The organism is Ensifer sp. Root1252 (genome assembly GCF_001425885.1).
GTDB classification, from domain to species: Bacteria; Pseudomonadota; Alphaproteobacteria; order Rhizobiales; family Rhizobiaceae; genus Ensifer; species Ensifer canadensis.
In genome coordinates this window covers 1-44,885 of record NZ_LMDT01000029.1, presented here as the reverse complement: position 1 = coordinate 44,885, position 44,885 = coordinate 1, and the positions used below count along the sequence as shown (strand labels likewise).

The 44,885-nt window shown below is 60.6% G+C and carries 30 protein-coding genes and 9 pseudogenes; 19 read left to right on the top strand and 20 right to left on the bottom strand.

Annotated elements, in window-relative coordinates; genetic code table 11:
- Window positions 1-193 precede the first annotated feature (193 nt).
- Together ASD02_RS38555 and ASD02_RS37430 are read left to right on the top strand one after the other, a co-directional pair.
- Window positions 194-290 (top strand): annotated as a pseudogene (locus ASD02_RS38555) (IS5/IS1182 family transposase); the annotation flags it as partial.
- 82 nt (window positions 291-372) lie between these two features.
- Window positions 373-769: pseudogene (locus ASD02_RS37430) on the top strand (transposase); the annotation flags it as partial.
- Between the two features lie 250 nt (window positions 770-1,019).
- On the opposite strand, the gene ASD02_RS25815 reads toward ASD02_RS37430, so the two are convergent.
- The 7 genes and pseudogenes from ASD02_RS25815 to ASD02_RS40640 all read right to left on the bottom strand — a co-directional run.
- Window positions 1,020-2,090, bottom strand: a complete 1,071-nt coding sequence (locus ASD02_RS25815; RefSeq protein ID WP_057217788.1) for an SbmA/BacA-like family transporter — start codon at window positions 2,088-2,090, stop codon at window positions 1,020-1,022.
- Window positions 2,091-2,097: 7 nt separating this feature from the next.
- Entirely contained in the window at window positions 2,098-2,268 is a 171-nt protein-coding gene (locus ASD02_RS39985) for a hypothetical protein (protein ID WP_244494286.1), read from the bottom strand.
- A 435-nt stretch (window positions 2,269-2,703) separates the two neighbouring features.
- Complete coding sequence (locus tag ASD02_RS25810; protein WP_057210991.1) at window positions 2,704-4,023, bottom strand: glucoamylase family protein; 1,320 nt, start codon at window positions 4,021-4,023, stop codon at window positions 2,704-2,706.
- Between the two features lie 4 nt (window positions 4,024-4,027).
- A complete protein-coding gene (locus ASD02_RS25805) occupies window positions 4,028-7,897 on the bottom strand; it encodes a glycosyl transferase (RefSeq protein WP_057220732.1) in 3,870 nt (1,289 codons plus the stop codon).
- A gap of 95 nt (window positions 7,898-7,992) precedes the next feature.
- Window positions 7,993-10,422, bottom strand: coding sequence for a phosphoketolase family protein (locus tag ASD02_RS25800; RefSeq protein WP_057210999.1), 2,430 nt, complete (start codon window positions 10,420-10,422; stop codon window positions 7,993-7,995).
- Window positions 10,423-10,647: 225 nt separating this feature from the next.
- A complete protein-coding gene (locus ASD02_RS25795) occupies window positions 10,648-11,304 on the bottom strand; it encodes a CBS domain-containing protein (RefSeq protein WP_057211001.1) in 657 nt (218 codons plus the stop codon).
- Between the two features lie 357 nt (window positions 11,305-11,661).
- Window positions 11,662-12,025 (bottom strand): annotated as a pseudogene (locus ASD02_RS40640) (L-lactate permease); the annotation flags it as partial.
- 210 nt (window positions 12,026-12,235) lie between these two features.
- On the opposite strand from ASD02_RS40640, the gene ASD02_RS25790 reads away from it, so the two are divergent.
- Window positions 12,236-13,006, top strand: a complete 771-nt coding sequence (locus tag ASD02_RS25790; RefSeq protein WP_025428221.1) for a glucose 1-dehydrogenase — start codon at window positions 12,236-12,238, stop codon at window positions 13,004-13,006.
- A 130-nt stretch (window positions 13,007-13,136) separates the two neighbouring features.
- A pseudogene (locus tag ASD02_RS37425) lies at window positions 13,137-13,388 on the top strand (adenylate/guanylate cyclase domain-containing protein); the annotation flags it as partial.
- Between the two features lie 281 nt (window positions 13,389-13,669).
- Here the strand turns inward: ASD02_RS37425 and ASD02_RS25780 are convergent.
- The 3 genes from ASD02_RS25780 to ASD02_RS25770 form a co-directional block, all read right to left on the bottom strand.
- Window positions 13,670-14,113, bottom strand: a complete 444-nt coding sequence (locus ASD02_RS25780) for a carboxymuconolactone decarboxylase family protein (RefSeq protein ID WP_025428223.1) — start codon at window positions 14,111-14,113, stop codon at window positions 13,670-13,672.
- 134 nt (window positions 14,114-14,247) lie between these two features.
- Entirely contained in the window at window positions 14,248-14,649 is a 402-nt protein-coding gene (locus ASD02_RS25775) for a cupin domain-containing protein (protein ID WP_057220730.1), read from the bottom strand.
- A gap of 626 nt (window positions 14,650-15,275) precedes the next feature.
- Window positions 15,276-15,614 carry a hypothetical protein gene (locus ASD02_RS25770; RefSeq protein WP_057220729.1) on the bottom strand — a complete coding sequence of 113 codons (339 nt, stop codon included), beginning with the start codon at window positions 15,612-15,614 and terminating at the stop codon, window positions 15,276-15,278.
- Between the two features lie 511 nt (window positions 15,615-16,125).
- On the opposite strand from ASD02_RS25770, the pseudogene ASD02_RS37420 reads away from it, so the two are divergent.
- From ASD02_RS37420 to ASD02_RS25740, 6 genes and pseudogenes are all read left to right on the top strand, one after another.
- Window positions 16,126-16,287, top strand: a pseudogene (locus tag ASD02_RS37420) (type 1 glutamine amidotransferase domain-containing protein); the annotation flags it as partial.
- A gap of 325 nt (window positions 16,288-16,612) precedes the next feature.
- The gene (locus tag ASD02_RS25760) at window positions 16,613-17,413 is read left to right on the top strand and encodes an SDR family oxidoreductase (protein ID WP_057220741.1); all 801 of its coding nucleotides are present in this window, start codon (window positions 16,613-16,615) and stop codon (window positions 17,411-17,413) included.
- 79 nt (window positions 17,414-17,492) lie between these two features.
- Complete coding sequence (locus ASD02_RS25755) at window positions 17,493-18,848, top strand: epoxide hydrolase family protein (protein WP_082555641.1); 1,356 nt, start codon at window positions 17,493-17,495, stop codon at window positions 18,846-18,848.
- A 61-nt stretch (window positions 18,849-18,909) separates the two neighbouring features.
- Entirely contained in the window at window positions 18,910-19,548 is a 639-nt protein-coding gene (locus ASD02_RS25750; protein WP_057220726.1) for a VOC family protein, read from the top strand.
- A gap of 281 nt (window positions 19,549-19,829) precedes the next feature.
- Window positions 19,830-20,777 carry a GlxA family transcriptional regulator gene (locus tag ASD02_RS25745; protein WP_025428231.1) on the top strand — a complete coding sequence of 316 codons (948 nt, stop codon included), beginning with the start codon at window positions 19,830-19,832 and terminating at the stop codon, window positions 20,775-20,777.
- A gap of 317 nt (window positions 20,778-21,094) precedes the next feature.
- Window positions 21,095-21,892 carry a DUF1194 domain-containing protein gene (locus ASD02_RS25740; RefSeq protein WP_057217502.1) on the top strand — a complete coding sequence of 266 codons (798 nt, stop codon included), beginning with the start codon at window positions 21,095-21,097 and terminating at the stop codon, window positions 21,890-21,892.
- A 17-nt stretch (window positions 21,893-21,909) separates the two neighbouring features.
- Here ASD02_RS25740 and ASD02_RS39980 read toward each other — a convergent pair.
- The 3 genes and pseudogenes from ASD02_RS39980 to ASD02_RS39975 form a co-directional block, all read right to left on the bottom strand.
- A pseudogene (locus ASD02_RS39980) lies at window positions 21,910-22,197 on the bottom strand (hypothetical protein); the annotation flags it as partial.
- Window positions 22,198-22,390: 193 nt separating this feature from the next.
- On the bottom strand, window positions 22,391-24,445 hold the full coding sequence (locus tag ASD02_RS25730) for a calcium-binding protein (protein WP_057217500.1): 2,055 nt from the start codon (window positions 24,443-24,445) through the stop codon (window positions 22,391-22,393).
- A gap of 210 nt (window positions 24,446-24,655) precedes the next feature.
- Window positions 24,656-24,796: pseudogene (locus tag ASD02_RS39975) on the bottom strand (transcriptional regulator); the annotation flags it as partial.
- A gap of 34 nt (window positions 24,797-24,830) precedes the next feature.
- Between ASD02_RS39975 and ASD02_RS39970 the strand changes: the two are divergent.
- A pseudogene (locus ASD02_RS39970) lies at window positions 24,831-25,073 on the top strand (LysR substrate-binding domain-containing protein); the annotation flags it as partial.
- Between the two features lie 285 nt (window positions 25,074-25,358).
- Here ASD02_RS39970 and ASD02_RS25720 read toward each other — a convergent pair.
- From ASD02_RS25720 to ASD02_RS25705, 4 genes are read right to left on the bottom strand one after another with little or no spacing between them, the layout of a single operon-like run.
- The gene (locus tag ASD02_RS25720) at window positions 25,359-26,231 is read right to left on the bottom strand and encodes a dioxygenase (RefSeq protein ID WP_057220725.1); all 873 of its coding nucleotides are present in this window, start codon (window positions 26,229-26,231) and stop codon (window positions 25,359-25,361) included.
- A 13-nt stretch (window positions 26,232-26,244) separates the two neighbouring features.
- The gene (locus ASD02_RS25715) at window positions 26,245-27,318 is read right to left on the bottom strand and encodes a prolyl oligopeptidase family serine peptidase (RefSeq protein WP_057217494.1); all 1,074 of its coding nucleotides are present in this window, start codon (window positions 27,316-27,318) and stop codon (window positions 26,245-26,247) included.
- Window positions 27,315-28,964 carry a bifunctional 3-(3-hydroxy-phenyl)propionate/3-hydroxycinnamic acid hydroxylase gene (locus ASD02_RS25710; RefSeq protein WP_051509217.1) on the bottom strand — a complete coding sequence of 550 codons (1,650 nt, stop codon included), beginning with the start codon at window positions 28,962-28,964 and terminating at the stop codon, window positions 27,315-27,317. The genes ASD02_RS25715 and ASD02_RS25710 overlap by 4 nt, the downstream gene beginning before the upstream one ends.
- Before the next feature lie 40 nt (window positions 28,965-29,004).
- Window positions 29,005-30,060, bottom strand: coding sequence for a maleylacetate reductase (locus tag ASD02_RS25705; protein WP_057220724.1), 1,056 nt, complete (start codon window positions 30,058-30,060; stop codon window positions 29,005-29,007).
- Window positions 30,061-30,216: 156 nt separating this feature from the next.
- Between ASD02_RS25705 and ASD02_RS25700 the strand changes: the two genes are divergently transcribed.
- Window positions 30,217-31,191 (top strand): LysR family transcriptional regulator, encoded by a 975-nt coding sequence (locus tag ASD02_RS25700; RefSeq protein ID WP_057220723.1) that lies wholly within the window; start codon window positions 30,217-30,219, stop codon window positions 31,189-31,191.
- Window positions 31,192-31,280: 89 nt separating this feature from the next.
- Here ASD02_RS25700 and ASD02_RS25695 read toward each other — a convergent pair whose 3' ends face one another.
- A complete protein-coding gene (locus ASD02_RS25695) occupies window positions 31,281-31,586 on the bottom strand; it encodes a hypothetical protein (protein ID WP_025428240.1) in 306 nt (101 codons plus the stop codon).
- A 171-nt stretch (window positions 31,587-31,757) separates the two neighbouring features.
- Here ASD02_RS25695 and ASD02_RS39965 point away from each other — a divergent pair.
- Window positions 31,758-31,868: pseudogene (locus tag ASD02_RS39965) on the top strand (alpha/beta hydrolase); the annotation flags it as partial.
- Window positions 31,869-32,071: 203 nt separating this feature from the next.
- Here the strand turns inward: ASD02_RS39965 and ASD02_RS25690 are convergent.
- Window positions 32,072-34,633, bottom strand: coding sequence for an FAD-dependent oxidoreductase (locus ASD02_RS25690; RefSeq protein WP_057217489.1), 2,562 nt, complete (start codon window positions 34,631-34,633; stop codon window positions 32,072-32,074).
- Window positions 34,634-35,197: 564 nt separating this feature from the next.
- Here ASD02_RS25690 and ASD02_RS25685 point away from each other — a divergent pair.
- The 5 genes from ASD02_RS25685 to ASD02_RS25665 all read left to right on the top strand — a co-directional run bounded on the left by ASD02_RS25685 (window position 35,198) and on the right by ASD02_RS25665 (window position 41,100).
- Window positions 35,198-36,184 carry an ABC transporter permease gene (locus ASD02_RS25685; RefSeq protein WP_057220722.1) on the top strand — a complete coding sequence of 329 codons (987 nt, stop codon included), beginning with the start codon at window positions 35,198-35,200 and terminating at the stop codon, window positions 36,182-36,184.
- A 78-nt stretch (window positions 36,185-36,262) separates the two neighbouring features.
- Window positions 36,263-37,264, top strand: a complete 1,002-nt coding sequence (locus ASD02_RS25680; protein ID WP_025428243.1) for a substrate-binding domain-containing protein — start codon at window positions 36,263-36,265, stop codon at window positions 37,262-37,264.
- A gap of 196 nt (window positions 37,265-37,460) precedes the next feature.
- Entirely contained in the window at window positions 37,461-39,047 is a 1,587-nt protein-coding gene (locus ASD02_RS25675) for a sugar ABC transporter ATP-binding protein (protein ID WP_082555638.1), read from the top strand.
- Entirely contained in the window at window positions 39,044-40,078 is a 1,035-nt protein-coding gene (locus ASD02_RS25670) for an ABC transporter permease (RefSeq protein WP_057220721.1), read from the top strand. The genes ASD02_RS25675 and ASD02_RS25670 overlap by 4 nt, the downstream gene beginning before the upstream one ends.
- A 74-nt stretch (window positions 40,079-40,152) precedes the next feature.
- Window positions 40,153-41,100: a sugar kinase gene (locus ASD02_RS25665; protein ID WP_057220720.1), complete on the top strand. Its 948-nt coding sequence runs from the start codon at window positions 40,153-40,155 to the stop codon at window positions 41,098-41,100.
- Between the two features lie 47 nt (window positions 41,101-41,147).
- Here ASD02_RS25665 and ASD02_RS25660 read toward each other — a convergent pair whose 3' ends face one another.
- A complete protein-coding gene (locus ASD02_RS25660; RefSeq protein ID WP_244494285.1) occupies window positions 41,148-42,128 on the bottom strand; it encodes a sugar-binding transcriptional regulator in 981 nt (326 codons plus the stop codon).
- Window positions 42,129-42,595: 467 nt separating this feature from the next.
- Between ASD02_RS25660 and ASD02_RS25650 the strand changes: the two genes are divergently transcribed.
- Window positions 42,596-44,644: a bifunctional aldolase/short-chain dehydrogenase gene (locus tag ASD02_RS25650; RefSeq protein WP_057220719.1), complete on the top strand. Its 2,049-nt coding sequence runs from the start codon at window positions 42,596-42,598 to the stop codon at window positions 44,642-44,644.
- Window positions 44,645-44,885 lie beyond the last annotated feature (241 nt).

The window sequence follows — 44,885 nt, the reverse complement described above, 5'->3', positions numbered from 1 at the left end:
CGTCAGGCTCATAACCTGAAGGCCGCAGGTTCAAATCCTGCCCCCGCAACCAAATCAAAAAAAAAGCCCGCAAGACCGAAAGGTCCGCGGGCTTTTTGTTTGTCTCGTAACGGCGCGACGAGTTGAGCGCCTCGAAAGCGGCCCGCAAGCAGCCCTAGCGTCAAAACCTAATCAAACCATTGAATATTCTTCAGCGCATCGATCGGCAGCCGGAGGAAAAGGGGGCAGATGCGCAGGCGATCGGTCGCTCGCGAGGGGGCAGATCGACAAAAATCCATGCTGTTGTCGATGGTTGCCGCCGTCCATCGCGCTTGAAGTAACCCCGGGTCGGCGGGGCGACGCCCCCGTCGCCGCTAGCCTGATGGCAACATTGAAGCCCATGCCCTCGGTCGCTCCCGAGGCGGCTTTGGCGGCAAGATCCACGCTGTAGCCGATGCGCCCGGGCTACCCGTTCGCTTCCGCCTTGGCCCCGGACAACAGAACGACATGGCTGCGCCTGCGACCTGATGGGTGGATTGCCGGCCAAACAGGTGCTTGCCGATTGCGCTTATGATGCAGACAGCCTGCATGACCTCATCCTTGATCAAGGCCGCGAACCGGTCATTCCGCCGCGCCGGCATCGCAAGCACAACATGCCTACGATCGCATCGCCTACGAGGGCGTCGACTTCAGGATCGGGCTCGGTGTCGCATGGTCCAAGGATGATCCGACAGCAGCGAGAGACCACATAATTGATATCGCAAGGTCGCTGGTCAGGGCGGGGAGGTGAGGGGAATGATCCGATCGATCTCGTCCCTAGGATGCTGGCGCAGATTGCCCTGTCGTTGGTGGCGAGACAAGCGAAGAGAGGTAAGAGGATCGCACGACCGACAGGGTCCACGATCGCAAAGTGCCCCGAAGCAAGCGAATCGGGCGCAATTATGCATCGGTTCGCGGCGACTTGCTGCGTCTGATGCCGCGCGTACTGTGCTGTTCGTGCGCTGGTGGGGACAGTGTGCTCGCGCGGCACTGTGGTTCGTCTAGGAAGCGTGTTCACCAATTGACCATGTCCACTGACCATCGACACCGTACTCGAGGACGGCTTGATATGATGCACGTGTCAGGCGAAATGAGAAATTGACCCCCCCGGTCAAATCTTCACTTCGCTTGACAGCACGATCACCTTCGGCTCTTCCGAAGTGGATGCAGGTGATCGAACGCTCGGACAGCAGATGCATTATCTTTTCGAGCAAAGCAGGCCCCAATGTCATCTCAGCTTGATCCAGGATGACGAAGCGCGGCGCTGAGAGAAGAATATTCGCAAGGCCTAAAAGCTGCTGTTCTCTCAGGGACAGTTCCTTTTCCCAATCGCGCTCGGCATCTAGCCCGCCCACTTGGTTCGCGACCCGTTCGAGCCCAAGGTCATGCAACGTGCTGAGCAAGAGGTGATCCGAGATTTCGCCTTCTTTTTCAGGGGTGATCAATACGTCACGAAGGGGACCGGATGGCAGGTATGGCCGTTGCGATAGAAAGAGGGTGCCAGCGGGGCGAACGATGCGCCCGGTACCCGGGGTCGGAATCTGAGCCATCGCCCTGAACAACGCCGCACCTGGTTCGTGGCTGGAGCCAGTTATCAATACCCGGATCCCGACCGGAATCGATACCAACAAGTCCCTCAGAAGAGGGGACTCTGCGTCCGTCGTTGAGGCTAAAGTCATCCCTTCGCACATCAGAGGCCCGTCCCGTTCAAAGAACTCGATTCCCGATTCTATTTCATGGGACCTTGAGATCTCCTCATGCAGAGAGCTCAGACGAGAGACCACGGCCGCAAAATTCGAGATCGAATTAAACTGTCGGACAATCAACGAGAACGCGCCAACAAGTATAGCGAACGCTGCCCCGGACTGGGTGACGACACCGAACTCAATGTCTCCTCTTATGAATGCCGGCGCGATGATTAAGTCCGGCACGATTTGAATCATCCAGTTGTAGCCGCCGGTAAAGAATCCCAGGTTGCGGTTGACGGCAGTAATGCGGCGTATGTTTGCGATCAGATCGTCAAGCCTATGCAGCACCCTTACTTTCTGTCGCTTCTCACCACGCGTTAGCATGATGGACTCAGCGTTTTCGCGAACGTGAATGAGTCCAAACAGCGATATAAAAAATCGCCTGCCGTATGAACTCGGCCATCTGGCGTTCGGCGATGGCAGTCATGAAGTTTCGTCCGACGTAGTTGTTCACAACGTTAAGAGCGCTTAGCCGGCGCCAACCCGGATGATCGATGGTCATGCATTCTCTGCCTTCACGCACTCGACCTCGATGTCGTTGCACAAGCCTTGCGGACCCATTTTTCCCGTGGATCTTCAACCCACCTTCGATGACCGCCTGACACGGCATCGCTTGAGCAACGTGGCGCCGTCGTCTTGCGATGTGCCGTCAGCCCGCTTTTTTTCACCGAGGCAATAGGGCTGTCGTCATGGGTTTGGGCGCTGTCTTCGCCGAGCAGATCCAGCGGCAGCACCATCCGGATCAGCCAGCGTGTTTCGCGGTGTACAGTAGTCGCAGCGGCGCATAGCGGACGCGATATGCTGCACTCGGCGGCGAATGCCAGCCACGTCGAGGCGAGCTGCAAGTTTCAACGCGCCGACAGCGGGGCGAAGGGCGGGCCACACTTGCGCTCGGCTGTCAGAAATGCCTCGCCGAAAGCAACGGGGCGCCAACATTCTATAACCATCCTCCCGAGAAACCTGCTTTACGCAGACCCCTGACAATGGGTTGACACTGTCGCATGATATTCCAGATCAGGCCGGTCCTGAAATTTTCGATCATGAGCACGACAGGACCCTGATCGATGCCGAAGTGAAATGGACTGACCCACGGCTCGGTCGGCTTTCCCTCGATAGGAAACGACGAATTGAAGGACGGTTTAAATCCATAGAGACGGGTCATCCCTAGTTCCATTTGCGCGAAATGTCTCACGGTAGGAACGACGATCTCGGGTGCAAATGGTAGCGAAGCCACCACTACCCAGGGACATACCGTCCCGTCGTCCGGCCCAAAGGGGGCGCCGCGCGCTATGTAGTCGTAAAATTCACGCTCAATCCCATTCACACTTTTTGTCACCCAACCTGGACCGTCGCTCGCCGTAAAACCCCAACAATGCTCTCCGTAGCCTGCATAGTTCTTCGGGTTGCGCATCGCGTATTCCTGATGGACAAAGGTGGCGCTGCGGCTGTTTAGAAAGTAGTCGCTGTTATGATCCCGCATGAAATCGTCGCGAATGCCCCGAAAATCGATCCACATGTGTGACAGCTGATGAGTGAAAAGTGGGCCTGAATAGAGTAGCTCTCGGCCGTAGATGTTTCGCCATTCATAACTCTCGGTGTAGGCGGCATAAGATTCCGAAGGTAACGGGTATGTGGGCGAGCCAAGTCCGAGGATGTAGAGCAGGAGGCCCTCGTCGTATCCGCGCCAACGATAAGGGATAAAACCGCTCTCTGGCCTCCAACCGTGCGTGAGCGTGAGCCCGTGATCGCAAGCCCAACCCCAGTCGGCTCGCTCGTAAAGCGCTTTAGCCAGGCGGCGAACTTCAACCTCGTCTGCGTCGGCGCCGTCAAAGTAGGCTCCCACAGTGAGTGCCCCGGCGAAAAGAAACGCCGAGTCGATCGTGGAGAGTTCACATTGCCACACCCGACGGCCGCTCTCGATGTCGAGAAAGTGGTAGAAGAAACCCTTGTAACCCGAGGCGTCCGGCTCCTGGCCCTGCGGGCACGACAACAGGAATTCTAACCGACGTCGGGCGATCTTTGCAGCGAACTGGCGGATGATGATCCCGCGTTCCACCACGACTGGAATTGTCGCGAGCGCCATGCCAACCGCAGCTATGCTTGCTGGGGCGTCGGGCGATGTCTTGTCTCGCACCAACCCGTTGTCCGGGTTAGTGCAATGCAGGTAGTAAAGGAGCGTCGTAAACTGCAGCCGACCGAGATCCTGCTCGCTCGGCATTCGGTGAAGTTCCGGATCGGTCGACAGCAGCTCGGACATCTCGTTATCCAAGTGCGACTTGGACGTCGTGGACACGACCGTCGTCGACAAACGGCACCTTTCCGCCAGTGAACTGCCTGCCGTCCATCACCAGCGCGCGTACACCTCGGCCTGTGCCCGCTGCGTTATCCACCTTGAGGTGATACGTGGCCGATCCGAGCCTGAAATCAAGTTCGTAACCGGGCCAGCTCTTGGGGATGCACGGATCGATCGACAGATGCTGCCCCTCGCGTCGAATGCCCAAAAGAGCTTCGAGCCCGACACGATAGAGCCAAGCGGCGGATCCTGTGTACCAGGTCCAGCCACCGCGTCCGGTATGCGGGGCTGCGCCGTAGACATCTGCGCTGACGACATAGGGTTCGACCATGTAGCGTTGGACGTCTTCTTCCGACAGGCCATGAGTAATCGGGTTGATCAAGTTCCAAAGCCAAAAGGCGCGGTCGCCGTCGCCGCGCAATGCGGTCGCGAGCACCACCCATGCTGCGGCATGCGTATACTGGCCTCCATTTTCCCGTATTCCGGGGACGTAACCTTTTATATAACCTGGCTGCAGCTTTCCCTTGTCGAATGGCGGATCAAACAATTGGATGAGCTTGTCGTCTGCGCGAACGAGCCGATCCCAGACCGCCGACATTGCCTTTGAAGCGCGCTCTTCGTTGGCAACGCCTGAGATGACCGCCCATGCCTGCGGAATGGCATCGATCTGACACTCGTCGTTCCGGGAGGAGCCAAGTGGAGTACCGTCATCGAAATAGGCGCGTCGATACCATCCTCCGTCCCATGCATTGGCCTCCAGGGCCATTCGCAACTGTTCGGCGCTTTCCCTGCACCATGACGCGTTTACGTCGTCATCGCGTTCATCTGCAATTTCGGAGAAGGCGTTCAGCACCGTCAGGAAGAACCATCCGTTCCAGACACTCTCACCCTTGCCGTCAGAGCCGACCCGATTCATTCCGTCGTTCCAGTCGCCTGTCCCCATGAGCGGTAACCCGTGGCGACCGAGACGGAACCCATGGTGTAATGCGCGAAGACAATGATCATAGACGGTGCCCACCTTCTCGCTGACGCCGGGCTCGCCGTATGCTTCGTGTTCATCATCGTTGAGCACCGGCGATGTGATGTACGGTACCACCTCGTCCAGCACACTGGCATCGCCCGTCGTCGAAACGTAGTGATGAGCCACGAGTGGGAGGAAGTAGAGATCGTCGGTCATCCGGGTGCGCACGCCCACACCCGATGGAGGATGCCACCAATGCTGGACGTCTCCCTCCCAGAACTGACGAGAGGACGCACGCAAAATCTGCAAACGTGTTTCGCTCGGAGCAGCGTATACCAGAGCCATCACGTCTTGGAGTTGATCACGAAAGCCGTAGGCGCCTCCGGACTGATAGAATGCCGAGCGTGCCCAAACACGACAGGAAAGGACCTGATACAGCAGCCAGTGGTTCATCATTAGATCGAAACGGTTATCAGGCGTCCTGACTGCTATCGTTTCAAGAATGTCGGCCCACTTACGCGATGCGATATCCAGATCATCTTGCGCCCGTCTCGGTCGACAATAATCCCCCATGAGAGCTCGAACCTGATCGAGACTGTCGCCCTGTCCAAGAACAAAGACGACCTGCGAACTTTCATTCGGCGCGATCAAGACTTCCACCGTCAATGCGGCGCACGGATCACAGGGCGAATGGAGATCGTCTTCCTGAGTTTGGTCCGCCAGCCATGCTGGTCGGGTTATCGAGCCGAGCGCGCCAAGGAACTGCGAGCGACTGCAGGTAGCCGAACGCACTGGTCTGTTCGCACCTGCAAATGCAAGTTTGTCGGAAAACCACCCCTCCCACGCATTTCTCGCGATAATTGCCCCGGAACGAGGATCGTGTTCGCACAGGACGTGCGTGATTGCGTCTTCACGCAGCGAGCCAAGCACCCATTCCACGTAGTATGTCGCCCTCAGTCGGCGTGGTCGATCGCCGCCGTTTCGAAGTTCAAGCCGAATGATCTTGACGGGATCCTTGGAGGAGACATGCACCGTCAATTCCTGATGCAGGGACCCAATGTCGCTCTCATAGCAGCTGTACCCTGGTCCATGCCGGACCGTAGCGGTTTCCCCGGCACCCAATGGCAATGGCGTCGGCGTCCAATACTCAGCGCTGTCCTCGTCACGCAAATAGATGACTTCGCCCGGCGGGTCTGAAATCGGATCGTTTGACCACGGCGTCAGGCGATTTAGCTGGCTGTTTCCTGCCCAGGTGTAGCCAAGGCCGCTCTCGCTGGTCAGGCAGCCGAATTCCGGGTTGGCGATCACATTGCACCACGGCATCGGCGTCTGTTTTTTCGCGCCATTCACGTGGATGACGTATTCGCGTCCGTCAGCGCTGAAGCCACCGAAACCATTCCAATGCTGCAGGTTCGTGTCCGCCTCGGTGAACCGCTGGATCGATGCGCGGCGGATTATGGGTGATGCTTCGTGCGATATCGCTATTCGCCGACCGCTCTTGAGTTGGTCGCCCAGAGAGCCATTGCCGCTCGAAAGACTGACACGTGCCGCGGCGGCGAGGGTGGTTGTTTCCATTTCTGAAAGTGTGGCCGCAGGCACGAGATGTATTCCACCTGGCTTTCCAAGGAACTCTGCCTGTGGTCCGGCGAGAGCCGCCGCCAGTTCTAGACACGCTTGCGCATCACGACCATCGACAAGAACAAGATTGAACCGGAGCCCTCGACGCGAAATGAATCTGTGCGCGCGCAGCACTTCGTCCAACAACGCGCCATCGCTGTTTTCCTCAAGCGTTACGACGACGATCGGCGGATCGCTATGAATTCCCCTGGACGTCAGTGCGGTTCTGCTCATCGGCTTCGCCAGAACGGCGCCCGACGGACGGGCAGACGGGTTGGCAAACACGATGTTGTTTATCAGACTGTAAGCGACATCTATCTCACCTTCGGTCACGTCCGGATCAACAGACGTTTGATCGAGGGCCACCCCGACTTGCAAAAATGCGTTTTCGGCTTCGCTGATACTCGAGTATCGCTCGGCGATTGCCATCGCCGTAGCGGCGCTATCGGCAGCACCGGTTGTGAATGCGACGCGTACGGTGCTGCCCGGTGGGACACGGACACGCCGTCTCAAACAGAAGATCGGATCCAGCACGGGTCCCGTCGTTCCTGAGAGTTGCGCTGCCTCGTCAGACAAAGCCAACGGGTTTGCCGTCGTGCGGCCTCTCCCCAAAAATCTTCGCCGATCTGTCTCGAATTCAAGAGGGCCGAGTGCTGTCGTACTCAGGGCGGAAACGTGGACTGCCCAGAGCGGCGCGTCTTCGGGACTACGCGGGCGACGGCGCGCAAATAATGCGCCGGTTTTGGCATCGAACCGGGTCTCAATGAAGAGCTTGGCAAATGCGGGGTGGGCCGAATCCGCGCGACGATTGTTCAGGCAGATTTCCGCGTAGCTGGTCAGTTCCAGGTCTCTGGGCTTGGTACCCTGATTAGTAACATCGAACAGTCTCACCTCCGCGTTGCTGTCGGGCGCCACGCAGACTGACCACGCAACGACGATGTCTCCGGCGCAGCATCGGAACTCAGCGCGATCGCCTCGAAAAGAGTGTTCGTAGGTATTCTCCAGGCGAAAAGCCGGTTGTTTGCCTGCGGAGAAGTAGCTCTTGTCCGTGAGATCGCGAACATAACAGAACTGTCCCCAACAATCGCGCGTCCCGTCCTCTCTCCAACGAGTGACGTCAATGTCCCGCCAGGATCCATAACCCGCACCCGCGGATGTCAGCAGGACGCTGTACGCGCCGTTGGAAAGCAACGCCACGGCACGGCCATCGATCGGAGTGCCGATAGCTGCCGATGAACTCTTTCCAGTGATCGAACCCATGCCGCTATTCTCGTTTCAAGATGCGTCGGGTATTGCAGTGTTCTATCGTGGTGCGGCAAAACTCTGCCGGAACTTCCGGTCATTTCGCCGGCCCATCATAGATTGTCTCCCTCAGTCGAGGTTTTCCCGGTCACGTCAGGTTGTGGCTGCGTGCCCCATTTCCATCCGACGATCGAGGGCATGTCGTCGCCATGCTCCTGAATGTACTCACGGTGCTCAATGAGCTTCGCCTGAATGGCCTGTTTAAAGTACGCGGCGCGTGCACCCAACTGAGGAAGTCTGTCGATGACATCGCCGACGAGGTGAAAGCGATCGAGCTCGTTGAGGACAACCATATCGAACGGGGTTGTCGTCGTTCCTTCCTCCTTGTATCCGCGCACATGCAGGTTTCCATGGTTGGCCCTCCTGTAGGTGAGCCGGTGGATCAGCCATGGATAGCCGTGGAAGGCGAAGATGATCGGCTTGTCTCTGGTAAAGAGCGCGTCGAAGTCCCCGTCTGACAAGCCGTGCGGGTGTTCTTCGGGAGGCTGAAGCTTCATCAAGTTCACGACGTTGACGACACGTATCTTCAACTCGGGCAGGTGCTCGCGCATCAATTGGACTGCCGCCAGCGTCTCGAGGGTAGGAACGTCACCGCAGCAGGCCATTACGACATCGGGCTCGCTTCCCCTGTCATTGCTGGCCCAGTCCCAGATGCTCACGCCCATGCTGCAATGCCTGACCGCCTCGGGCATCGTAAGCCATTGCGGTGAAGGCTGCTTTCCAGCAATCACGACGTTGACGTAGTTGCGGCTTCGCAGGCAGTGATCTGTCACCGACAGAAGCGTGTTGGCGTCCGGCGGAAGGTAGACCCGGATCACGTCGGCCTTCTTGTTCACGACGTGGTCGATGAAACCCGGATCCTGATGGCTGAAGCCGTTGTGGTCCTGTCGCCAGACATGAGAACTCAAAAAGTAGTTCAATGAAGCGATTGGCCTGCGCCAAGGGATCTCGTTGCAGATTTTAAGCCACTTGGCATGCTGGTTGAACATCGAGTCTATTATATGGATGAAGGCTTCATAGCAGGAGAAGAAGCCATGGCGGCCGGTGAGAAGGTAGCCTTCCAGCCACCCTTGGCACTGATGTTCGCTCAGGACCTCCATGACGCGACCGTCTGGCGACAAATGATCGTCGTCCTCATAAATCTCGGCCATGTAGCAGCGATCGGTCACCTCAAGCACGTCCTGCCATCGGTTCGAATTGTTTTCGTCCGGGCTGAACAGGCGGAAGTTCTGGCTGTCCATGTTGGCCTTCATGACGTCGCGGAGGAATTTGCCCATCACCCGCGCTGATTCAACGGTCGTCGCACCGGGGCTTGGAACATCCACGGCATAATCCCTGAAGGCAGGCAGCTTCAGGCTGCGAAGCCGCAGGCCGCCATTGGCATGCGGATTGTCACTCATTCGACGGTTGCCCGCCGGAGCCAACGCAGCGATTTCGGGCAGTAACCTGCCCGTTTCATCGAACAGATCCTCAGGATGGTAGTTCTTCATCCACTGTTCGAGAATGCGGATATGTTCTGGCTTATCCATCTCGCCCATCGGCACTTGGTGTGCCCGCCAGTAATCCTCGCATTTCTTGCCATCGATTTCTTTCGGACACGTCCATCCCTTCGGCGTGCGAAAGACGATCATTGGCCAGGCCGGGCGCTTTAGATTGCCGTTGGTGCGCGCATCAGCCCAGATGTGCTTGATCCTGGCCACGATGGTGTCGAGCGTGCCGGCCAGTTGTTGGTGGACGTTCTCCGGGCTATGGCCCTCAACGAAATAGGGTTCATAGCCCATTCCTTCGAAGAATTTTCGCAGTTCATCCTCGGGAATGCGAGCTAGAAAGCATGGGTTGGCGATCTTGTACCCGTTGAGGTGAAGGATCGGCAGGACGCAGCCATCGCGCGCCGGGTTGAGAAATTTGTTGCTCTGCCACCCCGTCGCCAACGGGCCGGTCTCCGCCTCGCCGTCGCCCACGACACAGGCAACGATCAGCTCCGGATTGTCGAATGCCGCCCCGTAAGCATGGCTAAGAGCGTACCCCAGTTCGCCGCCCTCGTGGATACTGCCCGGAGTTTCAGGTGCGACGTGACTTGGAATGCCACCGGGAAAGCTGAACTGCTTGAAGAGCCGTTGCATACCCTCCCTGTCCTGGCTGATATTCGGATAGAATTCGCTGTAGGTCCCTTCCAGATAGGCGTGCGCGACCAGGGACGGCCCCCCGTGGCCAGGGCCGATCACGTAGATCATGTCGAGATTATCGCGTTTGATCACCCGGTTCAGGTGGACGTAGAGCATGTTCAGGCCGGGAGAAGTTCCCCAGTGCCCGAGCAGGCGTGGTTTGATGTGCTCGCGTTTTAGCGGTTCTCGCAGGAGCGGATTGTCGAGCAAGTATATCTGGCCTACCGACAGGTAATTGGATGCCCGCCAGTAAGCGTCGATTAGTCGAAGATCTTCCGTTGAAAGAGGTGGGTTCGTTGGTTGATTTTTTCCGGTCATTTCCGTCTCATGCGAAGCCATCGAAGTCTCCCTATGAAGTCGGATTTATTGTCGCGAAGTCGTTTTTATGCAGACAGAGCCTGCTTCAAGCCCGATTGGAAACAGGCAGTGCCTCGGTCCGGCGAAAACGCCAAATGCATTTCGCCTGACGCATACGCAACGACGACGGCGCTGTCGTCAAAAGTCGGTGCGGATCGACGATCTCAGAAACCTCACCTTGTCGGTTTAGGTGAAATGATCGACGACCCCCTGGACGCCCTGAACGCTCTCGGCAACGATACGGGCAGCGCGCCTGCATTCGGGTATCGCAACGGCGCCAGACAGATGCACGATCCCGTTGGTTACTGCGATCTTGATGTCGAACGCTTCGAGGCCAGTGTTTTCCCGGAGCCGAACCATGACACTGCGCTGAATGGCTTCATCGCCTGAAGGTGTCCCATCCAGTTTGGCTGTGACGATCGCCTGCAGCAAATCGGCTCGGCTGACAATTCCGACAAGTTCGCCATGTCTGATGACGGGTATGCGCTTGACGCCGTGCTTTTGCATCAGCCTTGCGGCCTGCAGAAGTGACGCATCTTCGTCGATTGTCACTGGAGCAGGCGTCATTGCCTCCGCAACTCTCCAGGAGCTGCGCCTCACATACGCATTGGCTCTGTCTTCGGCGGGCGCTGCCAAATCCTCAGCGGAGGCAAACATTGCTCCACCCAGTTCCGTTCTGCGTATCAGGTCACCTTCGCTGATGATGCCGAGGAGATGCCCATCCCCGTCAATGACCGGAATGCCGCTTATATGATGGCTCAACATGGTCATGGCAGCCTGTCTGACACTGTTGTCAGGCGACACGCTTACGATCGTCGATGTCATGACATCTTTGACGAGCATTTCGGTCCCAACTCTAAGTGACTGGCGCGCATCCGCGTCTATTGCGGCGACAAAGTAAACCCATTGCAGAAACGAGACAAGCCGCTCGACACGGCTTCCCGTTGGACGTGCGTTTGCGTTTGAAACGTCTGAGGCCTCTTCCGGCTGCGCGGCCGGCGTCTGCCTCTGCAACCATCCGAGCATGCCTATCATCGCCCAGATGCGTTTCAAACCTACGCACGTTGCGACGACGATCCCAAACCCTGTCAGACAGTGCCATTTTCAAGGATGTTCGTTGCCTTGTGGGAAAGTTCGAGCCGGGGGTGTCGTTATGGTTGCTCGCGCAAGCAACCATTGCAATCACTGCAAGTAGAATCTTCACGCTGCGACTGCATGCGGATTCCACGATGCGGGAGAGCTTGTTGCTTGGCTGAACACGAGCACGCCAACGAGGTAAGTAAGTGCAAGGCTATGGAAGAAGACGAAGCGGAGGGTCGTCCCCTTCCTGTCCGTACATCTTGGTGGCGGTGGGCGCGACCACGGTGCTCTGGGCGTCGATCATTTTGCCCATCCGAGCTATTGGCGGACGCCGTTGGGCGAGGCGTCGGAGCCCGTCAGCGCGACACCGAGCGAGCTGACGAGCGCCCCCGAAGAACGAATAAAGGACCCCGGTCTTGGCAAAGGCCAGCCCGAGTGACGCGTCGGTTCCAGAGTATCGTGTGACAAACCCAAGCGCCAGCAGGTTCTGTTGTAAACTTCTTGGCTACGGATGAGAACCCAATCAAAGCAGCGCGCTGAAGCGAAGGTCAGCGGTTCGAAACCCTTCAAGAGCAGAGTTTCTATGGTCGGCCCTTGCGGACGTGGTCAAGGGATGCTCCGCAACATGCGTTGAAAGTCTGGCATCCGCATTTCGACGCTGCCATGAATGAGCTTTATCAAGGGAGGTATCATAATGCAGAAGAACGCGCCGGATTTCAGCCTTGACGGCAAAGTGACGTTCGTGACGGGAGCGAGCCGTGGCATCGGTCGTGCTTGCGCAATTGCCTGTGCCGCAGCAGGGTCCGATATCGTGCTGGGCGTCCGCGACATCGCGGCGTCGGCTGGCCTGGTTGGCGAACTCGAGAGCGCCGGAGGCAAAGTCCTCCCGGTTGAGCTAGACATTCCCAATAAGGCGCATATCGCACAAGCAGTGGATGCGGCCCTTACAACGTTCGGTCGGATCGACGTCCTCATCAACAATGTCGGAGTGGCTCCGGGCAATCTCGCGGAACTCGTTGAGGAAAAGGACCTTGACCAGATACTCGATGTCAACATCAAGGGCACCTTTCTGATGACGCAGGCAATAGGTCGGCACATGATCGAGCGTAAAGAGGGCCGGATCATCAACATCAGCTCGCAGGCCGGTACAGTGGCACTGCGCGGCGAGGCGATCTATTGCATGAGCAAGGCGGCGATTAATCACCTGACGCGCTGCCTTGCAGCCGAGTGGGCGCGCTACAACGTAACGGTAAATACCGTATCGCCGACCTTCATCCACACCGATGGCACCGCACCTTTTCTATCCGATCCCGACAATCGCCAAGCGACGCTCGGTCACATTCCACTCGGCCGGATCGGTGAAACCGACGATGTAGTGGGTGCCGTGGTCTTCCTTGCGTCACCAGCTGCGAGCCTAATCACCGGCGCGAACCTGCTGGTGGACGGTGGATGGTCCGTCGCCTGAGGTGGGGAGTGGGGCTGTCCTCGACGACGGCCCTCACATTGCAAGCGACTTGCGGGAGGCACACGAACAATCGGGCTCACATGGGACATCGCACCGAAGGACTGCCTGGGGCGTTCAGTAGAAGTGTTGGATGAAACGCGGGTTCCCCAGAAGCGCTGTTGAGGGCGGTCGTTTCGAGCGCCTTCGTGCGGGACGCAAGGAACTGTTTGAGCCGGAGATTGCCCGCCATCACGGCCAGATTTTCAAGCTTATGGGCGACGGGATGCGCGCCAAATTTGGCAGCGTGGTGGACGCCGTGGGATGCGCCGTCTCGCTGCAGCGTGGGCTGGCGGAACGGAATGCCGCCGTCACCGAGGACCAGCGGATCCGGGTCAAGATCGGGAGTGATGTGGAGCTGGCGGCGGCGGACCGGCTGGCGCCAGGATCAGCGGGTGCCTCGGTCGGATCGCTCTCTATGGCGCGCAGTTCATGCGCCGGCTGGTTCTCGTTTTCGACAGGCGCTGCCATGCCCGCGGCTGCTTGATGCGATACAGCATTTCTTCGAGTGTTGGTTCGAGGCTCGTGGGGTTCATGATGCGTTCCGTGCTCGAACCGACAAGAAAGGCGCGGCGGCTCGGACCGCCACGCCACAAAGACGCCGTGTCAGTGGCGCACGTTGAGCCGTTAAGCGGGATGAGTAGCCCTGAACCCTACCTGAAGCCGATTCCAAAGATTGATCGCACCGATGGCAAGAGACAACCAGGACCGCTCTTCTGCCGTAAATGCAGCCTCAATCAGCGCCCAATCATCGTCGGGAGCGCCAGTCTGCGCGAGGTTGGTCAGCGCTTCCGTCCAGGCGAGAGCAGCACGCTCGCGCGGGGAGTAAAGCGTTGCCTCACGCCACCCCGTCAGCAAATAGAGGCGCATGGGCTCTTCCCCGTCTTTGAGGGCTTCTGTGGTGTGCAGATGAATGCAGAACACACACGAATTGATTTGTGATGCGCGCAACTTGACAAGGTGTAGCAGTTTCGGCTCCAGCGGACCGTTTTTGAGAGCGCCCTCAAGCGCGAAGAGGTGTTTGACGCCTGGTTCCGCAAGTTTGAAGTAGTCGTTTTGACGAGGTTGCATGGTCTCTTTCCTTCTCGTTGATCAGTATCGACTGTGAGATGCATCGAATGTGCAGTTGCGAGCTCGCACGTGACGAACTTGGGAAGCAGGCCGTCGTCCCATGGGGGTGATCCGCTTCGCGATATTCGCCGCGATCACTCCACTGGAATAACAGCGGGCGTGTCCTTCTTCTTGAGCAGGACTACGATGAACTTGGCCGGGCTCGTCTTGCTCGCGTTCCGGCTGACCAGGTGAATATCGGAGGACCCCTCGTAGTAGGTTTCTCCAGGAGCAACGGTGACTTCTTCGCCGCCCTTAACCTGCATGACGATCGAGCCCTCCAGCACGTACACGAATGCGTGGGCTTCGTGTCGGTGGACGGGTGAGGAGCCGCCTGGCTGATACTCTACGGACAGCATCAGTCCCTCTTTTCCCGGATAGTCTTGCAAATCCTTGGACATCAATGGCGTGACCTTTGCGCCGTCTTCAGCCGCGACTGGCAAGATCCCGAAGCCGATAATGGCCGAAACGAGCATGGTGCGTAGGATGGACTTCATTTTGGTCTCCTTGGTGGTTCTGGCGACCGCGGCACAAAAAAAGAGATCGCCTGGGAAAGGCCGCAAGAGATCGGGACGGTATTGCGCTGCAATGCGTAATCAGATCACGCCAACGGGCGATCGCCCCAGGGCGCTGTTCTCACGATGTTTGCTCTCGACGAAGGGGTAGGTGGTCCTAGACCTTCCGCCAGTTTGCCCTAGCAATCCAACTAGCCGATACGAACCGTACGCAGTTCGGTAGCGAAGGCCACCAATGCTGCCTATGCATATGAACTTGAAGATCAATTTCTTCCGCATTCCTGGGATCTTGTGGCAAATGTCTTGAGACGTTGACCGCGTTTAATTGCGGCCCTGCGCATCGGCCGTCGACGGGCGAGGGAATGCGCTAAAAGCGGACGATTTCGATCGAAGCTGCGATGCCTTCGGCCAACAGATCATGTCGGCTGGCCAGATCCTGATCGTGGCGTTGGCCAGCCGGAGGCAATCCATCAGAGTCCTACCATCGGAGTTTGAGGAATTATGTAGCTAATGCCACCAACGATTGCTTCTTGCCATAAGCTGCCGTTCGCGGCCTCCGCCGCCTCAGATGGGGGAACCGCCGACGGCTGATGCTGACCCGGAGGAGTTCATGTTAAAAAGGGCATGATATCTACGCCGTCACCTGGAAACACGGTGATGTGCGGGTGGTCTTTGAACAGCCGTGCCGCAGCGTCGATGGTTTCCGCTTCGACGACAAGGTAACCGCAGAAGGGGTTCACGGCGTTGGCGACACCGTCCTTCGTTATACGCGTCGTCTTGCCGACCATGCCACCACGATCAAGGATGGATGCTGCGTTTCTGTTCTCCCACGCGGCCCACTGTTCTATGCCGACGGCGTCGATCGCGTCCTGCTCGGCTTTGGGCAGCCTCCCAAAGGAGGCGAGGTCTTCGGGCTTCATGGTGTAAACGGCAAGAAAACGGGGCATTGGCGCTCTCTCCACGTGCTCGACGGTTTGCCAGATTACACTCTACGCGTCGGAAATCACCCGTGCCGGCCCCATAAATCTTGCGAGGCATAGGACGACCGCTTGTGGCGGCGCAAAGCGGCCAACGGATGCGAGCCGCAGCCATAGGGGTTGCGCACAAACCCGTCACCAGCCAGAAGCCGACGCCGTCGCGCAAGAAGGTACCAATGAGCGTCGCTACCCGCAGGACACAGCAGCGCGCAGGCGCGCGGGGTGGCCTCATCCGAGGCCATGGCCAACAGCTCCAGTCGTTTTTCGGCGTCGCCTTCGAGCGGTGCAGGTCATACCAGGCGACCAGCTCTGCCTGCGACATGATGCGCTCCTGTTTTGCGTGATTGAGACGTGTCACGTGGCGGAGTCTATGTTGACGGATGTTGGCGGTCGATCGGATCAAGGGAGAGGGAAGGCTACACCCGAGGATAGGACAGCCTGTACTTGAGTGGACCGAAGCGAGGATTTGTTGGTCACGAGGCCCTTCCTCGTCGAGGACGAACTGAAACGTCTGGGCGGCCATTATGAAAAAGCTGGCGAATGGGCCGATTTTACCGTCATGGACGATCGGCTGGTTATCGGCCAGAACCCGGCTTCGTCCGGCTGTGCTACCATGACGCTGCTGACGTTTCTGCAGGCCTAGTTGCGGTCCGGCGCGCGCCACCGGGGCCGCGCCGGCGCCCACGTGCCAAGCCTGTCCGCCGGCCAATCGGATCATAACGCTGGTCGAGATCGTCGAAGACGGCCCCGTGAAGCAGTCAGACGACAGGATGTCGTCTGCTGTGTCGCGCTTGCGCTGAAAGAGTTCAAGCGAGCCGACCGCCATCCTTCGTGCCGGCGCGCTGAACGCTCCTCGTATTCGAGCCGGGCGCTGGACGCGCGTCCTAAATTGACGGATATACGACATTTGAGACGGGCAGGCTTCGTCTTAACATCAGGGCTGGAAATTCAACCTGATGGAGATTGTCATGACTGGGAATTCGAAGGATACCGCACTGATTACCGGCGCTTCTTCTGGTATCGGCGCGATTTACGCCGATCGGCTGGCGCGCCGGGGCTATGACCTGATCCTCGTGGCCCGCAACAAGGCGCGTCTCAATGCGCTCGCCAAGCGGCTCACCGACGAGACAGGTCGCGCTGTCGAAGTGATCGGAGCGGACCTCGGCAACAAGGACGATCTCGGTCGCGTAGAGCAAGTGCTACATACCGATGCCAGCATAACCACGCTGGTCAACAATGCCGGCGTCGGTGCGACCGCCCCGCTGTTGGCGTCCGATATCGACAAGATGGAAGAGCTAATCACGCTGAACGTCAATGCGCTGACGCGGTTGACCTATGCTGCGGTGCCCGGCTTCGTGAAGCGTGGCACCGGCGCGATCATCAACATCGCCTCGATTGTCGGTATCGCACCGGAGCTGCTGAATGGTGTGTATGGCGGGAGCAAAGCCTTCGTGCTGGCCTTCACCCTGTCGCTCCAGAAGGAGCTTGCCGACAACAATATCCGCGTCCAGGCCGTTCTTCCGGGTGCCACGGCGACCGATTTCTGGGGCATCGCCGGGACGCCCCTGGAACATGTGCCGACCGAGATCGTCATGTCCGCCGAGGATATGGTGGATGCCTCGCTTGCAGGCTTTGACCTCGGCGAGTTGGTCACCATTCCGGCGCTTCCGGACGCACGCGACTGGGAGGCTTACGAAGCGGCGCGGCAAAAGCTCATGCCGAACCTTTCGCTCAGCGCGCCTGCTGTTCGATATCGAGCCGCAGGGTAATTCCGGTCTTCAGCGACCCACTGAAATGCACGCCTATGTCGGCGGCGTCTCGCCGATCCTCGAAACAAGGAGAATGATCATGTCGAGATCCTATTCGATAATTGGCAAGCGCAATCGCCTTGCCGCCTATGCACTCGCTGGAACGATCGCAATTTTTCTTCCCGCGGTCGTGGCTCACGCCGAAACGAGTTCTTCTGCGCGCAGCGGCATCCAGGTTGCGCAGGCTTCCGTAAACGGTGCGTCCGATGCCCAGCCGGCTGTCGACGAAACCATTCGTCCATTCCAGTTCCGTGCAGCCGACGAGGCCCTTGCCGATCTCAAGCGGCGCATCGTCGCAACCAAGTGGCCCGATCAGGAGCTGGTCACGGACGATACTCAGGGCGTGCGACTGGCCACGATGCGGAAGCTTGCCGACTATTGGGCCAACCAGCACGACTGGCGAAAGGTGGAGGCGAGGTTGAACGCCTTGCCTCAGTTCGTGACGAACATCGACGGCGTCGATATCCACTTCATTCAGGTGAAGTCGAAGCACCCGAACGCGCTGCCGGTTATCATTACACATGGTTGGCCCGGCTCGATCATCGAGCAGCTGAAGATCATCGATCCGTTGACCAATCCGACAGCGCACGGCGGTACCGCAGCCGATGCGTTTGATGTCATAATTCCATCAATCCCCGGGTACGGCTTTTCCGGCAAGCCCACCGAGGTCGGCTGGGATCCGCAGCGTATCGCACGGGCCTGGGCCGTTCTGATGGACCGCCTGGGTTACAAGAAATATGTCGCGCAGGGCGGCGACTGGGGTGACGCAATCAACGAGCAGATGGCGCTACAGAAGCCTGAAGGGCTGCTTGGCATCCACACCAACATGCCCGGCACGCTTCCCGATAACATTTCCGCGGCGCTGGCCGGCGGTCCGCAGCCGACGGGCCTGACGGGCGACGAGGAGTATGCCTGGAAGCAGCTCGAATTCTTCTACAAGCATCGTGTCGGCTACGCGTTGGAAATGGGGGCCCGGCCACAAACACTCTACGGTCTGGACGATTCGCCCATCGCCCTTGCCGCCTGGATGATTGACCATGATCCGGAGAGCCAGAAGCTGATCGGCCGCGTCTTTGACGGGGCTTCTGAAGGGCTGACGCGCGATGACATCCTCGACAACATCACGCTCTACTGGCTGACGAACACGGGGCTGTCTTCGGGTCGCCTTTTCTGGGAAAGCAAGCTCGCCTTCTTCGCGCCCAAGGGGGTTACCATCCCCGTCGCGGTGAGCGCATTTCCTGACGAGATCTACACCGCCCCCCGCAGTTGGACTGAGAAAGCCTTTCCGAAGCTTCTCCACTACAATCGACTGCCCAAGGGCGGGCACTTTGCGGCCTGGGAACAGCCGGAAGTCTTCACTGAAGAGTTGCGAGTCTCCTTCAGGTCACTGCGTTAGTCGATTTGAGAAAGAAGGGGCGCCATTGGCGCGTCGCCTTCCCAGCCACAAGGAAAAAGCCATGACCATTGCAACCAAAACCCTCAACATGCAAACGGTCGACCTGAAACTTGAGGTCGTTGTTATCCCTGTTTCGGACGTTGACCGCGCAAAACGCTTTTATGACGGCCTGGGTTGGAGGCTCGACGCCGACTTCGCGGTCGGTGACACATTCCGGGTCGTACAGTTCACACCGCCGGGATCACCGAGCTCGATCCACTTCGGCACAGGGCTGACGTCGGCGGCACCCGGATCGGCAAGCGGGCTCTATCTCGTCGTCTCGGATATCGAAGCTGCCCGCGCCGAACTCATCGGTCGCGGCGCCGACGTGAGCGAGATCATCCACCGCGCCGGTCCTGGGCAGCCGCCAATCAGCGGCAGGGATCGGGAACGGCGCAGCTACCGCTCCTCCGCCTCGTTCGCCGATCCGGACGGCAACGGCTGGCTGCTCCAGGAGGTCACCGAACGATTGCCTGGACGCGTCGACACGGACATCACGACATTCACCTCGTCGAGCGAACTCGCAGGCGCGCTACGGCGCGCGGCAGCCGCCCACGGCGAGCACGAAAAGCGAACCGGCGGCAAGCATGATGAGAACTGGCCGGACTGGTACGCCGACTACATCGTACAGGAGCAGGCCGGCAAGCCGCTACCATTGTAACCCTCCGCGAGGCCGTATCGGGTACACAATCCACCGAAAACCGGATTGCGTACCCGTCTGCATCTTGTCGCAGGGCGTCTACGACTACGATGAGGCGGACGGCATCCGGTTCCCGACGAGGCGCCGTGCCTTCTTGCGGGGCACGGATGATAGCGTCGTCGAAGATCCGCTGCTGGCGTCCGTCAATGTATGCAACATCCACTTCGCGTGCGGACGAGGGCGCTTCTTGCGATGGCGCAAATGTGATATAAGCGGCGGTTTCAGACAAAAGGTGGTGTGCCATGCACAAGATCGGTTACGTCGTGTTTCCAGGATTCCAGCTCCTCGGTTTTGCAGCGGTCACTGCCTTCGAGATGGCCAACATTCAGCTTGGAGAGCCGGCTTACGAGATAACGTTGCTTTCCGAAGCCGGCGGAGAGATCAAGTCGTCGGCTGGGTTTGGTGTCATCACGAAAGCCTTCGACGATACGACCTACGACACCGTGATGTTTGGAGCCGGCACGACGATCGAGCCGATGACACCGGGCCTTATCGAGTTCGCGCGCCATTCCCTGCAAACTGCGCGTCGGCTGGCTGGCCCCTGTACCGCCGCCTTCATTCTTGCAGAATCCGGGCTGCTGGATGGGCGCCGTGCGACGACGCATTGGCTTTTTGCGCGCCAGCTCCGGGAGCGGTTCCCGGCCGTCAAGGTCGAGGAGGATCGCATCTTCATCGTCGATGGCTCCGTATGGACGTCGGCGGGAATGACGGCAAGCATCGACCTGGCTCTCGCCATGGTCGAGAAGGACCATGGTCAGGACGTTGCTCGCTCGGTCGCACGCAAGCTCGTGGTCTACCACCGCAGGGCCGGCGGCCAATCGCAGTTCTCGGCGTTGCTCGAACTGGACCCGAAGTCGGACCGGATCCAGAAATCGGTCAACTATGCCAAGGCCAATCTGCGCAGCGTTCTGTCGGTGGACGAACTGGCGGATGCGGCGGGCTTGAGCGCGCGCCAGTTCAGCCGCGCCTTCCGGTCAGAGACGGGGCAGTCGCCGGCCAAGGCGGTGGAGAACCTGCGCGTCGAGGCGGCGCGGCTGCTGATGGAACAAGGCCGCCACTCCATGGATGTGATCGCGGAGGAAACCGGCTTCGCCGATAGCGATCGCATGCGCCGGGCTTTTCTGCGGGCACTCGGACAGCCGCCCCAGACTATCCGGCGCAACGCCCGCGACAGTGAACTGGCACCCTGAATCGGGAGAACGAGGGTGTCGCGGCACAGAAGAACTGTGCACTGCTGGAGATGGTGATCGAGTTGTCGTGTGATTCCCTAATCTTGGGGTTCATGGACTCTGCTGGCAGGCATAGCGAGGTCGGCGGTTCGAAACCCTTCAAGGCAAGGGTTCACAGCAGGCTTTCCGAAGGGCGGCCGGTCCATCGGCCCGCCCCTTTTCGTCTGGAATGGGTGGGTGCGCCAAGAGCGGACAGGTGCTGAATCTGAGCTAGCATCCCTGTATTGCGAGCTCGCTGAACGGGCGTAGTATGATCGTGCACTGGGCTTCCGATCGCGATGAAACCGCAATGCGCGCTTCTTGTCTGCTTTGGCCTTCTGGGGGGCAGCACGCCCGCTCAGCTTTCTCAATTTGACGTTGATCTTGAGTTGGTTCTTGCCGTCGATGTCTCCTACTCAATGGAGATCGACGAACAGCGTGCGCAACGTCAAGGCTATGTGAATGCATTTCTCCAGCCCGAACTCGTCAATGCAATAGAGGACGGGCCTATCGGCAAAATCGCCGTGACATACGTTGAGTGGGGTGGCTCTGCTGTCCAGATCATGCCTTGGACGCTGATCGATGGCCCCAGCACTGCGGGCCAATTCGCCGATGCTCTGCGCCAGCAACCGATGAGGAGGATATCGTTCACCTCGATTTCCAACACGCTGGCGTTTTCACGAAACCTCTTCTTAGCTAGCCCGTTCCAGGGAATGCGACGCGTGGTCGACATATCGGGAGATGGGCCGAACAACTCCGGTGTGCCGGTACCCGTTGCCCGTAATTCGACTGTCGCCCAAGGCATCGTGATCGATGGACTGCCCATCATGTTGACGCGTCAGGATTCCGCATCGATTCCGGACCTCGACGCTTATTATGAGAATTGTGTGATCGGTGGAGATGGGGCCTTTCTGTTGAAAGTGTCAGATCCTGGCGATTTTGCGGAGGCTATTCTGAGCAAGCTCATTGTCGAGATACTTGGACCGAACGTGAGCGACCTGAAGCGGTTCGAGCCACTGTTGCAACGCGTCGACGACCGAGTAGACTACAATTGCTTTGTGGGCGAAGAAATGCAGGAGCGTCGCATTGGGCAATAGTTCAATGCGCTTTGCGTTCACGCTGAACCGCGACCTGCGGGCTTTGAGAGGCTGACCGGTGCGCCTGATCTGCGCGCGCGTTTCTGGCGGAAGACTTCGGCGGGTGGTTTGTAGCCGAGGCATTTGCGCGGTGTTGCGTTCAGATGATTGCAGATTTCGGTTAGATCGCAGTCGCTGAGCGACAGGGGATCGACCTCTCTCGAAAGCCATTTCCTGGCCCGTCTGTTGGTGTTTTCGACGGTTCCTTTCTGCCACGGGGATTGTGGATCGCAGAACCATGTTTGCGCTCCGATGGTGGCTTGCAGGCAGGGCCGCGGGCGGCAACAATGTCGTGATCGGCGAACCATGGCATCCCGGCTCCTCGCGGTCATCCACGACCTCGACACGGCGTATGGACCGGCGGCGTCATCCCATCGATGGACGCCTGACCACGGTGGCCAACGAAGCCGCGGCTGCAGGCGAATGCGGGCCTCCGGAAAGCTGAGGCCTAGCGTGCCGTCAGCCGAGACCGAAGACGACATCGCTTTCCATGAGAGCCGAGAGCGAAACATGCTCAATCAGAATGCCTTCGACATCGGAGCCGTTGAAGGCGATGAACAAGCCGTCGGTCGTATCGCTGGCGGCGGCAAGAAAATCGGCATAGCTGTGAATGCCTGTGGCGTCCTGGGCCTCTTCGGAAAAGGCGATCCGATCGCCCTGCCTGCCAACGAAATCGAAAATGTGATCGAGGCCCGCCTGGCCGGAGGTTTCCGACGACCACAGAAACGTGTCGGCGCCGCTGTCGCCCTTCAACAGGTCGGCGCCATTGCCGCCACTCAACAGGTCGTCCTGCGAGCCGCCGTCGAGAAAATCCGCACCTTCGCCGCCGAAAAGCTGGTCGTTTTCCGAGGCGCCCCTCAGCGTGTCGTCCCCACCACGCCCATCGAGGATATCGTTGCCGCTCGACGAATAGAGGGTGTCATTGTCGTCGGCGCCGCGCAGCACGTCGTCGTAGCGCCCGGATGAGACGTTGAAGTACTCCACATTGGTGAAGGCCAAGCCGGTGTGTGTTGCGCCGCGTGTCGCGTCGAAGTCGGTTACCTGCGGCAAGCCGCCATAGTTGAGGTTCAATAGATCCCGGCCTTCGCCGCCATCGACCTCTCCGAGGTAACGGGCATTGATCGTGTCGTTGCCCGCGCCGCCGCGCAGGATCGACGCGACGCCAAGGGTGCCGCTGCCGGGAAAGGTGTCCTGCAGCCAGTCATCGCCGGCGCCGCCATCGAGCATGTCGCTGCCGCCGTCATTGGCAAGCGTATCCCTGCCGTCGCCGCCAAAAGCCACGTCATCGCCAGCGCCTGTCTCTATCATGTCGTCTCCGGCGCCGGCATCGATGTAGTCGTTGCCCTCCTCGCCATCGAACCGGTCACGCCCGGCACCGCCTTCGAGATGATCGTTTCCCGCGCCGGCATCGACCACGAGATAGGTAAGATCACCCGCGATGACCCGATCGTTGCCGCTGCCAAGCGCGAGGCTTGCCTCCTCTATGCCGCGCAACACTGTGCCGGTCGAGGCCTCACCGGCAGCGAAATCGACAGTGAGGTCGCTCGTGCTCTGCGTCTCCTTGATATAGAGCCAGTCCTGGCCGGCGCCGCCATCGATCTCGGCGGAGTAGAGTGTCGAGACGATCTGGTCGCGGCCGTCGCCGCCAAAAAGACGGTTGGCACCGAGCCCGTCGGTGATCATGTCATCGCCCGCGCCGGCGTCGACGAAATCGTTGCCGCCTGCCGTCTCGATAACGTCGCCAATTGCGCTACCCGTAATATGATCGCTTCCGCGTCCCGTCGTCAGCACAATCCGCTCGACATCCTGGTACTGGATGAAGAGATGCCGCTCCTCCTGCGTCCCGTATCCGGTGATGCCGTGACCATTCTCCAGGTTGAACACGACCGGAGCGGCCGATGCCGAGAGGTCGACGGCCAGCGTATCGTCTCCGGCACCGCCGAAAACGGCGCTGCCCGTCCCGACAAGCACGAAGCGGTCATTTCCATCACCGCCGTCGAGACGGTCGTTACCACCCGTATTGGTGATGATGTCCTGTCCCGCGCCCGCATTGACGACGTCGTTGCCGGCACCGGTCGAAATCCGATCGCCCCCGGCAGTTCCGGTGATCCGGTCGTCACCACTGCCGGCGAGCAGGCGTAGCCACTCGATATCGTGGAAGAAGATGTGCCGGTTTGTGGCGCTCGGGTCGCCAACATAGCCATGGCCGCTGGCACCGTTGAAGACCATCCGGTCTGCGCTTTGCGAGAAGTCGACGACAAGGCCGTCGTAGCCGCTGCCTCCGGTAACTGCGCCGCCGGTCCCGGTGAGAACGATCTGGTCATCACCGGCACCGCCGTCGAGGCGATCGTAGCCGTTCGAACTTGTCAGGGTGTCGCTTTCAGCCCCACCATCGACAAAATCGTCGCCGCCGCCCCCATCGATCGTATCGCTGCCGGGCAGGCCCCAGATGTAGTCGGTTTCCTCCGAGCCTTTCAAAGCATCGTTTGAGTACGAGCCTACGATCTTTGCCATCTCGTCATCCCTTTCGATAGACTTACGCCAATACTTGCGATCACTCGAATAAGATCGCCAAGCATCAAATCTATTTAACTAATTGCGTAAATCAACTCCGAATTAATCTTCCAAATGGAGGCAATTTAATTTGAAATCTATATTAGATATCGAAAGGGAACTGCGGAGAATTGCTTTGAAGTAAAGCCAAGATCTGCGGAAAGACGAAGAGAGGATGTGGACAAGGGTGCAATCTGCGGCCTCGGCGGCGCGGCGCGGCGTGTTGAGTTGGATCGCCCCTACCGCTTCTGACTTCTCGATCAATTCGATGGTTGAGGACCGAACGCCGATGCGTGCACCGACGAGAAGCCTGGTCCGTACGTGACCCTATGTCGTGCCGTTGGCCAGAAGCGAGATCTGCATCGAGGATCTGAAGGGCGAGAAGATCATCTCGTTCTCGCGTCAGAACCTGTCGTTCACCGAGCGCTGCTTTGCTGAAAAGTTCGAGGCGCACGATCTTGCAAAGAGCGTCGCCTATACCTGCGACGACACCTTCTCGGTGGTGTCACTGGTCTCGGCCGGTCTGGGCATCGGCTTTGCGCCGGAATGGACGCTGGATCTTCCCAACCGCAATTTCGAGCTCAGATCGAAATTGCTCGGTCGCGGGTCAGAGCGGGGAAGTCAGGGGCGAGGTCTCGAAAACCTCGTGGTCTGCGATCCCTCAATCAAACGGAGCGGCTTGCCGGGCCTAGGCCTCCCGGATCCCGGCCGTTGGCCGTCGCGATGCTGATCCTCCGAGACGAGGCTTTTAACCGGTCAAGCCGCGCGCGAACGGGCTCTGGCAGCGCTGCTGCCGTCGCCTGGTACGCTCATTATTCTCCCAAGCTGCCGGCGGGGTCCGCGTTCGACCTCACTCAAAAGCTACAGTTCACGACTATCTGACGTTACTGCAACTGCGATGTTCGAATCTGTCCTCCTGCACCATGACGAAATCGAATGCGGCCTGCCACGAGGTCGCGCCGTCGATGCGCTCGAAATCAGCGATCAGGGAGGATTTGACACCGAAAACGGCGTCGGAAGTGAGGAAGGGGTCGCCGCCGGTGAAGATGTGGGTGACAATCCTCTGGTGGCCCGGAGCAGTTACAAGGAAATGCATGTGGGCCGGGCGACAGGGGTGGCGATGGAGCGCCTCCAACAGGTCCCCAGCAGGCCCGTCGTCGGGAATGGAATAACTGACAGGCTTGATACCGACGAAGCTGTAGGCGCCGTCGGCGCCCGTGACGAAGCGTCCGCGGTTGTTCCATTTCGGCTGCAGGTCCGGCTGCTGAACGTCGTAGAAGCCATCGGCATTGTCTGACCAGACGTCGATCGTTGCCCTTTCTATTGCGTTGCCGTCGAGATCAATCACCCGGCCGTGGAACAGGCAGCTTTCGCCCTTACCGTCCAGACTGATGCTTTCCCCCATCGCCCGGATCGGCGCGTTGGCGACGTGGAACGGGCCGAAGACGGTGTTCTCCGTCGCGCCTTCGGGACGACGGTTGCCGATGGCGTCGACCAGCATGGAAAGCCCAAGGACGTCGCTGAGCAGGATAAACTCCTGCCGTGTGTCGGTACAGGTCTGGCCGGCGCGGGTGAGGAAATCAACGGCCAACTCCCATTCCCGCTGGGTCAACTCCACGTCCTTGATAAAATCATGCAGATGTCGAACGAGGCTCGCAATGACCTGACGCATGCGCGGTGCCACGTCTACGCCAATCCTGCCGTTCACAGTCTCGGCGGAGTGTTCCTCAGTGAAATAACGGCGCATCAATCGCTCCCTGTCAGGCGGATCGGTCGAGCCGTGCGGCGAACCAGTCGCCGACGAGTGCCGTCCGCTCGAAGCTGTGGTTGTATATCGTGTGCTCACCGTCCGGCCAGACGCGGAGGGCGGCCTCGCCCGTCGCGGCATCGAGGAAGGGTTGCTGGTCCTCCAGTGCCACCAGCGGATCGGCGCCTCCGTGCAGGACGAGAAGCGGGCAGGCGATTCTGTCCCGCGCCGGATCGAAACGCAGCTTTTCCATGACAGCCTCAATCATCGCTCGATCCTCGGTGCCGATCATTGCCGCGCTCTGCTCGAAGGCCGTGCGGAAGGGCAGGATGGCGGGGTGGGCGAAGGAGCCGTTGACGCAACAGGCGCGGATGCGGCTGTCGCTGCCCGCAGTGCGTGCCGCCCACAGGCCGCCGTAGCTGTTGCCCCAGATGCCCGGCGCGCCGAGGCTCGGATCGTCCAGGATTACATCGACCCAGCGGCTATAGGCGGCCTCGACCCCCGCCTGAAGATAAAGGCCTTGCTCGATGCGGGTCTCGCCCTGGCCGGGGCCTTCGGCGAGAAGGGTGGCAAGCCCGCGGCGCGCCAGCTCCCGGGCGATTGGCAGATAGGCGATGCCCCAGCCGCTCTGGCCGCCGAACAGGATGACGGTGCCGTTTGCACTTCCGCTTGCGGGGCGCACCAGCCAGCCGATCAGGCTTTTTCCCGAATATCCGGTCTCGACCCGCTCGAAGGGCAGGCCGAAGACAGGGGTGAGCTTCCGACAGGCGGCGACCAGCCTGCGATACAGCGCGACCTTGCGGGGTTCGTCGAAATTGAAGGCCATCTGGGCGTAGACCAGCGCGGCGATGCCGCGCTGCCGTGCCTCGCCGGCGGTGACGATGTTTCCTTCAGCCTCGGCCCGGTCGGCCTGTTGCAGGCGCTCGGTGGCGATGGTTTCTGCCACCGCATCCCAGGGCTCGCCCTCCGAGATGCGGGCATGAAGCCGGCGCGCATCCCCCGGGTCCATGCCGCAGTCGAGAAGCCGCGTCAGTGGCATGGCCCGCTGATGGGCAAGGTTCGCCTTGATGACCGAGTCCTCGGTCATGCCCGTGCCTCCATGGTGGTCTCAAAGGTGGGTACAGGCTGATGCAGCCAGTGCAGCCTGTCGCGAAGGCCGCGCAGCAGGGTGGGGAGATCGGAGAGATCCCGGACTGCACCATACATCAGGAAATCGGGACGGCGCAGATAGGCGGCGAAACCATTTCTCTCCAGAAACGCCAGTTGCACGCCGTCAAGATCTGCGACTTGATCGGGCGCAGCATCGGTGTCGCCGACGACGATCCAGCGACCGCCGATGGCGTCGAAGAAAGCGTGGGTCGCGGGATCCAGATGGAGGCTCGGGTCGGTCCGGCTGACGATCAGGAAGCCGCGCCCCACCACGTCGTCCATCAAGCCTTCGCGGCCGCCGGCGCGCACGAGGCCCTGTGGCGTTGGTGCACCGGTGGGGGTGAGGAGGTTACCATCGGGCTCCACATGCACCACGCCGGTCTCGATCTTGGGGAAGGGCGGGGGCGGCGGCATGTTTCCGGACAGGAAGAGTGCATTGCGTTCAGCCACCTTCGCCGGGTCGTCCTCGTTGGCGACCTTGCCGAGCATGGTCGAGGTCTTGGTGATCTGCGTGACATGCGGGCGCCGCTCCGCTTCATAGGTATCGAGAAGCTCCGGCTCGGCCTTGCCCCGCAACACGAGGTCCAGCTTCCATGCAAGATTGGCGCTGTCGCGAATGGCCGAACAGGCGCCCTGGCCCATATAGGGCATCATCGTGTGGGCGGCATCGCCCACCAGCATGACCCGGCCTTCCTTCCAGCTTTTTGTGATCGCGGGGTCAAATGTATAGACAACGTTGCGGATCGGCCGGATTTCGTCGAGCCCGATGCCATGCTGCTCGCTGAGCCAGGCAAGGCCATTCTTGATGTCTTCCCAGTAGCTGGTTTCCTCGCCCGGCAGCACGCGCATCTCGAAACGCACGCGGGATTTGCCGATCGGCATGTACATGTGCGCCCGTGCCGGGTCGCAATAGATCGAGGTAATGGCAAAGCGGTCGCCGAGATCCTTGACGTATTCGGAATCAAGATTGAGCCAACGTTCATGATGGCCGTACTGGTGACGCGCGATGCCGAGTGCGCGGCGCGTGAAACTGTTGGCGCCATCCGCGCCGATCACATAGTCCACCTCGATCCTGCGGACTGGATCGCCCCCGTCAGAAACCGCCTTCCACGAACCGTCCCAGGGTTGGGCTTCCAGAACGACCTTATCCGCACTCTGCTCGAGCTTGGAGACTTCCCAGCCGCGTAGGAACTCGACGTTCGGCAGAGGCTGTGCGCGGGAATAGATCGCGTCCTCGATTTCCGGCTGGAAGATCGAAATATGGGCGGGAAAACCGCATTGCTGCCCCTTCCAGTCCAGATCGATCAGAATGTTTCCCTGATCGTCGAGGTAGTGGTAGGTGTCGATCGCCTGCGCGTCGCGAAGGGCATGACCGATATCCCCGGCCGAGGCGACCAGGCGTGCCGTCTCGCCGTCGATATGGCTGAGGCGGGGCAGGCCGTAGGGTTCGGGCCAGCGCTCGATAACGATGACATTATGGCCGGCTTGTCCGAGGAGCGAGGCGGCAGTCAGGCCCGCAGGCCCGCAACCGATAACGGCCACTTGCCGGTGCACCACAGGCGGCGATGCCTTGGATTGATTCATGTTATCCTCCCGTTTTGCAGATATGTCTCGGCGCGCGCGTTCAGGGCGCGTCGCCTCGCCATGCCGCGGCGAGCAGCGCGTGAATATCGGCCCGTGTCACTTCCCGCGGGTTCCAATAGGGGTTCGCTGTGGCGATCTCCGCGGCGCGGCCGATATCTTCCTCCCGAAAACCGATCTCCCAGAGGGCTGTCGGGGCGCCGATCTTGACCGCAAAACCGTGTATTGCCGCACCGGGGGAGGTTTCCCCGAAAATCGCACTGAGCGGCCGAAGTTCGTCGGCAGCGGCGGCCGCGTTGAAGGCGATTGCGTGGGGCAGAACGATCGCATGGGTCTCCGCATGCGGCAGGTCGAAGGCCCCCCCTAACACATGGCAGAGCTTGTGATGCAACGACATGCCGACTGTGCCAAGCACAGTGCCGCACAGCCAGGCGCCGTAGAGTGCATCGCTTCTGGCCGACAGATCCCGCGGCGCCATAGCGATGCGCGGTAGGGCCTCAGCGAGGGCTCTCAGGCCTTCCGTCGCCATTAGCGAGGAAATCGGGTTACGATCGCGAGCGTAGAGTGCCTCGGCGGCGTGGGCCATGGCGTTTAGGCCGCTGGTCATCGTCATTGGGACCGGCAGGCTGAGCGTGAGTTCCGGATCATAGATCACCAGTTCCGGCAGAATCGACGCTGCACGTACCGTCTCCTTGCGCCCCGCCTGAGTCTGCCCAAGGATGGGTGTGACCTCCGAGCCGGCATAGGTTGTGGGTATGACGATCTGAGGCGTATCGAGGCGATAGGCGATCGCTTTGCCGAGCCCGGTAGTCGAGCCGCCGCCGAAAGCGACGGTGCAGTCCGCGTCGTTGTCGCGCATGGCCTTGAGCGCCTGTTCGGTGATCTCGACGGGCGTGTGCATGGTCGCCTGCGTGAACAATCCGGCGGCGCGATCCGCCAAAAGGTTGACGATGGCACCGGCATCGTTGGCTTGCTGTGGTGTGGAGAGCACGAGGGCACGCTTGCAGCCCAAGGCTTCAACAGCTTCTGCCACCCCCGCGCGGGCGCCGGCGCCGAACCTAATTCTTGCCGGGGACCCCTGATAGTCGAATTCCCTCATCGGTTCCTCCCTGAACGGGGCCGCGAAATCGCTTGCGGCTCCATCTCGAGGAAAACAGTAGCGACGGACGAAGGTGAATTCGAATAATGATATCTCCAGATAACATACCATTATGTTATGTTGTGAGCGGAACACGGAACTTGGGAGAATCTCTTCTTGCAGATTGATCCGCGCCATCTGCTACAGCTCTGGGCGATCGTCGATGCCGGCGGCATGTCCGAGGCGGCGGAAATGCTGGGAATGACGCAGCCCGGCTTGTCACGCACAGTCGCCTTTCTGGAAAAGCGGCTGGGTGAGCCATTGTTTCTGCGCAACCGCCGCCCGATGGAGCCGACTCCCTTGTGTCGGGATCTTGCCGATCTCGGTGCAGCGGTACGGCGCGCAACGGCGCGAGCGAGCGACGTGGCCCAGTCATTCAGGCGTGGCGAGCGCGGCGATATCAGGATCGGCGGCACGCCGTTTTTCATGGACGCGCTGGTCTCGGCGATGGTCGGCCAATTCCAGCGGACAAGGCCGAACGTTAGAATCGAGCAGGTCTATGGTTACACAACGAGCCTTGCCGAAAAGATCAGAGCTGGGCAGCTGGACCTCGCGATCTGTCCGGTCGAGGTCTTCGATGCAGATAGCGATCTGACCTTCGACCCGATCCTGACAGGGCGCAATGTGGTTGCCTGTCGCTCGGGACATCCGCTTCTTGCATCGGACAGGCTCCTGCCTGCCGACCTGCTGCGGTATCCCTGGATCGAGCCACCTGCCGGAAGTCCGCTGAGCGCCGATCTCAGAAGTGCGCTAGTCAATCTGGGCGCCGAGCATGTGCGCATCAATTTCTCCGGCGCCTCGCTCGCCGGCATTCTCGCCCATCTCGCCCATTCTGACAGCCTCGCCGTGCTGCCCTTCGGCGTGGTCTTCGCTCGGCGGGAAACCGACAACATCACCGCGTTACCCATCCTGCCGAGCGGCGTGCCGCGCGCGCTTGGCTTCGTGCAATCAAAACTGATGCCGCCTGGGCCAGCAGCGCTGCAACTCAAGATGCACGTGCTCTCGGCTTTTGCCGGGCTGAAGCCAGAGATGGAGGCCTATGCGCAACGGTGCGGCGTTTCTCCAATCAAGGCGACCTTTACGTCGGATTGAGATTAGGCGTTCCACAGGCTGCAAGCGCACGTCTCAAATGTTCTTTGACCCCGTAGTGTGCGAGCAAGCGCAAATGGCGGCGCGAGTTCTTAAATCCCTGACCCGTCGAGCTCTCGCTCGTCTTCGCCTTCCCAGGGTGAGGGCATCGAGGTGCGATTGAGATTGGCCGAGGGCATCGGCATCCAGCACTTCAATTCGGGCTCGGCGTATTCGATGATGCGGCCGGGCGAGGAATCAGAGGCGCGCCAGCCTTCTGCACCGAACTGATCGCCATTCGACCAATACGCGAGGTCAACTTCTGCCGCCCCCTGTTCGGACGGGCGGATCGTAACGAGGATCCGACTGCCGTTTTTCGGCGCGCTTGCCATGTGGCGCCAGGGATCTGGCTCGGCCATCATTTTCCTCCTGTCTTGCTGCAGGTTGCAAGTGTCGCCTCGCCATCGGAAACGGTCAACTCAAACTTTGCACAACCCATCGTCTATCGATTGACTACCCGATCAGGATGGACGCTCCGAATTGAGGTGTACCATCGCTCCTCGGCTGGCATTTCGTAGCGTGGGTCCGCCGATGGCGCCGGCTGGAGGAGTGTCTACGACATTTTGAAGCAGGACGGCTGCACCATCAGCATCGTCCAGAACCCGACGATCTCGCCTGCCGATGACGTTGCCGCCGCCCGCACAAAGGCTGATGGCAAAGCGCGCCGGCTCAAAGTTCACCAACGTCATGTCCTTCGCACACTGGCGGCTCCGGTATCCGAACAACAGACAAATTCCAGGGGCGCAGGCATAATGAACGAACGCCAAAAACGAACGCGCCCGCTTGAAGCAAGCAGGCGCGTGACGGGACGTCCACCGCGGGTGGGCCGAGGGGTTGTAAAATCTCAGCTCCGCGGCTTCAGGTTCTCCGGGTCGTAGAGTGGCTTGTAGCCGACGCCGGCGACTTCGACGGGGTAGGTCTCGGCGAAGTATTCGACGTTCAGCTTGCGGCCGACCTGGCAGTGGGACCAAGGCAAATAGGCAAGCGCGATGTTCTTGCCGATCGTCGGGCCGTAGGCGATGGAGGTGGTATAGGAGCGGCGGCCGAGTTCGTCGACCAGCACCGCGCCGGTTTCCGGGTCCATGACCGGCAGGCTGCCGACCGGGTAGCGCTTCACGCCGTTTCTATCGGTATTCTCCGTGAGGATGAGCGTGCAGAGCATGGCCGGCTGGTGCTCACGTGCCTTGTATTCAAGATGTTTCGCCTTGCCGCGGAAGTCCACGTCCTTCACCTTCGGACGAGCCAGATCGGCCTCGATGAGGTTGTACTGTGTGAGAAGATCGGCATTCTGCAGGCGCAGGCTCTTTTCCAGACGGCGCGAGTTTGCATAGGTTTCGACGCCGAAGGCCATGACGCCGGTTGAGCGCAGTGCGTCCCAGACGGCGAGGCCGTCCTCATATTTCATGTGCAACTCCCAGCCCTGCTCGCCGACATAGGAGATGCGGAAGGCGGTGACCTTCCTGCCGGCGATTTCGATCGGTTTGATCGCAGCGAAAGCGAAGTTCTCGAGATCGAGGCCGGCCGGATCGGCAACCACCTTCTTCAGCGTTTCGCGGGCGTTGGGGCCCCAAATGCCGATGGTGATGAACTTCTCCGAAACGTCGGTGATGGTGACGTCAAGGCCGCGATCTTCGGCGACGCGGCGCATGTACTGGAAGTCGCGCGGGCCGGCATCGGCGCCGTTCACGAGACGGCAGCGATCGGCCATGCGGAAGACGGTGAAGTCGGCCCGTACCATTCCTTCGTCATCGAGGAAATGGGTGTAGATGCCCTTGCCGATATTGCCGTCGCCGCCGATCTTGGCGGCGCAAAGCCACTCCAGCAACTCGACGTGGTCAGGGCCTTCGATGTCAACCATATGAAAGTGCGAGAGGTTGACGATACCGCAATCCTCGCTCATCGCCAGATGTTCGGCGTTGGACACGCGCCAGAAATGGCGGCTGTCCCACTCGTTCTGGCGCACTGGAACGCGGTTGCCGTATTTTTCTAGGAGGTGCTCGTTGGCGGCGTAGCCATGGGCGCGCTCCCAGCCACCGAGTTCCATGAAGTAGCCGCCGAGCTCTTTCTCGCGCTCGTAGAAGGGCGAGCGCTTGACGTTGCGGCCGCTGGCATAGGGCTCGCGCGTGTGCACGGCCGGATAGTAGATCTTCTGCGCCGCCTCGAAGCAGCGGCCCTCGATGAACTTCTCCTCCAGCTGGTGCGGGTAGAAGCGAGAATAGTCGATCGAGGCGTGGTCGATCTCAGTGCGCCCGTCCGTCATCCAGTCGGCGATCAGCTTGCCGTAGCCGGGACCGTCCTTCACCCAGATGGCGACGCAGTACCAGAGGCCGCGCACCTTCTGGCTCTCGCCGCAGGAGGGGCCGCCGGCGGCCGAGACCTGCAGCAGGCCGTTGAAGGAATGGCCTTCATTGTAGCCGAGTTCGCCGAGGATCGGCGTCAGTTCCATGGCGCGCTCGAGCGGCTCGATGATCTGCTCCATATCGAGGTCGCGCTGCGAGGGCGACAGGCGTGCCTCGTGCTTTTCGAGAATGTTGCGCGGATGGCAGAGGCGCGGGTTGGTGGTCTCGTAATAGCCCCACTCGATCTGGCCACCTTCGGTGGTCTTCGGATCGCCGGTGTCGCGCATATAGGCGGAGTTGCCCTGGTCGCGCAGGAGCGGGAAGCCGATTTCCTTGCCGGTGCCTTCGAATTCGTTATACGGGCCGAAGAAGGTGAGCGGATGGTCGACCGGCATCACTGGCAGATCCTCGCCGACCATTTCGGCGATCAGGCGGCCCCAGATGCCGGCGCAGACGACGACATGGTCGGCCATGATCGTGCCGCGATGGGTGACAACGCCCTTGATGCGGCCGTTCTCAACGATGAGCGACCTTGCCGGCGTGTTGCCGAAGATCTGGAGCTTTCCGGATTTCTCGGCCGCATCGACCAGTTTGCCAGCAACTGTCTGCGAGCGCGGGATGACGAGGCCGGCATCCGGGTCGAACATGCCGCCCATGACCTGATCTTCCTCGATCAGCGGGAACATCTTCTTGATTTCCGCGGGCGAGACATAGTGGGCGCGGGTGCCGAAGGCCTTCGCGGAGGAAAGCTTGCGCTTGATCTCTTCCATCCAGATATCGTCGCCGGTACGCGCGACTTCCAGGCCGCCAATGCGGGCGTAGTGACCCATCTTCTCGAAGAAGTCGATCGAATACTGCGTCGTCCAAACCGAAAGATAATCGTGGCTGGTCGTATAGCAGAAGTCGGACGCGTGCGCCGTCGAGCCGATATCGGTCGGGATGCCGGACTTGTCGATGCCGACGATGTCGTCCCAACCGCGCTCGATCAGGTGATGCGCGATCGAGGCACCAACGATGCCACCCAGCCCGATGATTACGACCTTCGCCTTTTGAGGAAACTCTGCCATTGATTGCGACCCTGATTGAAACTGAAGCCGGATTTTAGGATTTGCGGCGCTGCGATTAGAGCCTGTCTACGACATAATTATCGTGCTGCACGACCAGAGCCTGCACTCTGCAAACAGGATTTCTCCATCACGACAGAGCCGTCGACAAGGGTTCATCTCCTCGAACTCGGGTTTTTTCTTATCACCGCGACGACGCAGGGCCGCTACAGAGCGGATCGCACGTGGCGCTGGTAGCTTCATAAGTCACGAGCCCTTGACGTCGTTAGCTCTCGACGTCGTTCATTTTCTCCTGATGCGCGGAATGCGCGCCGAAAATTGCGTTACGGGGACTGTACTCTGCTGGGGGAAACGCCAAACTTTTCAGATAAATAAGCCGGCCGCGATAGATTGGTGTTGACAATACACAACAGTCTTTGGCAAATGTCATCGCCGACCTCATCAGGTCGGCCGTCGCGGCATCCGAACTCGAAAGAGGTCCGGGTGCGCGCTCACGGAGCGTGCCTAGGAGCACGCTGGGAGCCGTGATTGCGCTTGCCTGCGAACGACAATGACGGAGGGCGCGCTTTGGAATTTCGGGTTGATCGCCAGTTGGCATTTTTGGCCGTCGTCAACGTTGCTGTGCTGGTAGCGGGCGGCGTGTTGGTCGGTGGCAGTTTCCTCGACATCTACAACCTGCAATCCATGGCGGGCCAAGTCCCCGAGCTCGGGCTTCTCGCGCTCGGCGTGATGCTGGCGATGATCTCGGGCAATGGCGGCATCGATCTGTCGGGCATCGCCCTTGCCAACCTTTCGGGTGTCATCGCTTATCTCGTGCTGCGCGACACGGTTTCGCCCGATGACGCGCCGCTGCTGTTCAGCTGGAGCTTTGCCGGCATAGCACTGCTCGTCGGCCTAGTTGGCGGAATGCTGAATGGGTTTCTGATTTCGAGCGCCGGCTTGACGCCGATCATCGCCACGCTTGGCACGCAGCTGTTCTTTACCGGCCTTGCGATCGCTTTCACCAACGGTTCGGCGCTGGGCCTCGGCTTCATCGAGCCGCTCGACGCCTTCGGTAACACACCGGTTCTCGGTGTGCCGCTGTGCTTTGCGCTCTTCTTACTGATTGCTCTCATCCTCGGCGGCGTGCTGCGCTACAGCCCGTTCGGCCTCAGGCTCCTGCTGCTCGGCAACAATGCCAAGGCCGCGCGCTATGCCGGCATTGCGGAAAAGCGCATCCTGTTTTTGACCTATACCGCCTGCGGCGTGCTTGCGTCGGTCGCCGGCATCGTGATCGCCGCGCGCACCTCGAGCGTGAAGTGGGACTACGGCAATTCCTACGTGCTGATCGCCATTCTCATCGCCGTCATGGCGGGCGTTCGCCCTGAGGGCGGCTATGGCCGGGTGATCTGTGTCGTCCTGTCGGCGACGTCACTGCAGATCCTGTCGAGCCTGTTCAACTTCATGGACATTTCCAACTTCTTCCGCGACCTCGCCTGGGGCGTGCTTCTGCTCGTCTTTCTCGCGACATCCGGCTTCGACGCCAAGGCCTGGTTCAAGGCATTGCGCGGCTGATCCAAGTTCCAGGGCCGGCGAGATGCCTTCGCACGCCGGTCGATCTGTCAAAATTCGAAGGTTCTTTGGGAGGAATGCATGCTTGCCATTCGTAAATTCGCTGCCTGCGCCGTCGCGCTTGGAGCACTGACTGCAACCACGGCTGCCATTGCCGAGGAAACCCCCAGCATCGTCACGGTGGTGAAAGTCACGGGCGAAAACTGGTTTACTCGCATGAACGAAGGCGTCGATGCCTATGGCAAGGAAAACCCCGGTGTAGCCACCAGCCAGGTCGGTCCGGGCAAGGCCGACGCAGCCCAGCAGGGCCGTCTGATCGAAGATCTGGTTGCCAAGAAGGTTGCCGCGATCGCCGTCGTGCCGATGGATGCTTCCGCGCTTGAAGGCGTGTTGAAGCGCGCCGCCCAGCGCGGCATCAAAGTCATCACCCATGAAGCCGATAATATGAAGAACACGCTCGTCGACATCGAAGCCTTCGACAACAAGGTCTTTGGCGCGCGCTTCAACGAGAAGATCGCCGAATGCATGGGCAAGTCCGGCAAGTGGACCTCCTTCGTCGGCTCGCTCGGCAGCCTGACCCATGTGCAGTGGGCCGACGGCGGTTCGGAAAACGCCCAGAAATACCCCGAGATGGAACTGGTCTCCGAGAAGAACGAATCCTTCAATGATGCCAACCGCGCCTATGAAAAGGCGCGCGAGATCCTGCGCAAGTACCCTGACATCAAGGGCTTCCAGGGCGGTTCGGCCATCGACGTCATCGGCATCGGCCGTGCCGTCGAGGAAGCCGGCCTGCAGGACAAGACCTGCGTATTCGGCATCGGCCTGCCCAAGGACACCGGCTCCTACCTCGAATCGGGCGCTGTCGACGGCATCAGCTTCTGGGATCCGAAGGATGCCGGCTACGTCATGAACAAGGTCGCCGACATGGTGCTGAAGGACGAGGAACTGAAGGACGGCATGGACCTCGGCGTTGCCGGCTACGAAAAGGTCACCGTCAAGAAGGGTGCCGGCGACGGCGTGATCGTGGTCGGCCAGGCATGGGTCGACGTCGACAAGTCGAACTACGCCAAGTACCCGTTCTGATTGGGTCGAGATGATGGCGATGCCGGGCCCGACAATGGGCCCGGCGTTGCGCGTCGAGTGCCGCTACAGCGTCGCGCGTCGAATGTGATGCGCCAGGGACATTGTAACGCTTTAGACCTGCTGCAATCGTCTCCTGGATCTATGGCGATCCAAGGAAACGTGCAGCAGGCCCGTTCTTTTTGGTCAGGACAGTGCCATGCAGCTCAAGCACGAAGCCAGCGCGCCGCATCCCGGCGGCGAAACCTCGAAAGCCGCAATTCCCTATCTGGAAATTCGCGATGTCCAGAAACGCTTCGGCGGCGTTCGCGCGCTGAAAGGGGTCAGCTTTTCGATCGAGCCCGGACAGATCTACCATCTCATGGGCGAGAATGGCTGCGGCAAGAGCACGCTCATCAAGATCATTTCCGGCGCGCAGCCGGCCGATGCCGGCGAACTGCTGATCGATGGCAAGCCTGTGGGCCATCTCACACCGGTTGCCGCGCTCGCGGCCGGGATCGAGACCGTCTATCAGGACTTTTCTCTGCTGCCCAACCTGTCCGTCGCCGAAAATGTCGGCCTGACGCAGCAACTGGTCGCAGCCTCCGGCAAGCTTGCCCGGCGGCTTGATCTCGGACGAATGCGCCAGACGGCGGAACGGGCGCTCGCGGCCGTGAACCTGCCGACGACCCGCGCCTTTCTTTCGACCCGCACGGACGAGCTGCCGATGGCCACGCGTCAGCTCATTGCCATTGCCCGCGCCATTGCTTCCGATGCGCGCCTCGTCATCATGGACGAGCCGACGACGGCACTGACGAAGCACGAAGTCGATAATCTCATCGGCATCGTCAACCGACTGCGCGCCAAGGGCGTCGCGGTGCTGTTCGTCACCCACAAGCTCGACGAGTGCAAGTCGATCGGCGGGCGCGCCGTCATCATGCGCGACGGCCAGAAGGTCGCCGCATGCGACATCGCCGATCACACCAAGGCCGAACTCGGCTTCTGGATGACGGGCAAGGTGCTGGACGAGGCGCGCTATCGTTCGGCGCCGAAGTTCGGCGAGGATCTGTTTGTCGTCGACGCGCTGTCGCTGAAGGATACCTTCGCCAATGTTTCCTTCTCCATGCGCCGCGGCGAGATCGTCGGTATCACCGGGCTTCTGGATTCCGGCCGCAACGAGCTGGCCCGGGCGATTGCCGGCGTCGCTCCAGCCGATACCGGACGCATCCGCCTCAATGGAAAGGATGTGACGCCCCGCAAGCCCGCCGACGCCATTGATGCCGGCATCGGCTACGTCCCCGAGGATCGCCTTTCGGAAGGTCTCTTTCTCGAGAAGCCGATCGAAGAGAACATTGTCGTGCCGGTGCTCGATCGCCTGCGCGGCGCCCTCGGCATCCTGGACGGCCGCCGCAGCCGCGCGCTGGCGAAGCGCTCGGTCGAAGACCTGCAGGTGGTCACGCCGGATGTAGCCAACCCGGTGCAGTCGCTGTCGGGCGGCAACCAGCAGCGCGTGCTTATCGGCCGCTGGCTGACCATCAATCCGAAGCTTCTGGTCCTGCACGGGCCGACCGTCGGCGTCGATGTGGGATCCAAGGACACGATCTACCGGATCATCCAGCGTCTCGCGGACGAAGGCATGGGCGTCATCATCATCAGCGACGACCTGCTCGAACTTCTGCAGAACTGCGACCGGATCATGGTGATGCGCAAAGGCGAAGTGGTGGAAACCTTCCAGGCCGAGGCGCTGGAGGAAGAGGCGCTTTACCGCGCCCTTGTAGAAGAGACGACCGTGAGGACCCCGCAATGACCGACACGACATTCAATGGGGCCACCCCAGCTGGCAACGACAAGGTTTCGCTTGGCTCCGCCTGGCGCTGGCTGCTGCGTCATCCGCCGGTCGTGACCTTTGCGCTGATCGTGCTCGTCTGCCTGGTGGTCGGCTCGATCAATACGGACTTCTGGCAGGTGTCGAACCTGTTCGACATCCTGCGCGCTTCCGTCGTGCGCGGGCTGTTCGCGCTCGGGGTCCTGGTGGTGCTGGCGTCCGGCGGCATCGACGTTTCCTTCACCGCCATTGCCGCCTTCGTCATGTATACGGTGACGATGCTGGTCACGAACCTGCTGCCGGGGTTGCCGATGCCGGTGATTTTGCTGGTCGCTGCCGCCGGCGGCGCCTGCTTCGGAGCGCTCAACGGCGTGCTCGTCCACGCGCTGCGCGCGCCGTCGCTGATTGTGACGATCGGAACGCAATACGTCATTCGCAGCTTCCTGCTGACCTTTGTCGGCACTGCCCTGTTCATGAACATTCCGGGCTCGATGGAGGCGTTCGGCAAACTCGCGCTTTTCACCCATCAAAGCGCCAACGGCTCCATCTCGGTGCTGCCGGCCTTCGTGCTTGTGCTCGCTGTTGCGGCCGCGGTGACCTGGTGGATCCTAGAGCGTACTTTGATGGGCCGGGCGGTTTATGCGGTCGGCGGCAATCCCGGCATCGCCGAACGCCTCGGCTTCAATCTGCGCACCGTGCATATCTTCGTCTTTGCCTATGCGGGCCTGCTGGCCGGTATTGCCGGGATCATGCATGTGGCGAGCAACCGGCTTGCCAATCCGTTCGACCTTGCCGGAACCGAGCTTGAGATCATCGCCGCGGTCGTTCTCGGCGGTGCGCGCATCACCGGCGGTTCGGGTAGCGTGATCGGCACGTTGCTCGGCGTGGTGCTGATCACGCTTGTCAGCAACGTCCTCATTCTCGTCGGCATTCCGAGCACGTGGCAGCTCGCCATTATCGGCGTCTTCATCGTTCTTGCCGGCACCGTCTTCTCGCTTCGTGCAAAAGGCTAACGGGCTTCGGCCGTCGTCCAGCGGGTCAAGGACTGCTATCTGCGGTCACCAATTCAGTAGGGAAGGTTGAGTGCATGGCGCACGACGTATCTGTAATCGGACTTTACATTCTAGATATTCTCGGCCGACCGGTGGACCGGATCCCGTCCGGCGGCAACGTCGAATTCATCGACGAGATCCGCCTGACCGTTGCGGGCACCGCCGGCGGTACGGTCGTCGACCTTGCCAAGCTCGGGCTGAACTGCCTGGCGGTCGGCGCCGTCGGGGACGATGAGAAGGCGGACTTCGTGCTCGCCACGCTCGACCGCTTCGGCGTCGACCGGTCGGAGATGCAGCGCATTGCCGGCGTGCCGACTTCCGCGAGCATTCTCAACATCCGCCGCAATGGCGAACGGCCGGCTTTGCACGTACGCGGCGCCTCCGGACATTTCGAGATTCCCGCGGATGCGCGCGAGCGGGTGCTGGCGCCGCCGATCGTCCATCTCGGCGGCACTGGGCTGCTCGATCGCCTCGACGGCGAACCCAGCCGCGTTTTGCTCGAGGAAGCCAAGCGCTTCGGCAGAACCACGACCTTCGACCTCCTGGGCGCGAACGACAACACGCTGTCGCTGATCCGGCCGCTTTTCCCCTTTATCGACTATTTCATGCCTTCAGTGGAGGAGGCGATGCTGATTTCCGGCCAGAAGACCGCCGAGGATGCCGGCCGTTTCTTTGCCGATCTCGGCGTCAAGCACTGCATCTTTACGCTCGGCGGCGACGGCGTCTGCTTCCTCGATGCCGACGGTAAGAGCCTGCACCTCCCGGCATTCGAGATCGACGTGGTTGACACCACCGGCTGCGGCGACGCCTTCAATGCCGGCTTCATTGCCGGGCTTCATCATCGCATGGAGACGGAAACCGCCTTGAAGTTCGCCCAGGCATCCGCCGCGCTCGTGGCGACGGGTCTCGGCTCTGACGCCGGGATCACCTCTTTCGAGGCGACGTGGGACTTCATGAGCAATGCCCGCGTGAAGAGCAACTGACACCAGTTTTCGCTGCTGCCCGATCCGGTATCGGGCAGCAGACGGGGCTATTGCAGCAGCATCTCTGCCGTCGCGATGTCGGTGACCAGGTGGGTTGCATAGCCGCCCTTCAACGTCGCCCGGATCGCCGTCAGCTTGCTGGTGCCGCCCGCGACGCACAGGCGCCGCGGCACCTGGCTCAACTCGTTCAGTTCGATGCCCACCATGCGGTTGTCGAGATCGCCGCGCACGGGCCGCCCTTCGGCGTCGATGAATCGGCAGATCAGCACCCCGACCGCGCCGCCGGCCTGGTAGGCGTCGATGTCTTCCTGCCCGGTGATGTTCGCAGACCTGATCAGCGTCTCAGGGCCGATGTCGCCGACACCGAAGAGAATGATGTTCGACGAGTGTATGAGCTCGAACTGCTTGACCAGCACCTGTTCGGCCAGAAGCGCCTGCTTCAGGGCGGGTGTCGACAGCAGGGCCGGTGCAAGCAGGTTGATGCAGCGGGCGTGGATGCGGCGCGACATCAAGGATGTGCAGAATTCAGGCGCGAAATCCGGATTGGCGATCGAGCTTCCGGAGACCTGCACCACCGTCAATCCCTCTACCGGCTCGGGAAGCGAGATGCTGTCGGCCACGGCCAGCACCGTCCGGCCCCAGGCGACGCCGATCGTGTCGCCTGGCTGAACCATATCGGCAAGCAGGCGAGCACCGGCCTCGCCAAGCCGTTGCACCAGGTCGCTGTTGTCGAGGGCGGGAATGACCAGCGCACCCTCCAGGCCGAACTTGTCCTTCAGACGCCGTGCGATACCAGTCCGGGAGCCGACTTCCGTGTTCAGGCGAATGTTGACCAGGCCACGCTCGCGCGCTTCCTGCAGGTAGTTGACGATCGTTGCCCTGGATACACCGAGCATCTTGGCGATTTCGCTCTGGGTGAGCTGGTCGACATAATAGAGCCAGGCAGCCCAGACGACGCCGTCGTCGAACTCCGCAGGCAAGACTATGCCTTCGCCGACTGCCCGGTTTCCCCGCGCCGTATCCATCATCGTCTGCTCCCCTGGATTGTCATGACTTCTCCTGAAGCGGAAAAAGTGTCCGCCGTCAAACAAATTTGCAATGTGTGTTGACACATGACACAGCATGGTGGCAATTGTCTCGACGAAGGTTTTGGGAGACGCCGAGATGGAATGCTCGACTATAGGCGCGTGCCAGTGGGTTGGAAACGAACCAATCGGCGAAGCGCGGCGTGGTGTCTTTCCCGCCCCCACAAACCGGCTGCAGATCGCTCTCGACGTCGACCGCAATCCCAAGGCCATGCAGCCTTGGCGTGATGGCGCAGACGCAGGTTGCCGCCTGCAGCCGACCGACGGATAGCGTCGCCGTTTTGTCCTCACGGCGTGCGGGGAACGGTCGTCCGTTCGGCGCGCAGGCCGAGCAAGGGCTGCTGACGACAGGACTTGATTTTCAAACCCCATGGAAAACGCTGCCAAGCGCGGGAAGACAGGAGCCTTTTATGAAATCCAGATGGTCAGAAACCGAATTCGCCCGTGTCGTCGACACCTACGTCAACGCCGGCGTCAACCGGGACCTAGCGATCCGCACCTACACGACACGGCTTCTGGGTTCGGATCCCGAACTGGTACTGCATGGCGGCGGCAACACCTCCGTCAAGACCACGTTTACCGAGATGGACGGTTCCGAGGTTGCCGTTCTGTGCGTGAAAGGCAGCGGCTGGGACATGGGCACGATCGAACCGGCGGGCCTGCCCGCCGTCAGACTGGAGCCGCTTCAGGCCATGGTCAAATTCCCGACGCTCAGCGACGACGACATGGTGATGCTGCAGCGCCGGCTGCTGCTTGATCCTGCAGCGCCGAACCCTTCGGTGGAAGCGATCCTGCACGCCAACCTGCCGTTTCGGCATATCGACCACACCCATGCCAACGCGATCGTGTCGCTGACCAATCAGCCGCATGGCGAGGATCTGGTGCGCGAACTGTTCCCCGATTCCATCATCGTCCCCTACGTGATGCCGGGCTTCGATCTCGCCAAGGCCTGCGACGAGGCGTTCCGCGCCAATCCGGGCGCCGACGGCATGATCCTGCTGAAACACGGCATCTTCACCTGGTCGGAAGACCCGCGTGAATCCTATGAGAAGATGATCACTGCCATCGACAAGGCCGAGCGCCGCATCGCCCGCGGCAACCCGCGTCCGTTCATGGTCGTCAAGCCGGCGGCCCCGCTTGCAACGGCAGCTCACATCGCGCCGGTTCTGCGCGGCGCCATCGCGATAGACAGCGGCATCGAGGGCTGCCCGCGCCGCTTCGTGCTGGAACATCGCTCCGGCCCTGATGTCCTCGATTTCTGCAATGCCGAGAATGTTGCCGATCTGGTTCACCGCGGCAATGCGACCCCTGAGCACGTCATCCACATCAAGCGCTTTGGCGTGGCGCTGCCCGCCCCCGTTGCCGGCGACATGGCCGGCTGGGCCGACAAGGTGCGCGCAGCCGTCGCCACCTACAAGGACGAGTATCGCGCCTATTTCGAGCGCAACAATGCGCGCGTCGGCGGCATCAAGCGCATGCTCGATCCGATGCCGCGGGTGTTCTATGTCGCGGACGTCGGCCTGTTTGCCGCCGGCCCGACGAAGAAGGCCGCGCGTGTCGGCGCCGACGTTGCCGAGGCGACGATCGCTGTGATCCGCAATGCCGAAGGCATCGAGAGCTTCGAGGCATTGTCGGAAGAGGACCTATTCGACATCGAGTACTGGTCGCTCGAGCAGGTTAAGCTGACGAAGCAGGCGGAGAAGCCGCTGAGCCGGCAGGTCGCGGTGATCACCGGTGGTGCGGGTGGCCTCGGGCTGGCGATTGCCGAGGCTCTGCACGCCGAAGGCGCCGAGATCGCGCTCTTGGACCTTGCCGAGGATGCCTTGCAGAAGGAAGCGGCAAGGCTCGGTGGTGTCGGCCTCGTCTGCGATGTGACGAAGCCCGAGGCGGTCGACGCGGCGCTCGCCGATGTGGCCCGGCATTTCGGTGGCATCGATATCGTTATCTCGAACGCCGGCGCTGCCTTCCAGGGCGCCCTGCTCGATGTTTCGGAGGAGGTCTTCCAGAAGGCTTTCGCGCTGAACTTCTGGGGGCACCACTATATTGCCCGCAGCGCGGTCCGGATCATGAAAGCCCAGAGAACTGGCGGTGCACTGGTCTTCAATGTCTCGAAGCAGGCGGTCAATCCCGGCCCCGACTTCGGCCCTTACGGAACGTCGAAGGCGGCGCTGATGGCATTGATGCGCCAATATGCCGTCGAACATGGCGCCGACGGCATTACCTCGAACGCGGTCAACGCCGACCGCATTCGCACCGGCCTGATGACCGACCAAATGATCGAGGAGCGCAGCCAGGCGCGGGGTATTTCGCCGGAAAGCTACATGCGCGGCAACCTGGTTCGACGTGAGGTAACGGCACGGGACGTCGCGGCCGCCTTCGTCCACCTCGCCAAGGCGCGCACCAGCACAGGCGCGGTGCTCACGGTCGACGGCGGCAATGTCGGCGCGATGATGCGCTGAGTTTAAAGCGTCCGTTATTCCGCCAAGTCCGAAGTAGCTCGGCCCCGGTCAGTCCAACTTGACCGGGGTTGGGCATATCCGTCCTTCAGGGCAGTCGCTCCCATTGGCTGTTCAGCCGATCCATCTGCCGGCCGCCGCAGTTCCCTGGGGCACAACGATCCATGCGCGGCTTGCAGGGGTGGAGTGAAGTCTTAGCGCTGCTATCTGCGGGGGTGATCGACTATATATCCCTCATCGAAGT

Excerpts from the sequence above, each read along its gene's own strand:
- ASD02_RS25815 (WP_057217788.1), bottom strand. The coding sequence starts at position 2,090 with ATGCTAACGCGTGGTGAGAAGCGACAGAAAGTAAGGGTGCTGCATAGG.
- ASD02_RS39985 (WP_244494286.1), bottom strand. The coding sequence starts at position 2,268 with ATGACCATCGATCATCCGGGTTGGCGCCGGCTAAGCGCTCTTAACGTT.
- ASD02_RS25810 (WP_057210991.1), bottom strand. The coding sequence starts at position 4,023 with ATGTCCGAGCTGCTGTCGACCGATCCGGAACTTCACCGAATGCCGAGC.
- ASD02_RS25805 (WP_057220732.1), bottom strand. The coding sequence starts at position 7,897 with ATGGGTTCGATCACTGGAAAGAGTTCATCGGCAGCTATCGGCACTCCG.
- ASD02_RS25800 (WP_057210999.1), bottom strand. The coding sequence starts at position 10,422 with ATGACCGGAAAAAATCAACCAACGAACCCACCTCTTTCAACGGAAGAT.
- ASD02_RS25795 (WP_057211001.1), bottom strand. The coding sequence starts at position 11,304 with ATGCTCGTCAAAGATGTCATGACATCGACGATCGTAAGCGTGTCGCCT.
- ASD02_RS25790 (WP_025428221.1), top strand. The coding sequence starts at position 12,236 with ATGCAGAAGAACGCGCCGGATTTCAGCCTTGACGGCAAAGTGACGTTC.
- ASD02_RS25780 (WP_025428223.1), bottom strand. The coding sequence starts at position 14,113 with ATGCAACCTCGTCAAAACGACTACTTCAAACTTGCGGAACCAGGCGTC.
- ASD02_RS25775 (WP_057220730.1), bottom strand. The coding sequence starts at position 14,649 with ATGAAGTCCATCCTACGCACCATGCTCGTTTCGGCCATTATCGGCTTC.
- ASD02_RS25770 (WP_057220729.1), bottom strand. The coding sequence starts at position 15,614 with ATGCCCCGTTTTCTTGCCGTTTACACCATGAAGCCCGAAGACCTCGCC.
- ASD02_RS25760 (WP_057220741.1), top strand. The coding sequence starts at position 16,613 with ATGACTGGGAATTCGAAGGATACCGCACTGATTACCGGCGCTTCTTCT.
- ASD02_RS25755 (WP_082555641.1), top strand. The coding sequence starts at position 17,493 with ATGTCGAGATCCTATTCGATAATTGGCAAGCGCAATCGCCTTGCCGCC.
- ASD02_RS25750 (WP_057220726.1), top strand. The coding sequence starts at position 18,910 with ATGACCATTGCAACCAAAACCCTCAACATGCAAACGGTCGACCTGAAA.
- ASD02_RS25745 (WP_025428231.1), top strand. The coding sequence starts at position 19,830 with ATGCACAAGATCGGTTACGTCGTGTTTCCAGGATTCCAGCTCCTCGGT.
- ASD02_RS25740 (WP_057217502.1), top strand. The coding sequence starts at position 21,095 with ATGAAACCGCAATGCGCGCTTCTTGTCTGCTTTGGCCTTCTGGGGGGC.
- ASD02_RS25730 (WP_057217500.1), bottom strand. The coding sequence starts at position 24,445 with ATGGCAAAGATCGTAGGCTCGTACTCAAACGATGCTTTGAAAGGCTCG.
- ASD02_RS25720 (WP_057220725.1), bottom strand. The coding sequence starts at position 26,231 with ATGCGCCGTTATTTCACTGAGGAACACTCCGCCGAGACTGTGAACGGC.
- ASD02_RS25715 (WP_057217494.1), bottom strand. The coding sequence starts at position 27,318 with ATGACCGAGGACTCGGTCATCAAGGCGAACCTTGCCCATCAGCGGGCC.
- ASD02_RS25710 (WP_051509217.1), bottom strand. The coding sequence starts at position 28,964 with ATGAATCAATCCAAGGCATCGCCGCCTGTGGTGCACCGGCAAGTGGCC.
- ASD02_RS25705 (WP_057220724.1), bottom strand. The coding sequence starts at position 30,060 with ATGAGGGAATTCGACTATCAGGGGTCCCCGGCAAGAATTAGGTTCGGC.
- ASD02_RS25695 (WP_025428240.1), bottom strand. The coding sequence starts at position 31,586 with ATGGCCGAGCCAGATCCCTGGCGCCACATGGCAAGCGCGCCGAAAAAC.
- ASD02_RS25690 (WP_057217489.1), bottom strand. The coding sequence starts at position 34,633 with ATGGCAGAGTTTCCTCAAAAGGCGAAGGTCGTAATCATCGGGCTGGGT.
- ASD02_RS25680 (WP_025428243.1), top strand. The coding sequence starts at position 36,263 with ATGCTTGCCATTCGTAAATTCGCTGCCTGCGCCGTCGCGCTTGGAGCA.
- ASD02_RS25675 (WP_082555638.1), top strand. The coding sequence starts at position 37,461 with ATGCAGCTCAAGCACGAAGCCAGCGCGCCGCATCCCGGCGGCGAAACC.
- ASD02_RS25670 (WP_057220721.1), top strand. The coding sequence starts at position 39,044 with ATGACCGACACGACATTCAATGGGGCCACCCCAGCTGGCAACGACAAG.
- ASD02_RS25665 (WP_057220720.1), top strand. The coding sequence starts at position 40,153 with ATGGCGCACGACGTATCTGTAATCGGACTTTACATTCTAGATATTCTC.
- ASD02_RS25660 (WP_244494285.1), bottom strand. The coding sequence starts at position 42,128 with ATGATGGATACGGCGCGGGGAAACCGGGCAGTCGGCGAAGGCATAGTC.
- ASD02_RS25650 (WP_057220719.1), top strand. The coding sequence starts at position 42,596 with ATGAAATCCAGATGGTCAGAAACCGAATTCGCCCGTGTCGTCGACACC.